A 57286-nucleotide genomic window follows, 5' to 3' on the forward strand; every position below is an offset into this window, starting at 1 on the left:
GAGCATTCGTGCGGGTCTCGAAGCCGGCGCTGACCGTTCTCTTGCGCAACTGCGACATGGCCGGGCACCCCAGCATGCTGCCGATGAGCGGCCGCAGGAACAGGTAGCTGCTGACAAATCCTGACACCGGATTACCTGCCAGGCCGATCACGGCAGTATTGCCGATATGACCCAGGGTCAGTGGCTTGCCGGGTTTCATGGCCAGCCGCCACATGGCTACCTGACCTACGGCCTCGATCGCATGGCGCACATGATCCTCTTCACCGACCGATACGCCTCCGGCGGTCACGATGATATCCGCCTGACGAGCGTATTGCTCGAGCGCCTGTCGGCTCGCATCGTACTGATCCGGCAGGTGGTCGATGGCTACCAGCTCCCCACCGAACTGCTCGATCAGTGCCGCAAGCTGATAGCGGTTGCTGTTGTAGATTTGCCCTTCGGCAAGTGCTCTGCCCGGCAGGATGACTTCATCACCGCTGGTCAACAGGGCGATACGCGGCCGTTGCACTACGGTAATTTCCCCCAGCCCCTGACTGGCCAGAAGGCCGAGCGCGGCAGGGGTGATGCAGGCACCCGCTGCCAGCAACCGGTTACCCCGACGAAGTTCTCCGCCCTGTTGACGGATATTGTTGCTGACGGGCAGGTCGGCGGTAAATACCGCCTGGCCCTCGTCTGTTATTTCGACCTGCTCCTGCATGATGACGGTATCTGCGCCCTCGGGCAGACGTGCACCGGTAAAAATGCGGGCACAGGTGCCTGCTTCAAGTGGAGACGGTGCATGGCCGGCCGGAATGCGCTGGCTGACGGTCAGGGCCTGACCACCATCTCGCGCTCTCAGGGCGTAGCCGTCCATGGCGCTGTTGTCGAACGGTGGCATGTCGATGGTGGCGTGAATATCGCAGGCCAGTACACGCCCGGTGGCCCTGTGCAGCAGGCATTGCTCGTTTGGCATACGCCGGGCCAGAGACAGCGTAGCGTTCAGGGCCTCATCAACACTGTGCAATTCAGCCATGATGGCCGCTTCCGCCGTTGACCAGGTTGGCAAAGTTGCAGGGCTGATGACGACTGTCGAGCTGTTCGATCAGAATCTGCTCCCACCCGGTGCGGCAGGCATTTGTCGAGCCTGGCAGCGCAAATATCAGCGTGTGATTGACAAATCCTGCCACGCAGCGGCTTTGCAGGGTCGAACTGCCCACTTCCTTGCGAGACAGCTGACGAAACAGCTCGCCAAAGCCCGGGATGGGTTGATCAAACAATGGCTCCAGCGCATCCGGAGTAGTGTCTCGACCGGTGAACCCGGTGCCACCGGTGGTAATGATCACGTTGATGGCCGGATCGGCAATCCAGCAGGATACGTCGGCCCGAATGCGGTAGACATCGTCAGCAACGATACGCCGCTCGGCACAGCGGTGGCCGGCATTGGTCAGCGCGACCTCAAGATAATCGCCCGACCCGTCATTTTCGGTGGTGCGGGTATCCGAGACCGTCAATATGGCCACGTTCAGGGGCATGAAGTCTTTCATGAGTCGGTCCGGTTCCTTTGTTGCTGACGTGCGTCGAGAGCATTCAATTGTTCGGGAGTGGCATCGGCCTGGTACAGTGATTTCCATTGCGAATAGGGCATGCCATAGACGTATTCTCGAGCGGTGTCGTAATCGATGGAAACCCCCTGGCGCTCCCCGGCAGCAACCAGCCACTTTGACAGGCAGTTGCGGCAGAAGTCGGCCAGAATCATCAGGTCGATATTCTGAACGTCCTTGTTGGCATCCAGGTGGGCCAATAGCTGCCGAAAGGCATCGGCCTCCATGGCCTGGCGAGTGTCATCAGGCAGGGAATTGATCATCAGAAGAATCCTTTTCGTCGATAGGAATATCAGGCCCAGTGTAGCGTGGCTGGTGGGTGACTCAACCGCCTCATTCCTTAGAGAGTCTGCGGTGTGCAATTTTTTATACAAAATAAGCCTGAAAAGGCCGTGGGAATCTCTTAAAGGCTTGATTATTGGCAGGTGTGGCTATTATGTTGCACGTGGCTGTGCTTCTCCTTCCGGAAGGCACTGCCTGGACGCACCACACAACAACATATCTACAACTACACAATAATGGAGTTGCCATGTCGTCATCCAATGAATCAAGTGACCTGGTGCGCGTGCTGGCCCGAAAGGACGTATTGGCACTGGCTTTTGGTGCCATGATCGGCTGGGGATGGATCGTGCTGACCGGTAATTTTATCGTCAATGCCGGAAGCATGGGGGCCATCGTAGCCTTTCTGATCGGTGGTGCTGCCGTCGTGCTGGTCGGTTTGACTTATGCCGAGCTTGCTGCCGCCATGCCGAAGGTGGGTGGGGAGCATGTGTACAGTTATCGGGCGCTGGGGCACTTTGCCTCCTTTATCTGTACCTGGAGTATCGTGCTGGGCTATATCAGCGTGGTGGCGTTTGAAGCCGTGGCGCTGCCTACCGTGGTTGAAAGCCTGTTTCCAGGTTATTCCGTCGGTCATCTGTGGACCCTGTCCGGCTGGGACGTGAAACTGACCTGGGTGCTGGTTGGCGTGGTCGGTTCGCTGATCATGATGGCCATCAATTATTTCGGCGTTACCATGGCAGCGCTGATTCAGCGGCTGGTAACGCTGCTGATTCTGGCGGTGGGGGTCCTGTTCATTACCGGCGCCCTGTTCACCGGTGAGACCACTACACTTCAGCCCCTTTTTACCGGTGGCTCCGGTGGCATCATGTCGGTCCTGATCATGGTGCCGTTCCTGTTTGTCGGGTTTGACGTCATTCCCCAGGCGGCGGAGGAAATCAATCTTCCGTTTCGTGACATCGGCCGTGTGTTGACCCTGTCGGTCATTCTGGCCGTCGTGTGGTATGCGCTGATTGTGTTTGGCACCTCGTTGATGATGCCGGCTTCTTCCCTGGGTGGCGGCGTGCTGGCGGTGCCTGCGGCCATGGAGCAGGTCTTTCAGGCACCCTGGGCTTCGAAGCTGATGATTCTGGCCGGCGTGGCAGGCATCATCACCAGCTGGAACGCGTTTTATATCGGTGGGTCACGGGCCATTTATGCTCTGGCGCATGCCGGTATGCTGCCGGCGCCGCTGGCGAAGCTTCATCCCAAATACCGAACGCCGACCAATGCGATCATTCTGATCGGAGTGCTGTCTAGTCTGGCGCCATTGCTGGGCCGTCCTGCCATGGTCTGGCTTGTCGATGCCGGAGGCCTGGGGATCGTGATTGCCTACCTGTTCGTAGCGCTGTCGTTTCTGGTGTTGCGGGTGCGGGAGCCGGACATGCCTAGGCCGTTTTTTGTTCGTCAGGGCAAGCTGGTAGGCGTTCTGGCCGTGCTCTTATCGATCGGCATGACCGGCCTTTATCTACCGTTCAGCCCCTCGGCACTGACCAGCACCGAATGGCTGGTGTTCGGGCTCTGGATGCTGGCGGGGCTGGCGATGTATGTCTGGGCGCTGAAGACCTACGGCAAGGGCTATGCTGAACGGGTCATGACTCGCGAGTATCACTGAGCGGATCCTGCCTGAAGGAAAAAACGCGCCCCCGGGCGCGTTTTTTAATGGCAAATTGATCCCGTCTCGTTGATCGCTCTCGGGACACGAAGGACGGTTATGGGCGCTCCAGACCGATCATGGCGCTCAGATGGGCATTCACCGACGGGGCCAGACTTTCCAGGTGGTAGCCACCCTCCAGTACTGATAGTACCCGGCCGTTGGCATGGCGTTCGGCCATGGCCAGTATGTCCCGGGTCAGGTCAAAGTAGTCACCGCTGTCAAAGGCCAGTTCTGTCATGGGGTCATCACGGTGGGCATCAAAGCCGGCACTGATGAGAATCAGTTCCGGCCGATGCGCATCAATGCGAGGCATCCACTGGTGAAGGCAGCGATCTCTTGCCTGCTGGCCGGTACTGCCGGCCGGCAGCGGCAGGCTCTCTACGTTCGGAGCGTTTTCATTGGCGGATGACCAGGGATACAGCCCCTGCTGGTACAGGGTGCAAATCAGTATGTCATGGTCGTGGGCCAGGATATCCAGTGTGCCATTGCACTGGTGGGCATCGATATCAATGATTGCGATGCGCTGGATATCGTAATGCCGGCGCGCATAACAGGCTGCCAGCGCCACATTGTTGATGAGGCAAAATCCCATGCCCTGCGCCTTCTCGGCGTGATGGCCGGGGGGGCGTACGGCACAGAATACGTTGTCCGCCTGATTGCGAAAAAGCTGATTGACGCCCTTTATCACGCCACCGGCAGCGCAGCGAGCCGCGTCCCAGTTATCTGCATTGACCAGGGTTTCCTCATCCAGAGCCACCGGGGTGTCGCTGTCTGCAGCATCGGCCAGCAAGGCAAGGTAGTCCGGGGTGTGCGCAAGGCGCAGCATATCAGGGGCAACGGGGAGGGCATCAAAGTGCTGGAGCTGCCGAGCGACACCGGATAACGCCAGCTGGCGCTCAATGGCGTCCAGACGGCGAGGATGATCCGGGTGCCACGGGGCAATCATGTGTCGCCGACATTGCCCCGGCAGAATGAACGAGGTGATCATGGCCTTTCCTGTGCAGGGTGGATGTGCTGCGCTATCGTGGAAGCTCAAGGCGTTCGAATGACCTCCGTGCATCGTCCGGGGTCGTGGTCGTCGAGTGTAGCAGTGCCTGATGAGGTCATGATGCTGGATAAGGGAATGGGGGTTCAATTCGTTGAACATTTCTTCCGGCCCCGCGCCATCATGGTGGTGGCGCCAGGCCGTGAAGACGCGTTGACGCAGGCAGTATTGTTCAATCTGCGTGAGGGCGGGTTTCGCGGAAAAATCTGGGCAGTAGCACCGGATAGTCAGGCCGGTGATGTGCTGGAGGGTGTTCAGTGGGTCAATCTGCTGGAAGCCGTTACTCCGTTGGCGGAACTGGTCATCTTTTGTCTGCCGGTGGATGACGTGCCGGACCAGCTTGAACTGCTGGCCGCTCGAGGCGTATCGGCGGCCATCATTCTGACCGGCGGTGCCCGGTGGAGTGAAAGCCGGCTGGATGACCCGGCCTCCACTCGATCGCGGCTTCATGACATCGTGCGCCGAAAGGGCGTGCGGGTCATGGGGCCCGAGTGCATGGGGGTTGTTTCGACGCGCCATTACCTTAACGCCTCCTGTGCCAGTGTACCGGTGGCTCGGGGGCGGCTGGCATATCTTGGGCAGTCGGGCATGGTGGGGCACGCCCTGATGGACTGGGCTGCTGCGCGCGGGATCGGGTTTTCCAACCTGGTGGCACTGGGAGATAGTGTGGATGTGACGCTTGCCGATGTGCTGGATCATTTCAACCAGACCGGCGGCTACCGGGCACTGGTGCTTCATATCGAACAGATCACCAACGCCATGCATTTCATGACGACCCTGCGGGAGGCGGCGCGCCACCACGTGGTGGTTGCAATCAAAAGTGGGCGATGTGCTTCAACGGATCTGTCCGGTCGTCCCCTTGCTCCCGGGCTGTCACGGCGTGATCAGGTCTTTGATGCCGCCCTGTCCCGCGCCGGGGTGCTGCGCGTGGCACACTCCGATGGCCTGATGGATGCGCTGGATACACTGACCCGCCTGCCTGCACTGGCCGGCGAGCGGGTGGTGCTGGTTTCCAACGGGCTGGGACTTGCGCTGCTGGCCATGGATGAGCTGGCGCGTCAGGGTGGCGTTCTGGCCGAGCTGTCTTCGGCCTGCAGACAGGCACTGTCCGACGAGGGGCTGGACGTGAGTGTGAGTGGTCATAATCCAGTGGATGTCGGCAGCCTGGCTACGCCGGAGCGGTTCGAGCGTGCCGTCAGGCTGGTGGCTGATGATCCCGGCGTGGATGTAGTACTGACCATTCATGTGCCCACGCGCATGGCGCCATCCCGGGAGGTGGCAGAGCGCCTGCTGGCATTGAGGCCGGACATGCGCAGTGCCTGGATGAGTTGCTGGATGGGGCTTCAGGATGCCCGCGAAGCGCGGCAGTTGTGTCAGCGGGCCGGGGTGGCGCACTACCGTTCGCCCGAGAAGGCCATCGATGGACTGATGTTGATGGCCCGCTATCGCCAGGTACAGCATCTGCTTCGCCAGACACCCCCTGCCGTTCAGCTCCCCGGTACACCTGCACGACGTGATCAGGCGCGGCACCTGATTCAGCAGGCCTTTGATCGCCGGCGCTCGGCGTTGACCCATGAGGAATGTGGCCAGGTGCTGGAAGGGTATGGCATGGCCATTACCCCGGCTCATTATGATTACCTGAATGCTGAAACGATATCGCTGCCGCCTTTTTCACCCCCCTGGCGATTGCGGTTGATACACCCGGCAAACTGCCAGCCCTTCAACGATGATGTGATCAATGCCGGGGGAAACACCTCGATAGCCACGCCGAGCGCGCTGGCCGATGAAGGGGCGCGGCAGCGGGCCTGGTGTCAAGACAGGAATCTGATCCCGTTCAGCGCCTGCATTCAGCCCAGGCGCGACGACGTGCCAGCGATGAGTATCAGCTGTGGCATTACGCGAGATGCCACGTTTGGCCCGGTGGTATTCTTTGGCCGGGCAGGCCACCACCTGGATGAGGCCGCTGATCGTCAGGTGGCACTGCCGCCTCTCAATAATGCGCTGGCGGCTGCCTTGATCGAGCAAAGCAGTGTCTGGTCCATCCTTGCACACCAGTCCGAGGCGCCCGATAACCTGCAGGATCAGTTGTCACGGCTGCTGGTTACCCTGTCGCACATGGCAACGGATCTGCCACATCTTGCGGTACTGGATATCAATCCGCTGGAGGTTACGACCGCCGGAGAGCTTCGTGCCGACAGCTATCGGCTGTCGATCGGTCCACCCACGCCCTTTGCCATCATGCCCTATCCGGAGGAGTGGCAGCGAAACGTCACCCTTGGCAAGGGGCAGCAGGCCCGGTTGCGTCCGGTACGGGAAGAAGATGCAGCGCTTGTAACTGAATTTCATACTCGGCTTTCTCGTGAAAGCATTCGCTTTCGCTATTTCCGCGACAAGCCTCAGCTCTCTCAGGTCGATTTGTCACGGTTGACGCAGCTTGATTATGACCGTCAGATGGCCTTTCTGCTGGTGAATGACGCAGACACCGACATGCTGGGCGTCGCTCGGGTCTGGAATGATCCGGACAATGTGCGTACCGAGTTTGCCATCATTGTGCGCGATGACATGCATGGACAGGGCGCGGGGCGCCTGTTGATGGAGCAGTTGATTCGCTATAGCCGGCACGTGGGCACGCTTGAGATGTATGGCAAGATTGCGCCGGAAAACCGGGCCATGCGCGCGCTGGTGATCAGCGTCGGATTTACCACGTCGCTGGATATGGATGAGGGGGTGATCAATGCCCGCCTGATGCTCAACGAACCTTCAACGGCCTGGCAGCGTCAGCGTCTGGGCAAATGACCGGCGGCCAGCCCGTGGGTGGGATAGCCGGCCGCCGGTCGTGGGGTCAGGGCGCGAGCAGTACCTTGCTCCATTCGTCGTCACTGCCATGGCGGCGGTAACGTACTCGATCATGAAGCCGGCTCGGCCGACCCTGCCAGAATTCGATCATGTCCGGCTTGACCCGATAGCCGCCCCAGTGGGCGGGACGCTCCACCTCACTGTCGGCATAGGCGCTTTCAAAGCGGTGCTGGCGGTCATCAAGCCACTGGCGATCCGGGATTTCCACGCTTTGCTGGGAGACCCATGCGCCAAGCTGGCTTTCGCGTGGGCGGCTGTGAAAGTACGCCTCGGAGCGCTCCCTTTCGACCTGTTCCACGCTGCCCTCGATGCGTACCTGACGCTGGAGGGTAGGCCACCAGAATACCAGTGATGCCAAGGGGTTACTGGAGAGTTCTCCTCCCTTGTGACTCTGGTAACTGGTATAAAATACAAAGCCGCTTTCATCAAACCCCTTGAGCAGCACAATCCGCGCATGAGGCCGTCCGCTGCCGTCGGCAGTCGCCAGGGTCATGACGTTGGCATCAAGGTTGTCACTGTCGACGGCGGCACGAAGCCATTCGGAAAACAGCGGGAACGGAGACGCGGGCGTATTGGCTGTATCCAGCGTGTCGCCGTCATAGTCTCGTCGCAGGTTGGCAATGTCCTGAGTCATTTTGTTGTCCTTTTGCCTGTCGTCTCGGCGTGTCGTTCAGCATGCCTGAGCCGTCTGGCCTGTTTCAGCGCGGTAATAAGCAATGCACTGGCGGCCAGGGTTTCGGCGACGGACCAGGGCCACTGTCCCGGCGCCTTGATCATCAGGATACTCTGTATTGCATAGATTAGGCCGACAAAGGCCAGCCATACAAACCCGCGAGTGCGGGGTAGCCAGAAAACGGTGGCAAGAAGTGCCAGGGGGGCCAGTCGGATGACTACCGGCAGCGGCTCGACGTTGTGTAGTGCCATCAGCCAAAGGCCATTGGCGATGGCGATCACCATGAGGACGGTGTAGGACACGATGACCGGCATCGGGCGCTTTGCGGGTTGAGCTTCGGGTGTCATGACGCCTCCGTGCGGCCTGTATGCAGCGCCAGCGCCAGACGGGCCAGTCTGACCCCCTGCGCGTGAGCGATGGCCTTTTCATGGGTGTCGAGCGTGGCTTCGTCACTGTCACCACTGACGTGTGTCGCGCCGTAGGGTGTTCCCCCGCGGGTAGTATCGAACAGTGACGTTACACTGTAGGGCACACCCACCAGTACCATGCCATGGTGAAGAAGTGGGGTCATCATGCTGGTCAGGGTCGTTTCCTGCCCGCCATGCAGGCTGGCGGTCGAGGTAAAGACGCCCGCCGGCTTGTCGACCAGTGCGCCGGTCATCCACAGCTCGCTGGTGCCGTCGAGAAAGTACTTGAGCGGTGCTGCCATGTTGCCAAAGCGGGTCGGGCTGCCCAGTGCCAGCCCGGCGCAGTGCCTGACATCTTCCAGGGTCGCGTAGACAGCCCCTTCGGGAGGGATTTCAGCTTCCGTGGCTTCACAGGTCGTGGATACGGACGGCACCGTGCGCAGGCGAGCATCTACCCCGGCAACGGACTCGATGCCTGCCACCATGCAGTCTGCCAGCGCACGGGTCGCTCCCTGGCGGGAATAATAAAGAACAAGTACATAAGGTGTTGTCATGTCGGTTCCTGAAAGGGCGCATGGCGTCGAGCGCGCCGGTCGGTGTGATAAGGTATCTCAACCATGGCAGGTTCGAACCCTGATGATCAATGGGAGTGCATTCTAGTGTGGTATTCGCGTCTGTCACAATACTGGACACCAGGCGTCAGAACCCGTCGTACAGGGCGAGCGGTAGTCACCGTGTTCAGACGTTTCATGGCGCATGATGGCCTGCGTACTGCTGCGTCGCTGACATATACCACCCTGTTTGCCGTGGTGCCGCTGACGACCGTGCTGTATGCGATGCTTTCTGCGGTTCCCAGTTTCCAGGGCGTGGGTGATCAGCTTCAAACCTATGTGTTTCAGCAGTTCCTACCGGCCACGGGAGAGGTGGTACTCGAGAAGTTGACCGAGTTTTCGTCGCAGGCACGACAGTTGACGGCATTCGGGGTGGGATTTCTGTTCGTGACCTCCCTTTTGATGATGTACACCATTGAGCAGGCATTTAATCAAATCTGGCAGGTGACGACGCATCGGCGCGGGCTGGCCAGCTTCGTGATCTATTGGGCGGTACTGACCCTTGGACCCTTCTTGATTGGCGCGGGTTTTGCGCTGTCGTCCTATCTGGCCTCATTGCGGTTTTTCAATCGAGCCGCGTCCTTGTTTGGTGGTCAGGATCTGTTGCTGATGGGGGTGCCACCGCTGTTGAGCCTGGCTGCCTTCTTCTTTTTGTACATGGCCGTGCCCAGCACTCGTGTCAGGGCGCGTGATGCCGCTCTGGGAGCGCTTTTCATGGCGATTGCCTTCGAGGCTGCCCGGTTCGGGTTCTCGATCTTTGTCGGTCACTTCACGTCCTACCAAGTGATTTATGGTGCGTTTGCGGCCGTACCGCTATTTCTGCTGTGGGTGTATCTGAGCTGGTCGCTGGTGCTGGCAGGTGCTGAAATCACGGCCCTGCTGGGTGAATCTTCCCGGGCGGACTGGCGTCACTGGTCTCCCTTCTGGCAGTCACTGGGGCTGTTATGGCGGCTCGATGAACAGCGGAAATCAGGGGGACACCTGTCACTGGGGCAGGTGCGCCGGCTGGTCGGCGGTCATTACCGAACGCTGATGGCGTCGATGGTCGAGCAGGGATGGGTGGTACAAAGCAATCAGGGAGGGTGGGTGCTGGCACGCTCTCTTGATGAGCTCCCACTCAGTGAGGTGATTGAACATATCGGCTGGACTAGAAAGGACGAACAGAACGTCCCTGACCCTCGCTTTCAGCCGGTACAGCAGGCGCTGGCGGCGCTGGCGCTGCAGCGTTCAACCGCAACGCGCCACCCGTTGAACTCTTATTTTCACGAGCATGATGCCGACCGCAACATCACCTCACCCGGGACTGGACGCAAGCGCCTTCTCCGACGATAGTAGTGACGTACCTTGCACCCATGTATGTCACAGCTAGAGGGCGACAACGATGGATGATAACGACGATCAGGTGCTGTTTTCGAAGGAAATGGCCGGGGTGATCCCCCTGAAACCCCGGGACAGGGTGGTGCCGATCAAGCCGCCGGGGCCTCCCACCGAGGCACAACTGGCCCGCCGTGAAAGTGCGCAGCGTGCCGAGCAGACCAGCAACTTCCTGTCCGATGAATTCGTGGAGCTGCTTCCCGCCAATGATCCCGTGGAATATCGCCGTGATGGTATTCAGACCGGCGTGATCGACAAGTTGCGTCAGGGCCGGTATCACGTTGATGCCCGTATCAATATCACTCGCCGTTCTCTTGAGGAGTGTCGCCGTGAGGTCTTTGCCTTTATTCGCGAGGCTTTTGACCATGAGCTTCGTACGCTGTTGATCATTCATGGCAGGGGGCGTGACGATGCCAGCCATGCCAATATCGTTCGCTCCTATGTGGTGAAGTGGTTACAGCAGTTTGAAGAGGTGCAGGCCTTTGCCAGTGCCCAGACACATCAGGGCGGCGTAGGGGCAACGACCGTGGCGCTTCGCAAGTCTCCTCGGGCGAGCCATCGCAACCGGGAGCTGCACCAGCGTCGACGCGCTCCCTGATCGAGCAGTTGCCAGGGATGAGACGGACAGGGGCACCGACAGGCTATACCTGTCAGTGCCCCTGAAAAGCATGTGTGCGGGACTTTCAGGCGTCGTGCTTCAGGACGGGGAGTGCACCAGGCTTTCAGGGTCCAGACGCTCAAGTGGGTATGGCAGGGGCACCTGAGTCAGTGCATGGCCACAGGTCAGCATGGGGGCGTCCAGTGCCGCGACATTAACCACGGCCAGCAGTTCCTGCTGGTGTTCACCGTCAGCGACACGCAGAACGGTACCGACATTCTTGCCTGCATCATTTTCGACCGGGTCGCCCGGATGGATATCCTGAACCAGCGTGCCGGTTGCCAGATGCATCAGGCGTTTCTTGACCTGTCCGCGGTAATGGGCCCGCGCTACCACTTCCTGACCGGTATAACATCCCTTCCTGAAGCTTATTCCACCCAGAGCTTCCCAGTTGATCATTTGCGGGAGCCACTGTTCACGCTGGGTATGTTCCAGCCAATAGACCCCGGCTCTGACATCTTCAAGCTGCCAAGAGGCAGTATCGGCATGGATGCCGGTATCCAGTGGCTGTTCGGCAATGCGCAGGATTCTTGTGTGTTCTCCCGGGTGGCGTATCAGTACGCCGTCCTGACAGGCACTGGTGTGCCATGCCGTATCCGGCAGGGGGCCATCAAGCAGCGTCGCGTCCGGTGCAATGAATCCCTGAATGGCCAACTCACTTCTCAGACGTAGGGTTGTCTTGTAAAAGGCGGCAAATTTCTTGAGGTGGGTCAGCAGGTCTTCGGCCAGGGTAGCGGTTGTCAGTAACCAGTAGGTGGTTTCATCGCGCCGAATCAGCTGTCCATTGGCCAGCATGCGGCCCTTGGGAGTGCAGAAGCATACTAAAGGGGCGAAATGCCCGTTGGCGCTGGCGGTGGCGGCAGACCCCTGGCCTTCCAGCAATTTTGCGCTATCGGCCCCCGCAAACTCGATGATGCTGAAGGTGGACCCGAGGGTCGGGGTCGTATCGGTCCTGTCGTTCATGCAAGGCTCCCGCGTGACTGTTGCTGCGATAGGGTCATCGTTTTGTTACCTTGTGATGGGGCCCAGAGTGGCTAAAGTCAAGACAGGAGATACCGGTATGGCCATGGCCTTTACCCTTGAAGGACTCAAGACGACAGATGATGTGAACCAGGCCACGACGGCATTGATGATGCTTGACGGCGTTGACAGCGTTGAAATCGGGTTGTCATTTGCCCATGTCGACGGTCAGACCTCGCTGGAGCAGGTCAATCGGGCGCTGAGCCCGCTCGGCTTCAAGGCACGCAAGGGATGAATGTGTTGATGGGCTGATACCCTTGCAAGATGCAGGGGGTGGCTATATATACAGTGGCGGTGCGTACGCAGCGTCACTGTTTTTTTATGCATGGAGGCTTCATGAGCAACAAGGCGTTTGAAATCAAGTCATCGTATCAGCCGGCCGGTGATCAACCTGCAGCCATTGCCTCGCTGGTCAATGGTATTGAGGCGGGGCTTGCCTTCCAGACGCTTCTGGGCGTGACCGGTTCCGGCAAGACATTCACCATGGCCAACGTAGTGGAAACCCTTCAGCGCCCGGCGATTGTCATGGCACCCAACAAAACGCTGGCAGCCCAGCTCTACGGTGAGTTCAAGGCCTTTTTTCCGGACAACGCCGTCGAGTATTTCGTTTCCTATTATGATTATTATCAGCCCGAGGCCTATGTACCGTCATCCGATACCTTCATCGAAAAGGATGCCTCCATCAATGATCACATCGAACAGATGCGCCTGTCGGCGACGAAGGCCCTGCTTGAGCGTCGCGATGCACTGATTGTGGTATCGGTCTCGGCGATTTACGGCCTGGGGGATCCGGATCAGTACCTGAAGATGCGGCTCCATTTCAATCGCGGTGAGCAGATTGATCAGCGAGCCTTCCTGAGGCGGCTTGCAGAGCTTCAGTATACGCGCAACGACATGGATTTCCGGCGTGGTACATACCGGGTACGGGGTGATGTCATCGATATCTTTCCGGCAGACTCCGATGAGCAGGCAGTGCGGGTAGAGCTATTCGATGATGAGATCGATACCATCAGCCTGTTTGATCCGCTGACCGGCGAAGTGGCCAGCAAGGTGCCACGGATGACCATCTACCCGAAAAGCCACTACGTCACGCCGCGTGACACCATCCTGCAGGCTGTTGATTCCATCAAGGATGAGCTGAAGGAGCGCCTCGACTATCTGCGCAAGCACGACAAGCTGGTCGAGGCCCAGCGGCTTGAACAGCGTTCCCTGTACGACATCGAGATGATGCTGGAGCTGGGGTACTGCAATGGCATTGAAAACTACTCTCGTTATCTGTCCGGCCGTGAGCCCGGCCATGCACCTCCGACCTTTTTCGACTACCTGCCCAAGGACGCGCTGGTTTTCATTGATGAGTCTCACGTCAGTGTTCCCCAGGTTGGCGGGATGTATCGAGGCGACCGTTCGCGAAAGGAAACCCTGGTGGAATACGGTTTCAGGCTGCCTTCGGCGCTGGATAATCGCCCGATGACCTTCGAAGAGTGGGAAGGCATCCTGCCCCAGACCATTTTCGTCTCTGCCACACCGGGTCCGTATGAGCAGGAGCATGCCGATCAGGTTGCGGAGCAGGTGGTACGGCCGACCGGGCTGGTGGATCCTGAAATCGAGGTGCGTCCGGCGACCACTCAGGTAGACGATCTGCTTTCCGAGATTCGCATTCGCCTTGAGGTCGGAGAGCGGGTACTGGTTACCACGCTGACCAAGCGGATGTCCGAGGATTTGACCGAGTACCTGGCCGAGCATGATATTCGGGTACGTTATCTGCACTCGGACATTGATACCGTCGAACGTGTTGAAATCATTCGCGATCTGCGGCTGGGCAAGTTTGACGTGCTGGTAGGCATCAACCTGCTGCGTGAAGGACTGGATATCCCGGAAGTCTCGCTGGTGGCCATTCTGGACGCCGACAAGGAAGGATTTCTAAGGTCTGATCGTTCCCTGATCCAGACCATCGGCCGTGCAGCGCGTAACGCCCATGGCAAGGCCATCCTCTACGGTGATCGTGTTACCGGTTCCATGCAGCGGGCCATGGATGAAACGGCACGGCGGCGGGAAAAACAGCTGGCGTTCAACGAAGAGCACAATATAACTCCGAGGACCATTACCAAAAGCGTGGCCGATATCATGGAAGGCGCTCAGGCCCCGGGCAGCAAGAAGACTCGTGGGCGCAAGAGCCAGGGTAATGATGAGGCGAACCTGGGCATTGACGATCTTAAATCCATGAGTGCTGCTCAGCTGACGGAACGGCTGTCGCAACTGGAAGACAGGATGTATGAGGCCGCGCAGAACCTGGAGTTTGAAAAGGCCGCTGGATTACGTGATCAGATTCATGCCCTCAACGAGCGGCTGATCGAATTCAAGTAGTGACGTCATGCTTCAGTAGCGTATTACACATCACAGGCAGGGAGGCCTGATACCGATGCCCGAAGGACCGGAAATTCGTCGCGTGGCCGACCGATTGAATCGTGTGCTGGCGGGGCGGCCGCTTGCGGATGTCTGGTTTGCCTTTGCAGAACTCAAACCGGCTGAAATTCAGCTGCTTTCTCATCGGGTAACTCATGTCGACAGCTGGGGCAAGGCGCTTTTAACCCACTTTGACAATGGGCAGGTGCTGTACAGCCATAATCAGTTGTACGGACGCTGGCGGATTGAACGACGTGAGCAGCCATTGTCATCGACCCGTTCATTGCGGGCTGCACTGGCTACCTCTACTCATGTGGCCAGACTTTACAGTGCCTCGAGCATTTCGCTGTGGGACGAACATGACCTGCCGACGCATCCGTTTTTGTCCCGGCTGGGACCTGACTTGCTTACTCACGATGTGCAGACCGACGCCCTGGTCGAGCGGTTGACGTCAAGGCGCTTCGCTGGACGCCAGATTGGGTCGCTTTTGCTGGATCAGGGGCTGGTGGCTGGTATCGGCAACTATCTGCGCTCCGAGATACTGTTCTACGCCGGGCTTCGTGAGCACTGGCGGCCGAATGAATTATCGACTCGCGCCATCACCCGACTGGCAGACATGATGCGTCAAATAACAGTACAGGCCTGGCGTGAGGCCGGAGTAACCAACACACCCGAGTGGCGTGCGCCGCTGCAGGCGCAGGGTTTCAGACGCAGTGTGTGGCGTCATGCTGTATTCAATCGGGCGGGTGAGCCCTGTTTTGCCTGTGGCACGCTGGTGGAAAAGCGCCCCTGTAATTCACGTCGGCTGTATTACTGTCCCCACTGCCAATCCTGATTTATACCGTTATCTTTTTTCGGGTCCCATTTAGAGTGCCTGCTCAAGGGACATTGACGGTTTGTTTCCAGTATACTTTTGCCGCTGAAAGGACGCTGACCGTCGTCTTTTTTGACCAAAAAATGATGAGGAGTACCCTTAATGACCGTGATTCGTCAGGACGACGTTATCGATAGCGTCGCCGATGCGTTGCAGTACATCTCGTATTACCATCCAAAGGATTTCATTCAGGCCATGAATGCGGCCTACGAGCGGGAAGAAAATCCAGCGGCGCGGGATGCCATTGCACAGATTTTGATCAACTCGCGCATGTGTGCCACTGGCCACCGTCCCATCTGTCAGGATACCGGCATTGTTACGGTATTCGTGCATGTGGGCATGGATGTACGCTGGGATGCCGAGATGAGCCTGGACGACATGGTCAATGAAGGGGTGCGGCGCGCCTATCTCCTGCCGGATAACATCCTGCGGGCTTCCGTGCTGGCCGACCCGGATGGCAAGCGCCAGAATACCAGGGACAATACGCCAGCCATCATTCATCACAAGCTGGTGCCGGGAAATACCGTCGAGATTCATGTGGCGGCCAAGGGAGGTGGCAGTGAAGCCAAGTCCAAGTTTGCCATGCTGAACCCGTCGGACAGCGTCGTGGACTGGGTGCTGGAACAGATCCCCAAAATGGGGGCTGGCTGGTGTCCGCCGGGCATGCTGGGCATCGGCATTGGCGGCACGGCCGAGAAGGCAATGCAACTGGCCAAGGAATCCCTGCTGGAGCCGATCGACATTCAGGAGCTGAAGGCTCGTGGCGCCACTACGCGCAGTGAAGAGTTGCGTCTCGAGCTGTTCGACAAGGTCAACCAGACCGGCATCGGCGCACAGGGACTGGGCGGATTGACCACGGTGCTGGACATCAAGGTGCTGGATTACCCGACCCATGCCGCCAACAAGCCGGTGGCGATCATTCCCAACTGTGCCGCTACCCGGCACGTACATTTTACCCTCGATGGCAGTGGCGCAGCGGAGTTGCCGGCACCGTCACTGGATGACTGGCCTGATATTACCTGGGAAGCGGGCGAGGGCGTCAAGCGGGTGAACCTGGACACGGTAACCGCCGAGGAGATCCAGAGCTGGGTGCCTGGTGATACGCTGCTGCTGTCCGGCAAGCTGTTGACCGGTCGTGACGCCGCGCACAAGCGCATGGTGGATATGCTGGGTCGGGGCGAGTCGTTGCCGGTTGATCTGAAGGGACGCTTTATCTATTACGTGGGCCCGGTTGATCCCATTGGTAACGAAGCCGTGGGTCCGGCAGGCCCGACCACGGCAACTCGCATGGACAAGTTTACTCGTACCATGCTGGAGCAGACCGGTCTGGCCGGCATGATCGGCAAGGCCGAGCGTGGCCCGGTAGCCATTGAAGCCATTCGTGATCACAAGGCGGCCTATCTGATGGCGGTCGGCGGAGCGGCCTATCTGGTGGCTCAGGCGATTAAAAGGTCCCGCGTGGTTGCGTTCGAGGACCTGGGCATGGAAGCCATCTACGAGTTTGATGTCGAGGACATGCCGGTGACGGTTGCAGTGGATGCCGGCGGTAATTCCGTGCATCAGAGTGGCCCGGCGAAGTGGCGGGATATTATTGCACAGCAGGGGTGACGGGCAGGGGGTATCGCTCCCTTTGAGCGCATACCTCGTGTATCCTTCGCACCATGCATGAATGTCAGCCAGGGCTTGCCCTGGCTTTTCCATTGGGTCTCAACAGGCAGGCACCACGATGACCGCGATACTGGGTGGTGTAATCATCATCATCTTTCATGTGCTTGGAACACTCTCTGCACTGATGGCGTTGATGTCGAGCCGGACGTCCCAGGGCGCCATCGCGTGGATCATTTCCCTGCTGACCTTCCCCTATCTTGCGCTGCCTGCCTACTGGGTTTTCGGCAGACCGCGGTTTTACGGCTATGTATCAGCGCGGGAAGAGCGGGATTCATCGCTTCGTCAGGTACTCACCCGCTTTCGTCGTGATCTTACGCCGTTCTTTTCCCGCCCCGAAAGCGATGAGCGTCGTCTGGTCGCGGTCGAGCGACTCGCTATGATGCCGATGTCCCGGGGCAATCATCCCGAATTGCTGATTGATGGTCAGGCGACCTTTGACAGCCTGTTCAGAGGAATTGAACGGGCCGAGAATTATCTGCTTATTCAGTTCTTCATTGTGCGCGATGACCGGTTGGGGCAGGAGTTGAAGCGCCGCCTGTGCCGCTGCGCCGAGCGCGGGGTACGTGTCTGCTTTTTGTATGATGAGATCGGCAGCCGCAAGCTGCCCGAGGCTTATCTGGTCGAACTGCAGACGGCCGGTGTCGAGGTCTCCCGGTTCGGGTCGTCCCGCGGCTGGCGTCACCGTTTTCAGGTCAACTTCCGCAACCACCGCAAGATCATGATTGCCGATGGGCTGCGCGGCTGGGTCGGTGGTTTGAATGTCGGTAATGAATACATGGGGGAAAGCCCGCGCTATGGTCACTGGCGGGATACGCACATGACATTGACCGGCCCGGCAGTGCTGGGACTGCAGGAAGCATTCTGGGAAGACTGGCACTGGGCCACCGGTACCATTCTTGCCCTGAACTGGACGCCGCGCCTGTCCAGCCATGGAGATCACCATGTCGTGATTGTTCCTTCCGGTCCGGCAGATCATCAGGAAACCGCCAGCCTGATCATTCAGCAGGCCATTCATGGCGCGCATTACCGTTTCTGGATTACCAGCCCGTATTTTGTTCCGGACCAGGGTGTTCAGGACGCCTTGAAACTGGCTGCCCTCAGAGGGGTGGATGTGCGGGTACTGATGCCGGAGCATCCTGATCACCTGCTGGTGTTTCTGTCGGCATTTTCATTTTTGCCCGACATGATCAACGCCGGCGTTCGTATTTATCGCTACCAGCCGGGGTTCATGCACCAGAAAGTGTTTCTGGTCGATAACGATACCGCATCAGTGGGTACCGTGAATCTGGATAACCGGTCGTTCAGGCTTAATTTCGAGATTACTGCGTATATTCCCTCTCCGGCATTTGCCCGGTCGGTCGAGGTCATGCTCGAGCAGGATTTCAAGGTAAGCCGTGAAGTATCTCTGGATGAGGTACAGTCGCGCCCGCTGTGGCGCAAGATCATCTCCCGGGCGGCATATCTGGCCGCGCCGATTCAATAACAACAGACCGGACGGTCTGCATCGGTGACGAGCAGGACGGCGATTGTGAATCTTGAAACGAAATGGCTGGAAGACTTTGTGGCGCTGGCCAATACGCGCAGCTTTTCTGCATCGGCGCGTCAGCGTCATGTCACTCAGCCGGCATTCAGTCGCCGTATTCGCTCACTTGAGCAGGCCGTGGGCGCGCAGCTGGTAGACCGCTCGACTACGCCGGTCACCCTGACGCCGGAAGGGCAGCTGTTCGTGATCACGGCGCGTAACCTGGTCGAGCAGTTAAGTGAATGCCTGGGGCATCTGCGCGGGCTGGAAATGGCCAATGAGGCGCTGGATATCGTGGCAGCACATTCGCTGGCCCTCGGGTTTTATCCAAAGTGGATCTCACGGCTGCAAAAGGGCGTCGGTGAATTGCCGACACGATTGACGGCCATGAACGTCGGTGATGCGATCCATGTGCTGCGTGAAGGCAACTGTGACCTGATGCTGGCCTACCATGATCCTTACGCCACCATGCAGCTCGATAGTGAAGCCTTTCCCTCCTTTTCGGTTGCTCAGGTGCGGATGGTACCGATCAGCGTGCCCAACGAGGACGGCGCACCGTCCTTTTCCCTTGATTCTTCCGGATCGTTGCCTTTTCTGAGCTATAGCCAGGGCGCCTTTCTGGGACGCAGCGTGCGCATGCTACTGAAAAATGACCCGTTGCGAATGCGGCTCAAGACGGTCTATGAAACGGCGATGGCCGAGGGGTTGAAGGGCATGGCCCTTGAGGGCGCGGGGGTGGCGTGGATTCCCGAGTTCTGTATTCGGGATGACCTGCATCATCATCGGCTGGTGCGGGCCGGTGGCGAACAGTGGGATATTCCTCTGGAGATCCGGCTGTATCGGTGCTCGCTGGTGCACAAGCCAGGCGTCGAGCGGCTCTGGAAGCGTTTGCAGAAACTGCCCAGGGACTTTCTGGAAAGCCCCTGAACGTTGCTCAGGAGGCGTTATAACCTGCAGGTAATCCCAGAAAACTCTGAATGATGAAAAAGTGATCCTCGAACAGCTGTTCCGGATCGAGATCGGCCAGGGGTAGCCAGACAGCCTTGTGACGCGAGGTGCGTGGCATGCGCACCTCGGGCAGTCGTTGCTCCGGGCGCAGTGCCAGATAAAAGGCCTGTGCCAGTGTTCGGCCCCGCCAGCTGCGATGGGGGTCATCAAACAGGCGATGAGCCCTTAGGGACCCTCGAAGTACCGGTTCCGGTACCTTGAGCCGAATGTTGTCCCGCAACTCTCGAAAACAGGCATCCTCCAGCCGTTCCTGAGGCTGAACAAATCCGCCAGGCAGGGCATAAAGCCCCTTGCCTGGTGCGGCTCGTCGTTCGACCAGCAGGACATGCCCGGACTGCACCACCACCGCATTGACGGTAATGAACATGGGGGGATAAGGCGTATCCTGCCAGGCGCGTTGATACTGCTCTAGAAGCTGACGTTCCTGATGCAGGGCCTGCCAGTGTTCAGTGTCCATAAACTGCGACAGTCGCGCCGTCACCGGCGCCTCGAGCGTGGGGTGTGGTGTCTGGGCGAGGTACGCTCTGGCGGTGTCGGCATCGTGGAACAATGGGACGCGGATATCTTCCGAGGAAATGCCGTCCAGTGGATCGACACTTACGGACTGCCACTGGGGGAACAGGGTCAGAAAATAATTCGACCGAGTCTGACGTGCTCCGATCAGGGCTATCTTCGGCAGCTTCTGTGCAGGCTGCATGGCCAGGTCCCGCACCTTTTTCTGAACGTCGCGCACCCAGATATCATCGTTGTACAGGGCATCAAGCAGGGGCACCATGGTCAGTCTGCTCTGATCCTCACTACCAATACAGGCTCGAATCATCTCGGCGCGTTCATCGAATGTCCATGGATTGCGCAGGGAACGAGCCTGCCAGGCGGAACCTATCAGCACAATGACCTGTTCGGCTTTTGAAAGTGCCTGTGCGATCACTTCAATGTGCCCACGGTGAGGGGGCTGGAAACGGCCAATGAAGACCAGGCAATCAAACACCTTCTCAGGCATACAGGTTCTCTTTCGGGACATCGTAAAAGGCATATGTAACGAAGGTATTATGCCGGTTCCACAGACAGGTGCAATTTGAACCGCTGTCCTTTATCCACCAGGCTGTATCGCTGAACCAACGACAGGGAGTCGAAAGCATGTACCGACAAAAAGCGGTTGTCAGCGGGCACGTGCAGGGTGTGGGGTTTCGTTACGCGACTCGGGAAAAGGCCCGAGAGCTCAGACTTGGTGGCTATGCCCGCAATCTGGAAGATGGGCGCGTGGATGTACTGGCTGAAGGGGACAGGTCTGCCGTGCAGGCATTGATAGCCTGGCTTGACAAGGGGCCACCCCATGCACGGGTGGCACATGTCGAGGTCGCGGCCATGGAGCAGGCCGAGACCTCGATACACAATGAATTTACTACCGGGTGAGAGTGACGTCAGGTTGCCGAACGGTTGAGCCTGACATCCATCAGTTCATCCAGGAAGTTCTGGCTCCAGTGATGGATGTCATTGTTTTCCAGCACATCCATCATGGTACGCCATCGGGTCTTGCGCTCGTCCAGTGACATTGTCAGGGCCTGTTCCAGCATGTCGGCCACACCATCGATGTCGTAGGGATTGCAGACCAGCGCTCCCTTGCCCAGCTCCCAGGAAGCGCCGGCCAGATGCGAGATGATGAGCACGCCCGGGTCTTCCGGGTCCTGGGCAGCCACAAACTCCTTGGCGACCAGGTTCATGCCATCACGCAGCGGTGTCAGAAAGCCCACCCGGCTCATGCGTAAAAAGCCCATGATGGCTTCACGGCTGTAACCACGATTCAGATAGCGAAGCGGAGTCCAGTCGTAATCGGCAAAACGTCCGTTAACATGGCCGGCTACACGCTCAAGTGTGGTGCGCAACTGGGCATATTCATGAACATCGGTTCGTGAGGGCGGTGAGATCTGGATAAAGACGACATTGCCCCGCTGATGCTCCTGCTTTTCGAGCAGGCGCTCAAAGGCCTGGAAGCGCTTGTAAACGCCCTTGCTGTAATCCAGACGGTCCACACCCATCACCAGCGGACGATCCCCCAGTGAGCGCTGCAGTCGCTTGCCGGCCGATGAGGTGACGCCGGCCTGGGCCATTTCCTGGGCTGCCTGAACATCAATGGAAATCGGATAGCTTTCCGCCCTGAAGCGGCGGCCATCAACCTCCAGCATGCCGTCATCGTGTTCGACGGCGTCAAGGGCCATGGTCATGCAATCCTTGAAGTTCTTGAGATCGACATCGGATTGAAGGCCAATCAGGTCATAAGCGCTCAGATACCGCAGCAGATTTTCGTAATCCGGAAGGATGCGCAGTACATCCCAGGGGGGAAAGGGAATGTGAAGGAAGTACCCCAGTGGCGCGTCGGCACCGGTTTCTCTCAGGTAATGACCCAGCGGCACAAGATGGTAGTCATGTACCCACACACGAGTATTGTCCTTGATCAACGGCATGAGGTGGTCAGCGAAACGCTGATTGACACGCAGATAGCCTTCAAGATTTTCCCGACTGTATTCGACCTTGTCAGGACGATAGTGAAACAGCGGCCAGAGCATTTCATTGGAAAAGCCGGTGTAATAGGTCTTGTGATCGTTTTCCGTCAGAGGAAAGGTGGCAAAGCGAACACCATCAAAGTCGTAATGCTCCAGCCTGGCATGCTCATCATCGTCGATGCTGCCGTTCCAGCCAAGCCACAGGCCGTCAGCCTGCTGCAATGCCGTCATTACGCCAACAGCCAACCCTCCCTGGTTACCGCTGCCGCCGTCCGGATTGGGGACGCGGTTGGAGACAACGATCAACTGGCTGTCCTGTTCACTGTTACTCAAAAGATATCCTCCCATGGTTTACTTAAAAGTCTGGCCGAATTGATCAGACCTACCATGCTGTAGGTCTGCGGGAAGTTTCCCCAGAGCTCGCCGGTACGCGGGTCCACATCTTCCGACAGTAGACCGAAGCGGTTTCTCAATTCGACCATGCGCTGGTAGAGCCTTCGGGCCTCATCCTTTCGGCCCAGCGCCACCAGCGCATCGATGTACCAGAAGTTGCATACAGTAAAGGATACATCCGGCACACCAAAATCATCTGGAGCAATGTAGCGGTAAAAAAAGTCATCGATCCGAAGTTCCTGCTCAATGGCTTCCACGGTTGCCTTGAAGCGTGGATCATCAGCGCTCAAAAAGCCGAGGCGCTGCAATAAAAGCAGTGATGCATCCATGGCATCGCCACCCAGCGAGGAGACAAAGCTTTGACGTGTATCACTCCAGCCTTCGGAGCAGATGTGTTCATGGATCCGGCGTGATGTCCGTGTCCAGTGCTGTTGGCGCTCGGGCAGCTCCAGATGACCGGCAATGCGGGCAAGGGTGTTGCAGGCAGCCCAGCACATGACGGCGGAAAACGTGTGGACTTCGGCCCGCCCGCGAAATTCCCACAGCCCCGCATCGGGCTGGTCGAACATGCGAGCGGCCTTGGTGCCAAGGCGCTCGAGCTGTTCAAACAGGGGGAGGTCGCCTGCTCGCGGCAGACGCTGATCGAGAAACATGTGGCCGGCAGCAAGAATAACCGAGCCATATACATCGTTTTGAACCTGCTGCCAGGCGTCATTTCCAACCCGAACCGGGCCCATGCCGCGATAGCCGGCCAGTGAGGCTACCTGGCTTTCATGAATTCGCCCCTGGCCATTGAGTTTGTATACCGGCTGCAGGTAGCCGTCCTCGCTGTCTGCCGCAATATTGATGATATACCGTAAAAACCCTTCCATCGTCTGGGTGACACCCAGCTGATTCAGGGCTGCGACTACAAAGCAGGCATCGCGCAGCCAGCAGAATCGATAGTCCCAGTTTCGGCTGCTGTCGGCCGATTCAGGAATGGATGAGGTGACAGCGGCAATCACTGCGCCGGTATCCTCAAACGTGTTGAGTTTCAGAGTGATGGCAGAGCGTATGACCACATCCTGCCATTCATAGGGAATTGACAGGTTCCTCACCCAGGCTTGCCAGTATTGCGTTGTTCTGGTCAAAAACCGCTCACCCAGCGTATCGGGTGATTCGGTTATGGTTTCGTCATCACCGAAGATCAGCGTGATGGGGGTGTCCACCAGAAAGGGCATGCCGTCCTGCAGCGAAGTAATCGGTGCATTGCTGGTCAGGCGCAGGGTGCGCTGTTCGCCGACGTAGCGAATATGATGGCTGCCATGGGTTATCTGGTGAGGGGGCTGGCCGAACTCTGTCATCGGCGCAATATGAGCCTTCAGCCGTGGTGTCCCCTTGAGCGGACGAATGTGGCGAACAAGCATCCGAGGGTGAAAAAACCGTCCGTACTGTTCGAACCGGGGAGCAAAGTCGAAGATCTCGGCCTGCTGTCCTGCCTTGTCGGTCAGCACCGTGCGCAGTACGGCCGTGTTGCGTACATAGTGCTGCTCAAGGTCAGACTGATGGGCCAGGGCCAGATCAAATCGACCCTGGTCTGCGTTGTCATCATCCAGCAGAGCGGTAAACACCGGATCATCATCAAGCCTTGGCAGGCAGGCCCAGGTCATGCTGGCCCGTGTATCAATCAGGGCGGAAACACAGCAGTTACCGATCAGTGCAAGCTCGAGAGAAGACATGGCATTAGGCCTCTTTGAGAGAATCCAGACTGTCCGATAGCCATTGGGCCACCTGTTCCGGGCCCTCCAGCCAGTAGGTGGCACAGGTAGGTCCATCACCGACCTTGATGGTCAGGCCGTCAAGCTCGGTTACCGTGCCGAAACCATCCTCATCGGTCACGTCATCGCCCAGAAATACCGGAATACGGCCTGCAAAGGGAGGCTTTTCCATGAAGGCTCTAATCGCGTCGCCCTTGTGGTCGCTCGATGTTCTGAGTTCGATCACGCACTTGCCTTCATGCGCGGTCATCTGCTTATCGCAGCCAGCCAGCAGATTATCGATATATTCACGTGCTCGGTCGTAAAGATCCGGTGCGTTTCGGTAATGAAGTGCCAGGCTTCCGCCCTTGTGTTCAATGCTGATCCCGTCGTGCTGTTCAGCAAACTCGTGCAGGGCGTCTCGCACATGATCAATCAGGGATTCGGGGACATCCGCCTGATGGTACCCGTACTGGTCACGCCGCTCGGCACCATGCTGGCCGGCCATGGCAATATCCAGGGGGGAAAGAAGCGGGGTCAGGTTATCGATCGCTCGGCCACTGACCACGGCCAGGGCGCCTTGAAGCCGTTGGTCCAGCCTTTCGATGAGTGAGATGACGTCTTCGGTCAGCCGGACATCTTCAGGGCGGTCCATCAGGGGTGTCAGCGTACCATCGACATCCAGAAACAGCGCCCAGTGGCGATCCGGTGAAAGGGGGGGAGGTGACAGGCGTTCCGGGGCTGACATCGAGTGACTCACTCCTTGTGTCAATGATGTAGGCGGCTCAGTTTACAGCCGAGTCAGATAGCACATGCGCTGTGGCACATGCCTGTATGAGTCCGGAGAATATAAGGACTATCGAAAGGGTAAGAGGACACTGGCATTTGCGCCAGTGTCCGTCGATAACGGCGAGGCTCAGTGGCTGGTCAGTACATCCTCGATCCATTGTGAAACACGCTCACCGTCAACTTCCATGCAGACATCGATCAATGGAGTCTGGGACCAGCGATCTTCTGCAAATACCGCGCTTTCCGGCGCAAAGACAGTCTGACCCTGTGCCAGCCCGTCAGTAATCACGCTCATGTGGCCGCGAACGGTCTTGAACAGTTCCGGGTGCTTGAGCCACGCCACGGCGCAGCTGTCGTGCGGGCAGCAGCCATTGATGCCCAGCGCCTTGCGGTAGAAATCCGCGTAGAAGCTGTAGCTGTCAGCCAGTACTTCACCCAGTTTTCCTTGGCCCTTGGCAATGCGTGCCATGCGCTCGGGATCGATATGTGTCTTGTGGGTAACATCCAGCCCCACCATGACGAGCGGCCAGCCGGCAGTAAATACGCGATGCGCGGCGTGAGGGTCGGAATAGATATTGGCTTCGGCCAGCGGGGTGACGTTGCCTCCCTGCTTGACACTGCCGCCCATGACAATCACCTGTTTGACCCGGTCAACCAGTGTCGGGTCAAGCTGCAGGGCGACGGCCAGGTTACCCAGCGGGCCCACGGCAACCAGTGTGATTTCACCGGGACGCTTGCGGGTCTCGTCAACGATGAACTGAGCCGCTGTCGTATCCACGGCGCGGGTTGTCGGGGTGGGAAGGTCGATATCCCCCAAACCATTGACGCCATGCACAAAGGTCGGGAAGGGGTTGGGAGTCTTGCTCAGGGGGCGAGCAGCACCTTGCGCAACAGGAATGGAGTGACCACCCAGTTCGGCGAGCAGCAGCGCGTTGGATGTGGCTGTCTCGACCGGTACGTTGCCGTAGGTAGTGGTCATGCCCAGCACTTCAATATCCGGGTCAGCCATGATCAGGGCGATGGCCTGGGCATCATCAACGCCTGGATCGGTATCGAAAATAATGGGTGTTCGCATCGTTGTTTCCTTTTTAGTGCAATGAAACCAGGCAAAACTTTCACCTCTAAAGACACGAAAAGCAAGTTTTGTCCCGGATTTCAGTAGCCTGCGATTTACTGATTGAAAAAGAGTAGGATAACGGCATTACCAATTGTTTTTATACCGTTATCTTAAGATGAATAATTCAGGATAGATCCATTTATGATCACGATTTATTACCGTGAAAAGGAACGTCTCGAGACGGTTGAAGGGATCCCGGGAGAAGCACTGCCGCCGGCGACCCTGTGGGTCGATGCCTGCCAACCGGATGAGCGTGAACACGCCTGGCTTCAAAAGCTGTTTGACAAGGAATTGCCTACTGCAGAGGATCTGGACGAAATAGAGTCTTCATCGCGATTTCAGGTCGATAGCGATGGGGTACGTGTCACCTCCCTGTTCCCGCACCGTCAAAAGCGCGAAGCACGTGGCATCAATATCTCGTTTCATCTGTCCGAAACCCTGCTGGTAACGCTGCGCAATGAAGAGACCGGCATGTTGCGTCTGCTTCGCAACCACCTGCGCCGGCAGCGGCTCAGGCCAACCCATCCCTGGGAAATATTTCTGGCTCTGATGGAAATGAAGGTCGACTACTTGGCTGACCAGGTTGAAGACATTTACGCCACGCTTGAGCGAATTGCACATCAGGCCATGACGCCGGAGGCACTGGAAGATACGCTGCGGGATCTGCTGACCCAGGAGGGGTATAACGATATCGTGCGTTTGGCACTTCTGGATACCCAGCGGGCATTACGCAACATGATGCGTCACGCAGGAGACCGGGAAGAGGGGCAGCGTCGACGTGACAGAATTACCGACATGCTGCGGGACATCGATTCATTGCACCCTCATACCGCCTTCATATTTGAAAAGATAAAGTTCCTGCTGGATGTCGCCATGGGCTTTACCAACATGGACCAGAGTCGAATCATCAAGATCTTTTCGGTAGCTGCCGTCGTGTTCATGCCCCCGACGCTGATTGCCAGCATTTATGGCATGAACTTCCAGTTCATGCCGGAGTTGAATCTTGAACTGGGGTATCCCATGGCGCTGGTGATGATGTGTGTGTCGGCCCTGGGAACCTATCTGTTCTTCCGCTGGAAGAAATGGCTTTAGCCCTGTTGGCGTTGTGCCAGGGTGTTGCTGGTCAGCTCGATGATTCTTTGCCGGGCTTCAAGTGTGGTCCAGGCGCTGTGTGGTGTAACAATCAGATTGAGTGCCTCTGAGGTGGCATCAATCAACGGGTGGCCATCCCTGGGAGGTTCCACGGGAAGTACGTCGACGGCCAGTCCGCCAATCCGCCCGTGGCGAAGAGCGTCGAGTGCTGCGACCTCATCGATGATCCCGCCGCGAGCGCAATTGACCAGTAGTGCATGAGGCTGCATGAGAGACAGGGCCTCGGTATCGATCAGATGCCGCGTAGCTTCGGTCAATGGGCAATGAAGGCTCACTATATCCGCATCCGGCAATACATCATGAAGAGCCGGGCGCGAATCGTTGTCACTGCCCGGACGAGCGGTAAAGGTAACGGTCATGTCGAAGGCGCGTGCCATCTCGGCGACTCGACGTCCCAGCGTGCCTTCACCTACGATGACCAGATGTCGCCCGGCCAGCTGCAGGGCCGAATGATCCAGCAGGCAGAAAAACGGGCTTTGCTGCCAGTCTCCGGCACTGACACTGTGTTGGTTGAGCGGAAGCCGGGTGGCCAGTGCCAGTATCATCATCAACGTATGCTGAGCCACCGAGGCGGTGCCGTAGTTTTCAACGTTGCTGACACTGACATGCCGTTCTTCAGCGGCCTCAAGGTCAATATTGTTGGTGCCGGTCGCCAGAACACAGATATGGCGAAGGTTGGGTGCGGCGTTCATGACCTCGGCATTGATCACGACCTTGTTGGTCAGAAGAATGTCAGCCTCGCTGACGCGGGAGGCACAGTCAGCAGGTGATGTCTGGTCATGCAGGATCAGGGTGTCAACGTGACGCTTCAGGGGAGAAAAATCGATTCCCTCACCCAATGAGGCACTATCGAGCAGTACGGCTTTCATGTCAGCTCCAGGTTGCGGATAATAGCGACTTGCCGACCCGGGAGGCTGCCGCGCTATACTATGGTGTATTGGCTGGCAGGCCTGATTCGGTTTCAAGGTCGGCGCCTTGATATCGGATTGTCTGTTCCCTGTAATATTGCAGGGTAACGCCACAGGTGACTCGGGTAGTCAGCGGCACGGGCCGCATCATGTCAGGATCAGTTAACATGCCCATCTATGAATACCAATGCAAGGCGTGTGGTCAGCGCCTTGAGAAGCTCCAGAAGATCAGTGCAGCGCCACTGGTCGAATGTCCGGCCTGCGATGCACCGGCCCTTGAACGTCTTGTATCCGCAGCCGGGTTCAGACTGGCAGGCGGTGGCTGGTATGAAACCGACTTCAAGTCGTCGGGAACCAAACGCAATCTGGCCGGCGAAGGGGGGAGTACTTCCTCCTCGGGCAGTGACAAGGCATCATCGACATAATCATCTACCTCGCAGTGATGACGCGGTATCCGGGTCATGGCTGCACCATGGACGGCTCGGCAGGCAACGCCTGCGAGCCGTTGCCTTTTTCAGTGAATCAGTACGGGATTGATACAGCATGCGCAGCCATTATTGCGGCCAATTGAACGAGACTCTGGTGGACCAGGACGTGACCCTGTGTGGCTGGGTGCACCGCCGCCGTGATCACGGTGGTGTGATTTTCCTGGACATGCGCGATCGGGAAGGCGTCGCACAGGTAGTGGTCGACCCGGATACCGCCGACGCCTTTGCCGAAGCCGATCGGGCGCGCAGTGAATATGTGCTGCAGATCAAGGGGCGTGTTCGCCCACGTCCGGAAGGAACCACCAATGCCAACATGCCTACCGGCATGATTGAAGTGCTGGCGTTCGAGGTCAACGTTCTCAATACTGCCGCGACACCGCCATTCCAGCTCGACGAGCATGGCAAGGTGGGTGAGGAGACACGCCTCAAGTATCGTTATGTCGACCTGCGCCGCCCTGAAATGATCGACAGGCTTCGTCTGCGGTCACGCATCACGCACAGCGTTCGCGCGTACCTGGAAAAGAATGACTTCCTTGATATCGAAACGCCAATCCTGACCCGCGCTACGCCGGAAGGAGCTCGCGACTATCTGGTGCCCAGCCGGACACACGCCGGTCAGTTCTTCGCACTGCCCCAGTCACCGCAGCTTTTCAAGCAGCTGTTGATGGTGTCCGGGTTTGATCGCTATTACCAGATCGCCAAGTGCTTCCGTGATGAAGACCTGCGTGCCGATCGGCAGCCTGAATTTACCCAGATTGACCTTGAAGCCTCCTTTGTCGAGGAAAGGGACATCATGGGGCTGACCGAGGAAATGATTCGTCAGCTGTTTGCAGATGTGCTGGACGTGACACTGCCTGATTTCCCGCAGATGACCTATGCCGATGCCATGCGTCGCTTTGGCTCCGACAAGCCGGATCTTCGCATTCCGCTTGAACTGGTCGACGTTGATGACCTGCTGGGTGACGTTGACTTCAAGGTCTTCTCCGGTCCGGCCAACGATGAAAATGGCCGTGTCGCTGCGCTTCGTGTGCCCCAGGGTGCCAGACTGACCCGCAAGGAGATCGACGAATATACCCGTTTTGTGGGCATCTATGGTGCCAAGGGACTGGCCTATATCAAGGTCAACGATCGCAGTCAGGGGCTGGAAGGCCTGCAGTCTCCCATCGTCAAGTTCATGGGGTCGGTCGTTGAGCAGGTGCTTGATCGGGTAGGTGCTGAAGACGGCGATATCGTGTTCTTCGGGGCAGACAATGCACGCGTGGTTTCCGAGGCCATCGGTGCGCTGCGCGTCAAATTGGGCGAGGATCTGGATCTTTATACCCAGGAGTGGGCGCCACTTTGGGTCATCGACTTCCCGATGTTTGAAGCTGATGGCAACGGTCGTCTGAGCGCGCTGCACCATCCGTTTACCGCGCCATCCTGCTCGCCGGAAGCATTGAAGGCCAATCCCGAGCAGGCGCTTTCCAGAGCTTATGACATGGTATTGAACGGCACCGAGCTTGGTGGCGGATCGATCCGTATCCATGATCAGGCCATGCAGCAGACCGTGTTTGAGGTGCTGGGCATTCATGACGATGAAGCTCGAGAGAAGTTCGGCTTCCTGCTCGATGCACTTCAGTACGGTGCACCGCCGCATGGTGGTCTGGCCTTCGGTCTGGATCGTCTGGTCATGCTGATGACCGGTGGGCGTACGATTCGTGATGTCATCGCGTTCCCGAAAACCCAGAGCGCTGCCTGCATGATGACCGATGCACCGGGCGAGGTATCACCCGAGCAGCTCAAGGAGCTCAATATTCGTCTGCGCGCCAAGGCTGCCGCTGCCGAATAACGGTGTATCAACAGGGTACTGCCAGACGCCGCTCCCCGTGAGCGGCGTCCTTGTTTATAGCGCCAGTATCACTTCAATCCGGTTTTCGGCCCTTGAATGCCGAGTACCGGACGCTTGCCGGCAAGGGCAAGGCTGACAGGGAGTATAAAACGACGTCATGATTATTCTCGGTATTGATCCAGGGTCGATACGAACCGGTTTTGGTGTCATCCGTGTCGAAGGCACATCGCTTGCCTACATCGACAGCGGGTGTATTCGGATCACGGCAGATAACCTGCCACAGAAGCTGGCCCAGGTTTATGCCGGCGTGGCCGAGCTTATTGCCATGCACCGGCCTGAAGAGCTGGCCATTGAACAGGTATTCATGGCCAAGAATGCCGATTCCGCGCTCAAGCTTGGTCAGGCGCGCGGCGCTGCCATCGTCTGCGGCGCCAACCATGGCCTTCCGGTGTCAGAATATGCTGCGCGACTGGTCAAGCAAACCATTGCCGGCCACGGTAACGCGGACAAGCACCAGGTAGAGCAGATGGTCACGTTGACACTGGGCATCGATGGACCACTGCAAAGTGATGGCGCGGATGCGCTTGCCATTGCACTGACACACCATTACTCCTCACGTGGTGTGTCCGGTCGCTCTCACAGTGAAAAACGCCGAGGCGCCGGGCGTGGCAGCTGGCGTAATTACCAGGGGTGACATGAAATACCTGGTGTAACGCAGCCTGTCTGGTCATTGACTCGGGCCGCCAGTATAGTGACGGCTTGCACATGCCCTAAGCACTGGAATTTCAAGCAATGATTGGCCGTCTGTACGGAACGATTATCGAAAAGAGCCCTCCCTATGTGGTCATTGACGTCCACGGAGTCGGCTATGAGCTGGAAGCGTCCATGAATACGCTGATCGCTGCACCGGAACCTGGCCAGACGGCGATGTTTTATACCCATCTGGCTGTTAGGGAAGACGCGCATCTGCTGTATGGCTTTTCCCACGAGCAGGAACGGCTGTTGTTCCGTGAGCTGATTCGTATCTCCGGCGTAGGTCCGCGGCTGGCACTGACCATTCTGTCCGGCATGGAACGCGAGATGTTGATCCAGTGTGTTCATGATGAAGACAGCAAGGCGCTGACGCGCCTGCCCGGTGTGGGCAAGAAAACCGCGGAGCGTTTGATCATTGAATTACGTGATCGCCTGTCCCGCTGGACGTCTGGTAACGACCTGTACGCCGAGCAGGGTGGACAGGATATCCCTGCCGCCGGCAACAACTATGCTGATGCGGAATCGGCGCTGATTGCTCTGGGGTACAAGCCCACGGAGGCTGCCAGAATGCTGGCTGATCTGGACGTCGAGCAGGCTACCGAAGCGCTCATCAAGGCAGCGCTGACCCGCAAAATGGCTACAGGACGCTGAACATGATCGAGTCCGATCGTTTGATCAGTCCGCGAGCCGACAGCAGCGAGGCACGTGTTGATCATGCCATTCGTCCCAGGCGCCTGGCTGATTACATTGGCCAGCCACGGGTACGGGAGCAGTTGGGTATTTTTATTGAAGCGGCTCGGCAGCGCAGTGATGCACTGGATCACACGTTGATTTTCGGGCCGCCCGGGCTGGGCAAGACCACACTGGCCAATATCATCGCCACCGAGATGGGCGGTGAGCTGACATCGACGTCCGGGCCTGTATTGGAAAAGGCCGGAGATCTTGCAGCCTTGCTGACCAGTCTCAATGAAGGCGACGTGCTTTTCATCGATGAGATTCACAGGTTGTCAGCGCACATCGAAGAAGTGCTTTACCCGGCCATGGAAGATTTTCAGCTCGACATCATGATCGGCGAAGGCCCGGCAGCCCGTTCGATCAAGATCGATCTGCCCAGATTTACTCTGGTAGGCGCCACCACGCGAGCCGGTCTTCTGACATCGCCGCTGCGTGACCGGTTTGGTATCGTTCAGCGCCTTGAATTTTATGCAGTGGATGATCTCAGTCAGATCGTCTCGCGCTCGGCGCGGCTGCTTGACATGGACAGTGATGCTCCGGGCGCGCTTGAAATTGCCCGCAGGGCACGAGGCACGCCCAGGATTGCCAATCGGCTGCTGCGCAGGGTCAGGGATGTAGCTCAGGTCAAGGGCGATGGCCGATTGACTGCCGGTATTGCCGATACAGCACTCAATATGCTGCATGTGGATCGCCTCGGGCTTGATCACATGGACCGCCGCCTGCTGCTGACCATGATCGAAAAGTTCGACGGTGGGCCGGTCGGGGTAGAAAGTCTGGCGGCGGCCATCAGTGAAGAGCGCGATACGATTGAAGATGTGCTGGAGCCATATCTGATTCAGCAGGGCTTCATGCTGCGTACGCCTCGAGGACGTATGGTCACCCGGCTTGCCTATGAGCATTTCGAGATTGCGGTGCCCTCACAGGCACCTGATGAGTCCCTGTAGATACAAGGAAGATCATGTCCCATACGTTCTCGTTGAGAGTCTATATCGAGGATACCGATGCCGGCGGGATTGTGTACCACGCCCGTTACCTCAATTTTCTGGAGCGCGGCCGTACCGAGTGGCTGCGCACACTGGGATTTGAGCAGCAGTCGCTGATGGGCTCGCAGGTGCAGCTTGTGGTACGAAGTCTCTCCTGTCGCTTCATCAGGCCGGCCCGACTGGACGATGCGCTTGAAGTTACAACGACCGTCAAGGGACTTTCCGCCTGTGCGGTCACCTTCGACCAGCAAATTGACCGCAAGGGGGAACATCTGTTTTCCGCCGAGGTCGACATTGCCTGTATAGATACCGAGCGGCTGCGCCCGACGCGCTGGCCGGGTGTACTTGAAACTGCTTTGAAAAACGACCTGTTAACGCAGCCCTGACGAGGACCCCCCGTGAACGATTCGATGTCCATTGTTTCCCTTTTCCTGCATGCCAGCCTGATTGTTCAGGTGGTCATGTTGATCCTTCTGGCCGCCTCGGTGCTGTCCTGGATATTGATTTTCCGAAAGACCTTCGCTCTGCGTGCCGAGCGTCGTCAGTACGATACGTTCGAAGAACGATTCTGGTCAGGCGTTGATCTCAATGAGCTGTATCGTGACGTGCCGTCTGAAGGGGCTACCGGTGCTGCACATGTCTTTCGTGCCGGCTTCCGTGAATTCAATCGTTTGATGCCCAAGGCCCGCAGCAATCAGGATGTGATGGATGGTGTGCAGCGTGCCATGCGGGTTGCCCTTTCCCGTGAGGAAGAGCGATTGAATGAGCATCTCCCCATCCTGGCGACCATCAGCTCGGCCAGTCCCTATATCGGCCTTTTCGGTACGGTCTGGGGCATCATGGGTTCCTTTCAGGCACTGGCCAATGCACAGCAGGCGACGCTTGCCACAGTCGCGCCATGGATAGCTGAAGCTCTGGTTGCCACGGCCATGGGCCTGTTTGCGGCCATTCCCGCTGTTATCTTCTATAACCGCCTGTCGACCAAAAGTGATCGTCAACTGGGCCGTCTTGAAGATTTTGCCGAAGAGTTCCATTCCATTTTGCATCGTAACGTCCAGTCGCGCGCTCAGGACGATGCTCGGGAGCACTGATCATGCAAGGCCCTTACAACCGCCGAAAGCGGCGCAAGCTGTCCAGTGAAATCAATGTGGTGCCTTTCATTGATGTCATGCTGGTGCTGTTGATCATCTTCATGATTACCGCACCAATGATGACCCAGGGCGTTGATGTCGAGTTACCAAAAGTCAGCTCCAGCCCGATTGAAAATCAGGCTGATCCCCTGATCGTGTCCGTAGACAGGGAAGGCAACTATTACCTGAACCTGGGGGATCATGAAGAGCCCGTGACGCTGGATGGTCTGGGAGAGCAGGTCGTGAAGGTCATCAAGCGTACTCCGGGAACACCGGTCATGGTGCGCGGTGATACCAACGCAACCTACGGTCAGATCGTGACCTTGATGAGCACGCTCCAGACAGCGGGTGTGCCCAATGTCGGGTTGATTTCAGATCCACCCAGCGGTCAGTGACAGGGTAACTACCATGGCGAATCAGCCGCGCCAGCCAGGCTATGTGCTCCCAACCATTCTAGCCCTGTGTATACATGGCGGAATACTGGGGCTATCGATCTGGACATGGCCACAGAAAACTCCAGAAGAAACGTCCAATGCCATCGTCAATGCGACGCTGGTGCAAATGGAGACGGTGACCGATCAGGCTCAACGCCCAGAGGAAGCCAAAGGCACTGCCACCCCAGATGCGCCGGCAGAGCGTTCGGAAACCCCTGAGCCGGACACGGATACCGCTGCGCCTGACACGACACCGGATACGGATGCTGCAGCGGTTGATTTGAAGCAACGTGAAGACGCGGAGGCTAAACAGAAGGCCGCCGCTGAAGCCGAAGCCAGGCAGAAGGCCGCCGCTGAAGCCGAAGCCAGGCAGAAGGCCACCGCTGAAGCCAAAGCCAAACAGAAGGCCGCCGCTGAAGCCGAAGCCAGGCAGAAGGCCACCGCTGAAGCCAAAGCCAAACAGAAGGCCGCCGCTGAAGCCGAAGCCAAGCAGAAGGCCGCCGCTGAAGCCGAAGCCAAGCAGAAGGCCGCCGCCGAAGCCGAAGCGAAGAAAAAAGCCGAAGCCGAAGCGAAGAAGAAAGCCGAAGCCGAAGCGAAGAAGAAAGCTGAAGCCGAAGCGAAGAAGAAAGCCGAAGCCGAAGCGAAGAAGAAAGCTGAAGCCGAAGCGAAGAAGAAAGCCGAAGCCGAAGCGAAGAAGAAAGCCGAAGCCGAAGCGAAGAAAAAAGCCGAAGCCGAAGCGAAGAAGAAAGCCGAAGCCGAAGCGAAGAAGAAAGCTGAAGCCGAAGCGAAGAAGAAAGCCGAAGCCGAAGCGAAGAAGAAAGCCGACCGTGAAAAACGGCTTGCCGCTGCAGCCGCTGCCGCAAGTCAGGACGCATTCGGCAGCGCAGTAAGTGATGAGCAGCAGTCCATTGCCAATGCAAAACAGGGGCGAGAAGCTGCCAATGGTTTCAAGAACCTGGTGCGCCGGTACGTTGAGCAGGCATGGCGTCAGCCTGATAATGTGGCAAAGGGCACACAGGCTACACTAACGCTCAAACTGTTGCCGACAGGCGAATTGATCGATGTGCGTGTAATACGTAGCAGTGGTGACCAGGCCTTTGATCAGTCGGCAATACGTGCTGTACAGCAGGCTGCTCCGTTCAAGGAGCTGCAGCAATTGCCGTCATCGCAGCAGCGGCAGTTCAGGGAATTCAATTTGCTGTTTAATCCGGAGGATGTGCGCTGATGAAACGGATGTTTAACGCGCTGGCAGTAATGACCTGCCTCTTGCTGATGAGTCGTGCAGCACTTGCTGCCAACGACCTCACGATTGAAATTACCAAGGGCAATGCCCAGGCCATCCCGATCGCCGTGGTACCGTTCAAGACGGATGGGGCGTCACCGAGTGTTGATATGGCTCAGGTAGTCGCTGATGATCTTGAACACAGTGGTCGTTTTGATCCACTGGCCCGTCAGGACCTGATCGCGTTGCCCGGCAGCGGTGATGCCATCAATTACAGTGACTGGAAAATGGTCAACGCCAACTATGTGGTAGTCGGACGCATCGAACCACAAAATGGCGGGTACAAGGTCAGTTACGAGCTGCATGACGTCCTTGGCCAGACGCGCCTGCTGGGTCAGTTTGTCAGTGCCTCCCAGAATCAGCTCCGTGCCAGTGCACACTACATTTCCGATCAGATCTACAAGAAGATCACCGATGTTCGTGGTGCCTTTTCGACGCGTATTGCCTATGTCAGTGCTACCGGTGCCGACAAGAACATGCACTTCACACTGAATGTCGCGGATTATGACGGTTACAACTCACGGCAGATACTGAGTTCCAGCGAGCCGATCCTGTCGCCGGCCTGGTCACCTGATGGTCAGAAGATTGCTTATGTGTCCTTTGAAGGTGGACGACCTGCCATTTATGTACAGCAGCTCGCCAGCGGCAAGCGCGTCAAGCTGACCTCCTTCAAGGGCATCAACGGTGCACCGGCCTGGTCGCCGGACGGCAAGCGCCTCGCCATGTCCCTGTCCAAGGATGGTCATCCTGAAATCTATATCATGGATCTGGCCACCCGAGGTCTGACGCGTATCACCAATAGCAGCGCCATCAACACTGAACCAAGCTGGTCGCCTGATGGCCGGAAGTTACTCTTTACTTCAGATCGTAGCGGCGCACCCCAGCTCTATGAGTATACCTTTGGCGGGGGCAGCGCCACGCGGCTGACCTTTACCGGCAACTATAATGCCGGTGGTCACTACAGTCCTGATGGCAAGCGCGTGTTCATGGTGACCAGGGATAACGGCGGTTACAGGATTGCGCGTCAGGATCTTGATACAGGACGAGTTACAATCTTGACAAAAACTCACTGGGATGAGGCGCCGACCATTGCACCGAATGGAACAATGGTGGAATATGCCACTCAGCGGGGAACACAAGGTGTTCTTGGTCTGGTCTCTGATGATGGCAAGGCCGAGTTTGTTATCCCGTCAACAAAAGGGAATGTTCGTGAGCCGGCATGGTCGCCTTACACGAACTGATTTACTACGTTAGATTTTGTGGTTTTTTTCCAAGAGCAAGGAGAGTTCACATGCAGTTTACCACTTCAGCCAAGACTCTGGCCGCAGCACTTTCATTTGCAATGATTGCAGGTTGCTCCAGCGGTGGTGGCACTCAGGACGGCGCAGGAAGCGGTATGTCCAGTGGTTCCTCTACCATCTCCGGCGACAGCAGCCAGAGCATGGACGGACAGAACATGAACGTTCAGATGCCCAGCGTCATGACCGTTTACTTCAATTTCGACCAGGACACCATTCAGTCCCAGTACGAGCAGGTCCTGAATGGCCACGCGGCATACCTGAAGGCCAATCAGAACGCCAGCGTTGTCCTGCAGGGCTATGCTGACGAGCGCGGTACCCGCGAATACAACCTGGCCCTCGGCGAGCGTCGTGCCAATGCTGTCAAGCAGTACCTGGTCATGCAGGGCGTACCTGCGTCCCAGATGGAAGTTGTCAGCTATGGCGAAGAGCGTCCGGCAGTTCAAGGGCATTCCGAAAGCGCCTACGAGAAAAACCGTCGCGTTGTCTTCGATTACTAAGACGCGGAGTATTGCATGAAATACAGTCTGAAAAGACTGTGCGGCGCGGGAGCCCTTGTGCTCCCGCTGTCCGTTTGGGGGCTCCCCCTGGCGCAGGCCGCACAATCAAATTCACTTTATGATCAGACCGCGACTGCTTCAGGCGGGCTTGAAACCTTCAATCAGCTGCAGACGCAGCGCGATGCCATCAATGAGCTTCGTGGCCAGATAGAAGAGCTGAGACACCAGCTCGATGAGCAAAAGCAATTATCCCAGCAGCGTTACATGGATCTGGAACAGCGTCTGGATACCAGCTCAAACAGTGCTGACAGCAATGCAGGCACGCCTGAAGATCCTGTCAATGCTGCAGCCGGCCAGTCATCCGCCAGTACAGGTGCCAGTGGCCAGCAGGACGCGCAACAGGCTTACCAGGACGCCTTTGCGAAGGTCAAGTCTCGGGAGTTTGATGGCGCCATTCAGGCATTTGAAGGTTTTATTTCTACCTACCCGGACTCCAGTCTGAATGCCAATGCCTATTACTGGCTTGGCGAGCTTTATTCAGCCAAATCACGCTTGAGCGACTCCGAGAAAGCCTTTCAAACCGTTGTCGACAAGTACAGTAACAGCAGCAAGACACCTGATGCCCTGTACAAGCTTGGTCTTGTTCAGGCAAGGCTTGGCGAGGGGGCCAGTGCCATGGCTACGCTTAAAAAGGTGGTCAATGACTATCCGAACAGCGATGCTGCAGGCAAGGCGCAGGACTTCCTGAACCAGTCATCCCAGTAAGTGTGGCGTGATACTCAAAAACCTCCACTGATGGAGGTTTTTTTTGAAGCCTATTTATTGATGAATAAATCGACAACATCCGAAGGATGATCCAGAACCAGATCAGCGCCCCATTGAGTGGCATCATCACCTTCGCGAATATAGCCGTACCCTACCGCAATGGATCGCATGCCGGCTCGACGTGCAGCTTCCATATCACGTGCGTGATCCCCAAGATACCAGCACTCGTCGGGGGCAACGCCCAGTCGGCGGGCTGCTTCCAGCAGGGGAGCAGGATCCGGTTTCCTGACAGGCAGATCATCTGCACACAGCAGGACATCAGGCGTCAGTCCGAGCCCCTTGATCAATGGCTCTGTATAGCGGCGAGGCTTGTTTGTAATAATGCCCCAGGGCAGATCATGCACCTTGAAGTAGTTGATCAGCGTCTCGAAACCGTCAAAAAGCCGGCTTCTCTCGGCTACGTTGCATTCGTAGCTATCAAGTAGAAACTGCCGGGCAACATCATGCTCCGGATGGTGCTGATCATGCCCCAGCGCCAGCGTGACCAGGGCACTGCCACCATGGGACACTTCACGTCGAATGATATCTTCCTCAAGGGGAGGGAGTTCATGATGAGCGCGCAGCAGGTTGGTCGCGGTGGCCAGATCCGGAGCGGTATCCACCAGAGTGCCATCAAGATCAAACAGAACAGCAGCGGGGCGCTTCATGAACTCGGCCTTTGAAAGTAGCCGAAATAATTGACGTTTAGATCGTTTGGTACAAGGCGGTAGCTGCGCGTCAGCGGGTTGTAGGTCATGCCGGTGAGATGGCGTGCTTCAAGCCCGGCCTGACGAGCCCAGTGCGCCATTTCTGAAGGGCGAATGAACTTCCTGTACTCGTGTGTTCCTTTGGGCAGAAGGTGCATCACATACTCTGCTCCCAGAATTGCAAGCGCATATGCCTTGGGGTGGCGATTGATGGTCGAGAAGAAAATCTGACCACCTGGCTTGACTAGTTGCGCGCAGGCCTTGATGACACTGGCAGGCTCCGGCACGTGTTCGAGCATTTCCATGCAGACGACGATATCGAACTCGGCTGGATGTGCCTCGGCCATACGCTCTGCACTGATGCATTGATAGTCAACGTTGGCACCACTTTCTTCCAGATGCAGCCGTGCAACCGCCAACGGCGCTTCTCCCATGTCGATTCCGGTGACCTGAGCGCCCCGATTGGCCATGGCCTCACTCAAAATGCCGCCACCGCACCCCACATCCAGCACCTTTTTGCCGATGAGGCCGGCGTGCTGGTCGATATAATCCAGCCGCAGCGGGTTAATGTCATGCAGTGGCTTGAAATCGCCTTCACGGTCCCACCATTTGTCTGCCAGGGATTCGAATTTGTCGATTTCCGCGTGATCCACATTTTCACGATAGACCGTCATTGTGTGTACTCCGTTGTCATTTCGCTCAGTCGCTGTGCGACCGTGTCCAAAAGGGCCTTTTCATCGATGCCGGTCAGTTGACCATGTTCCAGAAGCAGCTTGCCGGCCACCATTACGTGGCTTACCTGGCGGCTGTTGACGGCATAGACCAGCGCCGATTCGGGATGATGTACCGGCACGGTATTCAGTGCCTGCAGGTCGACTGCCGTAATATCGGCTGCGTAGCCTGTCTTGATCTGACCTGTAATATCTCCAAGGCCCAGAGCCCTTGCGCCTTCACGCGTGGCCATGGCCAGTGCATCCATGGCCGGCAGTGCCTGCGCGTTGCCGCTGTGCCCCTTGGCCAGCAGGGCCGCTGTTTTCATTTCATCAAACATGTCCAGATCATTGTTGCTGCAGGCACCATCAGTGCCCAGGGCCACGGGAATGCCCTGATCCAGCAGTACCTTGACCGGACACATACCGCTGGCGAGTTTCAGGTTTGACTGGGGGCAATGTATGACAGAGGTGCCGGTTGACTTTACCAGCGCCATGTCTGACTCGGTCAGCTGTGTCATGTGCACTGCCTGGAAACCGGGGCCCAGCAGTCCTGCGCGGTGAAGGCGCTCGATGGGTCGAATTCCCGCTGCAGTTACGCCCTGGTTCACCTCATCGGCGGTTTCGTGTACGTGCATCTGTATTGGCAGGCCAAGCGCCTGCTGTGCCCTGGCCAGTAATGTGAGGCTTTCATCACTGACGGTGTACGGTGCATGGGGGCCAAAGGCCAGCGAAAGCGCAGGGAAGGGCCTGATCTGATCTGTCAGGGCTCGTGTCTTTTCAAGGCCATGCGTGAAATTACGAGACCAGGGGATGTCGAAATCGATCAGGGGAGTGCAGAGTTGCGCGCGCATTCCGAACTCCGCGATGGAGTCGACCACATCTTCCGGAGCAAGATACATGTCAGAAAAGGTAGTTGTGCCCGAACGAATCATTTCGGCCATGGCCAGACGCGTGCCGTCGGCAACAAAATCACCGCGCATGAAGCGCGCTTCGGCAGGCCAGATGTGGTCATTGAGCCAGCTCATCAAGGGCAGATCATCAGCATAGCCACGCAGCAGTGACATTCCTGCATGATTATGGGCGTTGACCAGTCCAGGGATAACCGCATGTTGATGAAGGGCATGTACTCGATCAGGCATCACGCGCTGGCGAGCCTCTTCCAGTGGCCAGTACCCCACGATGAGTCCCTTGTCGATGGCAACCCCCTGCCATTCCAGAGAGGGCTGGTCGTCAGTCATCGGTAACAGCCAGCGACATTCCAGTAATAGATCTACCTGTTGAGCAGCCTCGGGTAGCATATAAGAACTCCTTCTATAAAATGGCCCTATTCTAGCGTGGAGTTGGTGTTCGGTCAGGCGCTCCCTGCAATTAATCCATTGTTTCAACCCGTTGAGGTCATGATGTCAAAAACATCCTGGAGTGCCATCTGCTGGCGTAATGTATCCTTGTCCTTGCTTGATCAGAGAAGATTGCCTGCCGAGGAAGTATGGCTTGAGCTGACCAGTGCACAGGATGTAGCGGATGCGATCCGGGATATGGTGGTCAGGGGAGCCCCGGCGATAGGGATTACTGCAGCCTATGGCGTGGTGCTGGGTGCGATCAATCAGAAGGGGCAGCAGAAGTGGTATGGCATGGTGGTGCGCGACATCGAGCAATTGGCTGCCTCTCGGCCCACGGCCGTCAATCTTTTCTGGGCACTGGAGCGAATGAAGACGGTACTGGATAACGCGCGTGATGAAGCAAGCCCACCCGTCGCTGCACTGATTGAGGAGGCCCGCCTTATCCATGAAGAAGATTGCGCCAATAACCAGCGCATGTCGGCCCTTGCGCTGAGCACCATGCAGCACATGTCAGGAGAAGATCCTTTTTCGGTCATGACTCACTGTAATACCGGCGCTCTGGCAACCGGAGGGCATGGTACGGCGCTGGGTATTATCAAGGCCGGCGCATCATGCGGAATGATTGAACATGTCCATGTCAATGAAACAAGGCCATGGATGCAGGGTGCCAGATTAACGTCATGGGAACTTTCAAGAGAAAATATACCGTTATCTTTAAATGTAGAAAGCGCAGCGGCACTGATAATGAGCAAAGGAAATGTCAAATGGTTGATAGTGGGCGCAGACAGAATAGCTGCCAATGGTGATGTCGCCAACAAGATTGGTACTTACACGCTTGCCATCGCCGCCAGGTACCACGGTGTGAAGGTTATGGTTGCTGCTCCCTTGAGTTCCTTTGATCTGACGATACAATCAGGCGGTGATATACCGGTAGAAGAGAGAGCCGGTGAAGAGATCATGTATCAGGGAAATACACGCATCGCACCTGAAAATATCAATGCATTCAATCCTGTATTTGATATAACACCTGCAGCATTGATCGATGTCATTGTGACGGAAAAGGGCGTCATAGCCCAACCAACACAGGACAACATCAAAAATCATGTTAGAGTTTAACAACAGCCATGCCTGCTGATCAGGCTCGCTGAAACCTTGAATTTGCTGAATAGATCCATAAAAGGACCAACGGAATGATCCGCAAAGCAGTCTTGCCTGTTGCCGGTTTTGGCACGCGTTGTTTGCCCGCTTCAAAAGCGATCCCGAAAGAAATGATCACTATCGTGGACAAGCCGGTCATCCAGTACGTGGTTCAGGAAGCTGTCGAAGCCGGTATCAAGGAAATCGTGCTCGTAACGCATGCCAGCAAGGCAGCCATCGAAAACCATTTTGATACCCATTTCGAGCTTGAAACACAGCTGGAAGCCAAGGGCAAAACCGAACTGCTCAATGAACTGAAGAGCATCGTTCCCAGTGACGTGTCCATCATCAGTGTTCGCCAGCATCAGGCACTTGGCCTTGGCCATGCAGTGTTGTGCGCTCGTTCGGTCATCGGCGATGACGAACCGTTTGCCGTATTGTTGCCTGATGTACTGGTTGACTGTGAAGGCTTCGACCATAACGACCTCAAGGGCATGATTGATGCCTATGAAAAGACTGACCATGCACAGATCATGGTTGAAAATGTGCCGCAGGATGTAGCTTATAAATACGGCATTGTAGCCCTGGAGGGTGATGCACCTTCTGCGGGGGAAAGCGCCCCCATTACCGGCATGGTCGAGAAGCCGGCACCGGGTGAAGAGCCTTCGACACTCGCAGTGATTGGTCGTTACCTCCTGCCCGGGCGTATTTTCCCGCTGCTGGCTGAAACTACACCTGGTGCCGGCAATGAAATCCAGCTGACGGATGCCATTGATGCGTTGCGCAAGGAAAGCAGCGTGGCCGCTTACCGCATGAAGGGTGATACCTACGACTGCGGACATCAACTGGGCTACCTTGAAGCCACGCTTTCCTTTGCCAAGCGCCATCCCAAGTTTGGCGAAGGCTTCCGCGAGCTGCTCAAGCGCTATAGCCAAGAGGGATAATCATGCAGGTTATTGTACACGGAAGTACTCTCGGCGCCGCCACGGCGGCTACGGCGCTCTCGATGGTTGGCCACCGTGTACATTGGTGGCCTCACTCTGATACCCCCTTTGAAAAGCTTGATGAAGTAGAGTGGCTGAACAACGAGCCGGGGCTTCGCTCCCAGCTCGATGCTGCTCGTGCTCAGGGTAGCCTGACCATTTGTCATGATCAGCGAGGTTTGCCACGGGCAAACATCTACTGGCTGGCGCTGGAGCCCAGTCAGCAGGATTATGCAGAAGAGTGGGTAAACCAGGTGCTGGGTAATGAAAAGGGGGAATTTGTTGTCGTCAATAACAGCACGTTCCCGATTGGATTTACCGAAACCCTTGGGCAGCTTCTGAAGCGCAAGGGACAGGCGTGTGTTGCCTTTCCCGACATGCTGGAGGAAGGCCGGGCGCTTACCATGTTCACGCGACCGAACAGAATTCTTCTGGGTAGTCATGATGAACAGGCAACGCGCCAGATCAGGGAGTTGCTGCGTGCCTTCAATCGACGCGAAGATGCCTTCCAGCTCATGCCGTGCAAGGCCGCTGAATTTACCAAGCTTGCAGTGATTGGCATGCTGGCTACCCGGATCAGCTACATGAATGAGCTGGCCAGCCTGGCTGACCATCTTGATGTGGATGTAGAACTGGTTCGTCAGGGTATGGGGGCAGATCCTCGAATAGGCCATCAGTACCTGTATCCCGGTTGCGGATTTGGCGGGCCAACCTTTGCTCATCAGTTGACTCGTCTGGCCGGCATTCAGTCCGATACCGGTCGCGATACCCGACTGCTTCAAAACGTGCTGGACATAAACGAACAGAAAAAGGAAACCCTTTTTCGCAAGCTCTGGCAGCATTTTGAAGGCACGCTTGCCGGGCGAACTGTGGCGCTTTGGGGCGTGGCATTCAAACCCAATACCAGCAGCATCGATAATTCACCGGCCGTTTCCCTGCTGAAGGCCCTGTTTGCTCAGGGAGTACATGTTCAGGTACACGACCCCGTGGCCATGCCACGCATCAGGGAATATTTTGGCGAACATCCATTGTTGACGCTGGCTGATGGGAAGTATGAGGCCTGCCGGGATGCGGATGCATTACTGCTGGTTACCGAGTGGAAGGGGTACTGGAACCCTGAATGGCAACGGTTAAGCACACTGCTGAAAACACCACTGGTTCTGGATGGTCGTAACATCTATAACCCTCAGTATGTGGCAGATCAGGGGTTCATCTACCGTGGCATCGGGCGGCGTGCTGATCCCTCGGACAAGTGACCGAAAGACTGATCAGGCGGGCTCCATGAGCCCGCCTTTTTTATGCATAAAATTCCAGCCATGGTGCCATGTTCGCCAGCAACGGATACAAGTAAACTTATTGATTCAGCAAGGGTCATAACCCCAGCCATCATGGTGACGACTTTCTTATGCGAATAATCCCCGATCCGGAAGAAAAGACAGCCACTCATCGTACATCGACCAGGTCTTCACGCACGGCGGCCAGTGAGCGGCGGGCTGGAAAATCATCTCCGGCGCTGTGGCTCGCCCTGCTGGCTATTGGTCTTGCGGCGGGGGGCGGGTATTGGCAGCATTCCCAGCTTGAAAAGACCCAGACCAGACTTGAACAGCTAACAGCCCGTCTGGGTATTGTCGACGGTGTCGATAATGGTGCCGAAAGTATCGAGCGGCGGCTAGTCGAACTCTCTGAGGCACAACGTTCAACAGAAGCGGTAGTCAACCGGCTGGATAATGACCTGGATGCCTATACCTCACGTCAGTCACAACTTGCCACACAACAACAACTGACGGAGATAACGAATCAGCGTAAACAGCAGCATGAAGCGCTGGCACAGCGCGTTGCATCACTCGCGCATGACCAGCAAATGCTGCAGACAGGGCAGGTAGATCAGACCAAAAAGGTGGCCCAATTAGTGAATAGTCAGGATAACCGGCAAAAACAACAGGACATGCTCCTGACGCGGTTGAGTGCGCAACAACAGGAGCTTGAGAACATCAATAATAGACTTGATGCGCTCGATGGGGCCATGTCGAAGATGCCGGATATATCAAATCAATTAAGCAAACAGCAACAGACTGTTCGTGATGCGCTCTCGGAACAGGCAGACCGCCTGGAAACACTGGCACATCAACTGGCTGCCCAGGCCGGCGATATCATTGCACTGCAGGCCGCCAGCGAGGGCTGAGCAGGAAAAGGGGCTCCCGGTAACCGCGGCCAGCTGTATTGGAAAGACGGGCAACGGCAAGACCTCAATATCGAATCATCAAGACCATCCCAGTAGCAGGAAACGATAAAAAATGACCAGGATGTCATGGGGAAAAATGCAGCGGCCGATAATGGCCGTTTTATGCTGTCTGTCCACCAGCCAGGCACTGGCGATAGATACCACCGTCAAGGGAATTGGCGGTCAGCCGGCCACCAACATCAAGAATTTCCTGTCTACGGTGTCTATTGGCGAACAGGCCAGACTGGGTGCATGGCAGGGCGAAATAGAGCAAAAGGTCGAACAGGCGCTGCACGCCTATGGTTATTACTCGTCCGACCTTGATATCAATATTGAAAGCCGTAACCACGTCATTGTTACCGTCACCCCTGGCCCCCAGGTCAGGCTTGATCATCTGTGGCTGGAAGTGCGTGGTGCAGCGAAGGATGATGCGCCGTTTGAGAAGGCCATTGATGAAAGCACCCTGAAGGCCCGGAAGGGCAAGCCGCTTCATCATGCGGATTACGCAGCTCTCAAGACACGTCTTCAGAACCTGGCACTGCAGCGTGGCTATTTTGATGCGAACTTTACAGCGCATCGTCTGGAAATACGCCCCTGGGCCGATGAAGCCAACGTAACATTGATTCTGGACAGTGGCCCACGGTATCGGTACGGCGACATTACCATCAAGGGTAATCAGGTAGACGAAACACGATTGCGCAACATGTTGCCATTCAAGACCGGTGACTATTACCTGACGAGCGAGCTGGCCACCTATAACCAGCGTCTGTCTCAGGCCGGCTGGTTCAAGGGAATTGCTGTAACGCCCCGTCTATCTACAGCCAATGAAGACACCGTGATTGTTGATAAGGGCAGCAAGGGCACCTTGCCGCCGGCAGCAGACAATACGCCTCGGCAGGTGACGCCGCCGGAGAAAGCCGTGGTGCCCATCGATGTCAATCTCCTCCCTGCGGATCGCCATCAGTTTGAAATAGGCGGAGGGTACGCGACCGATGTCGGACCTCGCCTGCAGTTCAACTGGAAACAGCCCTGGGTCAACCGACGTGGAGACAGCTGGAACAACTCCCTGTATCTGTCAGCCCCCAAAACCGTGTTTGAAGGCGTCTATTCAATCCCGCTGGCCAACCCCATCAAGGACAGTTACGAAATCACCTATGGGCTCAAGAAGCTGGATAATGAAGATACCCGAAGCTTTGAAAGCTCTGCTGCCTTTGCACGCCTCTGGAAATTCGATAATGGCTGGGACCAGCGTCTTTATCTGCGTGCTACGCGCGAAGACTTCACTCAGGCCGATCAGGATGAAACCGTCTATCTTCTGGTGCCTGGTGTGAGCTGGAGCCGCACCGCGGTCGATAATCAGCGCTTTCCCATGCATGGCAACCGCCAGGATGCCCTGTTCGAGGCTTCCGATACGGCCTGGGGGTCGGATGCCCGCTTTGTACGCACACGCCTGAATTCGCAGTGGATAACAAGTCTTGGCAACAACAACCGGTTCGTGGGTCGGGCCACCGTCGGCGCCACTGCCACGGATACCTTCGACAAGATTCCTCCATCCCTGCGTTTTTTTGCCGGCGGTGATAACAGTCTGCGGGGGTACGATTTCGAGAGCATTTCGCCCGAGAATGACGATGGTGAATTGCTGGGTGGTCAGCATCTGTTGACCACGACGGCCGAATACCAGCGACGTGTCACCGGCGATTGGTGGGCCGCCACCTTCATTGATGCCGGTAATGCCTTCGACGCCTGGTGGCCCGAGGAAATCAAGAAAAGTGCCGGTATTGGCGTGCGCTGGATCTCGCCGGTGGGGCCTATCCGGTTCGATCTGGCCAAACCGATCGGCGATGACGACAACAACAGTCTGCACATCCATTTTGCGATAGGGCCTGAATTCTGATGAACGTGGTCAAGGGTATTATCTGGACACTGGTATGTGTCGTGGCGCTGGTACTGATGGTACTGGGGATAGCGCTCTCTCCCTGGGGCACACGTCAGGCGCTCGAATTCGCTCGATCCGAAGGATGGATTGACTATCAGTCAGTCAGTGGGGGGCCACTTGACGACTTCGAACTGAAGGGCGTCTCGCTGACAACCGCCGGCATGACTCTCGACGCCGATACCCTGGTGCTGAACTGGGCATCGGACTGTCTTCTGCGCGGCAGTCTTTGTATCGATTCATTGACCGGGCAGGGGATTCACATAGCACTTCACCCTGTAGACCAGGCGCAGCCCGCAGAGGAAAAGACCGGTTCGGGCCGTATAGCCACACCGATACCGGTCGATGTGCGCCATATCAAGGTTGACGATGTCCAGGTGGACCTGGCGACCGGTGCCAGTCTGCGCTGGAACGAATTCAATAGTGGCGTGGCCTTCTCCGGTCATACGCTGACCCTGTCCCCGACAACGCTGAACGGATTGCGCTGGACAGCGCCACCTGCGACCGAGCTCGCTACTCCGGCAGCCAGGCCGTCCGACACAAACAGTGAAACGCTGCCCCACCCCCTGCGAGCACTTGATCAGGATGAGGCCACTCAGCGCATCGAGCTGCCCACCATTACGCTGCCGATCAATCTCGACGCGCCCTCACTGACCCTGAATGACCTCGCCGTGGACACTGGCCAGCAGGTGCAGCACATCGACGTGATTCAGATTGCACTTCATGCAAGGGATCAGCAGATCAATCTTCAGCGCCTCCATGTAGAGATGCCTCAGGGGCAGATGACGGCGACAGCAGATGTCACCATGGCGGATAATTACCCAGTCGACATGGCCGTTCAGGGCGACTGGCATGCCGCACCGTTCACACAGCAGAAATTTGATCTCTCACTCACGGGCAGTGCAGCCGATCTGATGCTTGAACTATCTGCCAAGGGCAATGTACCCGCCACGCTTGATGCTCAGGCGGACCTGCTGGCCCCGAGACTGCCATTTTCACTGAAGGCCCACGCCGATACGCTGTCATGGCCGTTTGGGGAACAGACACCTGTCTATGTACTCAACCGGTTTGATAGCCACTTGCAGGGCGATCTGGACGCCTATCAATTGACACTGGATGGGCAGGCCAAGGGCCCCGAAGTAGACAGGCTGACACTGAATGCCAGGGGCAATGGAGATGCGCGTCATTTTGACTGGTCCAGACTCGCAGTCACCACGCCGGATGGCAGTATATCAAGCAAGGGCGGTGTGAACTGGGCATCCGGTATAGCGGCACAGGCGAATATTGACCTGAAGTCACTGGATATAGGTGCACTGGCCCCCTCGCTGTCCGGCCGCCTGCAGGGGCAGGGAAACATGTCATTCCACCAGCCGGTTCCAGGCCAATGGACGCTGGATATTCCGATGCTTGATATCGGCGGCACATTACAGAAACGCCCCTTCTCGATGAAGGCCCACCTGGACGGTGACAGCAATATGCAATGGAACGTGCATGAGCTGTCCATTGTGCAAGGCAACAATTCCCTGAAGGCCAGCGGTACGCTGTCAGATCGCTATGATCTGGATGCACGTCTTGACGCCCCCAGCCTCGATACCCTGATGCCTTCTCTTGCCGGCGCACTGGCAGGTAATGTCAGTCTGAAGGGCAGCGCCGAAACACCCGTGATTGATGCAACGCTCGATGGACAGGCGATTCAGTTCAACGCCCTGAGCCTTGGTGCCCTGTCACTCAAGGCACATACCAAAGGCAAGGATGATCCCGCACTGTCTGTAGACATGACGGCAAGCGATCTTGTCAATGGTGCTCAGCAGTGGCGACGCATCAATACCACGCTGAAGGGGCGCCTCAGCCAGCATCGACTGGCTCTGGAAGGAGACGCCAGAGACGGCAACAGCATCGCGTCGTTCAATGTCGGGCTGGACGGGCGATTCAACCAGCAGCAGCAACGTTATCTGGCAAGCGTGACGCAGCTTGCAACACGCCTGAGTGCGGATAATGACATCGCGCTGGTCGATGTGCTCAATGCCCGAATTGACCTGGCAGACAGCGCAGCCACCATTGATCCGTTTTGTCTGTCGCGCTCACAGGGCGGTCAACTGTGCTGGACCCGAAAGGCTCGCGTATCGGCACAGAAGGGTGATGCTCATCTGGCCCTGCGTGATATCCCCATGTCCCTGCTGAACAGCTTCCTCCCTGAAGGCTGGGACGCTCGCGGCACTACAGTCGGTGACATCAATCTGGCCTGGTCACGTGCCGGCACACAATGGAAAGGTACCGGTCATATTACCTCCAGCCTGGAAATGTCCGGCAAGGCGCCGGACAACACTCCATGGCAATTACCCAAAACCAGCGCCACGATCGATCTGAATGCCACACAGGCCAATGCCCGCGTTCAGGCTGTGCTGGATCTGACGCAGGCCGGGGGCCTTACACTCACCGCAAATGTCAAAAACCCGACAGGGGATCGAACATTGTCCGGTGAGCTGCTGGCCCGCCAGCTTGTGCTGGCCCCTTACAAGCCCTTGTTCCCGCAGATTGATACCCTTCAGGGCCAATTGAATGGCCGGGTTGGCTTGGCGGGTACGACATTGTCACCGCTGCTGAATGGACAGATGGTGCTCGATCAACTCAAGGTGCAGGGGGCAGCCCTGCCGGTTGAGCTGAATGATGCGCGGCTGGCTCTGAAGCTTGACGGTGATCGAGGCAATCTTGACGGCTATCTGACCTCCGGCGATGCGACCTGGAATCTGAAAGGCAACGCCGGCTGGCCTACCACGGGGGACTGGAAGGCGCATGTGGAGCTTGATGGCCGAAATGCTCCCTTGCTCGCCGCGTTGCCACAATATGGCCGACTAAGGGTGGCACCCAATCTGACGGTGGATGCTGACCCGGCCAACCTGGCCATTGCCGGGGTGATACGTATACCCTGGGCGCGTATCAAGGTCGATGAAGTGCCCCCCGCCGCAGTATCGCCGTCTTCGGACGAGGTCATCATTACTCGGGAAGAAGCAGCCCGGATAGATCAGAAGATCGAGCAGGGAAATGTACCCGACTGGGCTGATGCATCAACGCTTGCCCAGTCGGGTATGGATATCGACGTCAATGTCAGCGTTATCATCGGTGATGATGTTACGCTGGAAGCCTATGGGCTAAGCACCAATCTCAATGGGGGGCTGAAGGTCCGCCAGCAGCGCAATACGCTACAGCTGATGGGGGATATCGATCTCGAGAATGGGCAATTCAAGGCCTATGGCCAGAACCTGATCATTCGAACGGGCAAGATAACCTTCAATGGGCCGCCGGCAGAGCCTTATCTGAACTTCGAGGCCATTCGAAATCCGGATACCATTGAAGATGACGTGACCGCAGGCCTGCGGGTTACAGGCAGTGCCAGTCAGCCTAATGTCTCTGTATTTTCCGACCCGGACATGAATGAAACCACGGCACTGTCCTACCTCCTGCGCGGGCGAGCACCCGACGATTCAGGAGGCGGCAATGACGATGCGCTGACCTCGGCACTCATTGGCCTGTCGCTGTCACAAAGTGGCCGGGCAATAGGTTCCATCGGTGAGAGTTTCGGTGTTCAGGATCTGAGCCTGGATACCGCAGGGTCCGGAGATGACAGCCAGGTTGTGGTCAGTGGTTATTTGTTCAAGGACTTGAAAGTCAGCTATGGCGTCGGCATGTTCTCCTCCATAGCCGAACTGACATTACGTTATAAATTGCTTCAAAACCTGTATCTGGAAGCGGTATCCGGCTCCAATCAGGCATTGGACCTGTTGTATACATTCAGTCTGGGCAAGGCAAAACTGCCTACCCGGAAAAGTGAGGATAACTGACATGGGTCGACAAATTCCGTTACCCACGGCCGAAACAGCACTGCCAGGACGCCAGCAGCCATTGATGGTTGACCCGGTTCACCATGTGCTTGAAAGCACGATTCAGCCCCCGTTTTCAGCACATCTTGAAGAGATTGTACTAGGGCTGGGGTGTTTCTGGGGAGCAGAGCGCCTTTTCTGGAAACTGCCGGGCGTGGATGTCACGGCGGTAGGGTATGCAGGCGGCATAACGCCGAACCCGACCTATGATGAAGTCTGTTCAGGCATGACCGGGCATGCCGAGGTTGTCCGGGTTGTCTTTGATCCTGCAAGGATCAGGCTGGACGATATTCTCCAGGTGTTCTGGGAAGCACATGATCCGACGCAGGGGATGCGGCAGGGCAATGATACAGGCACGCAGTATCGCTCGGTGATTTATACAGGCAACGATGAGCAGCTGGAGGTTGCACGTCAGAGCGCTGCCAGATATCAGCAGGCACTGACTGCGGCAGGTCGGCCGGACATAACCACCGAAATAGCGCCTCTGACCGCATTTTATTATGCGGAAACCTATCATCAGCAATATCTGAGCAAGAATCCGGCCGGGTACTGCGGACTCAAGGGGACAGGCGTCAGCTGCCCCCTTGGCTAGAACGGGGTCAGCTATGTGAGACGAAGTCGAATCGGTACAGCTGATCGACTTCGTCCAGCCCGCTACGCGAGCATTCCATGTTGTTCACCAGGCCGTTTTTCAGGCTGTAGCACCAGCCGTGCACCGACAGTTTCTGTCCACGCGCCCAGGCGCGCTGAATGATCTTGGTGCAGCTCAGGTTCCTTACCTGTGCCATGACATTCAATTCGCACATGCGATCTGCCTGGGCCTTGGGCGACAGCAGTTCAAGCTCATGACGATGTATGGCATGCAGCTGACGAATACTATGAAGCCAGTAGTCTACAATGCCGCATTCATCACCGGTCAATGCAGCGCGCACGCCACCACAGCCGTAATGGCCCACGACCATGATATGTTCAACCTTCAGCACGTCCACGGCGTATTGAATGACTGACATGGCATTCATGTCAGTGTGATGAAGAATGTTGGCTACATTGCGGTGAACGAATACTTCACCCGGGGGCAGGTCAATGATCTGGTTGGCCGGGACGCGGCTGTCGGAACAGCCAATCCATAGATAATGCGGGTTCTGCTGCTCGGATAGCCGGTTAAAGAAGTCCGGATCCTTCTCCTGCATCTGCTTTGACCATTCCTTGTTCTGATCCAATAGTTTCTGGATATCAGGAGAAGTACTTTTACTCATTGATTCATGTCCTTTTCAACGCTCATGACATTGGTCTATCGGTATAATGCGTACAGTATTCAACACATTCAGCGTTATTAAATCCTTTGCTTTCCAGGGAGTCCAGAGTGTCCAAGTTTGATTATGATCTATTTGTTATCGGTGCCGGATCAGGTGGCGTGCGGGCAGCACGCACGGCGGCCGGGAAGGGTGCACGTGTAGCGGTAGCCGAGGACCGTTATCTGGGCGGCACCTGTGTCAACGTTGGCTGCGTGCCGAAGAAACTATACTCCTATGCAGCCCACTTCAGTGCAGACTTCAAGCACAGTCAGGGCTTTGGCTGGTCATTCGATCAGAAGCCCCGGTTTGACTGGTCAACCCTGCGTGACAACAAGACACGCGAAATTACCCGCCTGAACGGTATCTACGAACGATTGCTGGACAACTCGGGCGTATTCCGCATCGACGGTCGTGCTCGTCTGACGGGGGCTCATGAGGTGGAAGTCAACGGCGAGCGCATTACTGCGGAGCGAATTCTGCTGGCTACAGGTGGATGGCCCTGGAGTCCTGATATACCCGGACGTGAGCACCTGCTCGACTCCAACCGGATATTCGATCTGGACACGTTCCCCGACCGCTTTCTGGTACTGGGGGGCGGATATATCGCCGTCGAATTTGCCAGTATCTTCAACGGTCTGGGCGCCGAAACACATCTCGTTTATCGCAGCGACCTGTTTTTGCGTGGATTCGACCATGAAGTACGTGAATTCACGCGTGATGAAATGCAGAAGAAGGGCGTCAACCTTCACTTTGAAACCAATATCGAACGCATAGACACGGACGGAGATGCCTACCGCGTCACGCTGACTTCGGGTGAAACGTTAACGGTTGATGCAGTACTGGGGGCTACGGGTCGTGTACCCAACTTTGACGGTCTGGGGCTTGAAAGCGTCGACATCGAGCTCACTCCGGCCGGCAAGATTGTGGTTGATGACCGCTATCAGACGACGGTGCCGTCCATTCTGGCCATAGGCGATATCATTGAAGGTCCCGAGCTTACCCCGGTAGCTCTGGAAGAAGCAATGCATCTGGTGGCGTGCCATTTCGACAACGAAGTTCGCGCACCGCTCGATTTGAGCAAGGTTGCCACGGCGGTATTCTGTCATCCCAATATTGGCACCGTAGGGTTGAGCGAAGAAGCGGCGCGTGAGAAGTACGCTCGCATCAAGGTGTTTGCCACGTCATTCAAGCCAATGAAGCATACGCTTTCGGGTGCGGATGAACGTTGCCTGATGAAGCTGATCGTTGACGCCGACTCTGACCGTGTACTTGGTGTGCATATGGTTGGCGATGAGGCTGGTGAACTGATTCAGGGCGTAGCCATTGCCGTCAGGGCTGGGCTGACCAAGGCAGACTTTGATGCCACCGTCGGGGTTCATCCAACCAGCGCCGAAGAGCTGGTAACCATGAGAACCGTTACGCGCGAATAGCCATGTTTCATTTTTTCCTTTTGAAAGCCGCACCGATTGTGCGGCTTTTTTTTTGAAATCAACTATCCTGGAAGACAGGCCAAGGGATGGTACCAGTCAGTCATATCCATAACATTTTTTTATGGTGACGGTTTCCATCCATAACATTCAGATTTGCCAACCTGGTGCCACATTGTTATGGTTAGTACCGAATTCGCCACCTGCGAACTATAAGCATGGATACATTCAAAGAGCCTTTTACGTCCTCTTCCGATCTGGCCAGATCAGGCGCGGAGGAGGTTATTACCAACGGGGATTATTCTCTTTTCATTCGTGCACCCGGGACAGATGACGGATGGGGCATCTATGAACTGGTCAAGTCCTGCCCACCGCTGGATGTAAATTCAGCATATGCCTATCTGCTGCTGGCAACGCAGTTCAAGGATCGTTGTGCAGTAGCCACCACGCAGGATGGCGAAATCGTGGGTTTTGTATCGGGCTACGTCAAAACCAACGCACCTGATACCTATTTTCTCTGGCAGGTGGCGGTCGGTGAAAAGGCCAGAGGAACAGGCCTGGCCCCCAGGCTGATTGAAGCAGTCCTGAAACGGCCTCATCAAAGCGAGGTTCGGCATCTGGAAACAACCATTACGCCGGATAATGAAGCGTCATGGGGGCTATTCAAGAAACTTGCTCACCGCTGGCATTCCCCACTCAACAGCCGGGAATACTTTTCAGAAGAACAATTGGGTGGTGAGCATGACCCGGAAAACCTGGTCCGTATAGGACCGTTTGCTCCAGATCGCATATAAAAGTGCTATCCCTTGAAGGGCGATGTTGCTCTCAATGTATCAAGAATTCGAGGAGACCTTGATGGAAACCGAGTATTTCGAAAATATCGAGTCAAATGTCCGTACCTATTCACGCTCCTTTCCTGTTGTATTCGAGAAAGCGGAGGGTGCCCGGATCTGGCAGAAGGACGGTACTGAATATCTCGACTTTCTGGCAGGGGCAGGGACCCTCAATTATGGCCACAGTGACCCGGACCTGAAAAAGGCACTGCTGGATTACATTGAAAGTGGCGGTATCGTTCATGCGCTGGACATGTGGACTCAGGCCAAGCACGACTTTTACAAGGCCGTGGAGAAATACCTTCTTGAGCCCCGTGGCATGGACTACAAGATCCAGTTGCCTGGCCCGACCGGGACCAATGCGGTAGAAGCTGCTCTCAGGCTGGCTCGACGCGCGACCGGACGTCACAACATCATCACGTTCACCAATGGTTTCCATGGCGTCACCATGGGAGCACTGGCTACTACCGGTAATTCACGCTTTCGCAAGGCGGCTGAGATTCCCACGCTGGGTGCCCAGTTCATGCCTTATGACGGCTATATGGGCGAGGGCGTTGATACCCTCGATTATCTTGAAAAAACCCTGAATGACAGCTCCAGCGGTATCGACAAGCCAGCGGCCGTATTCTTTGAAACGGTACAGGGTGAAGGTGGCATCAATGTAGCGTCGATCGCGTGGATGCAGCGTCTTGAGAAGATCTGCAAGGCCCATGACATCCTGATGATCGTGGACGATATCCAGGCAGGTTGCGGCCGTACCGGCAAGTTCTTCAGCTTTGAGCACGCCGGCATCATGCCTGATATCATTACCAACTCGAAATCCCTGTCAGGGTACGGGCTGCCGTTTGCCATGGTACTGATGCGGCGCGATCTTGATGTCTGGAAAAAGGGTGAATACAACGGTACGTTCCGTGGCTTCAGTTTCGCCATGGTTACGGCTACGGCCGCGCTCAGGAAATTCTGGTCCGATGACACCTTTGAAAAGGAAGTGCAGCGCAAGGGCGAGGTGGTCAAGGAGCGTTATCAGCGTCTGGCACGCATGATCAGCGAAACAGGACATCCTGCCAGTGAGCGTGGACGCGGGCTGATGCGAGGGCTTGATGTTTCAACAGGTGACATGGCGGACAAAATTACCGGCAAGGCCTTTGAAAAAGGCTTGATCATCGAAACCTGTGGTCACGATGGCAACGTGATCAAGTGCCTGTGCTCCCTGACGATTACTGATGATGAGCTTGGTAAGGCTCTTGATATTCTTGAAGAAAGTGTCAGGGAAGTCATTTCCTGATACTGGCATGTGGTCGGCGCCCATCCGGCGTCGGCCTTTCTCTCAAATTGATTTACATCATGCAAGGAGAGCCTCTTAATGATTGTCCGTAACCTTGAAGAATGCCGCAAGACCGAACGTTTTGTCGAAGCAGAAAACGGTAACTGGGATAGCACACGGCTGATGCTGGCCGATGATAAGTGTGGTTTCTCGTTTCATATCACCCGTATTTACCCGGGTACGGAAACCCACATTCATTATAAAAACCATATCGAAGCTGTATTCTGTTATGAAGGTGAAGGTGAAGTCGAAACCATTGCTGACGGCAAGATCCACACTATCAAGGCTGGCGATATGTACCTTCTGGATCAGCATGATGAGCATCTGCTGCGCGGCAAGGAGAAGGGCATGACGGTAGCCTGTGTCTTTAACCCGCCAATTACCGGCACTGAAAAACACCGTGAAGATGGCTCGTATGCCGCTGCAGATGAATGATATCTGACCTTGTTGCCTGGCATGCAGCACGATAAAAAGCCGCTCCCGTATTTACGGGAGCGGCTTTTTATCGTGACCAGCCTCGAGTACTTGAAAGCTACTTCAAATACCAGGGCGTACCATCAGCTTCGCTCTTGAACAGATCATCCTTTCTCATGTCTGCAACTGAAGGGTCCTGCCGGCCATGTTTATGCTGAGCGGCCGTATCATCAGCTTGCGGCGCAGCCCTGTACGTATCATGACGCCTTTTCGCAGTGCCTGTGTCTGCTGACGACGGCGCCGCCTTTTTTTCGGACTGAGACCCTTTGGCGGCAGCCTTGTCGTTACCATCTGCCTTTGGAGCCGGTTTGATCCGAGCAGATGGTGTGTTATCGGCATCGGTATTCGATGATGGACGCGGCGCATGTTGCGTATACATGATGGCAAAATAACGGTTGCTGCAGGAGCCGACCATTTTGCCTTCAGCGCTATCGGCGTCCGACATCTTCACCGTGTTCAGCGAAAACTGATTGTAAGGCACTCCATTGCCATGAATCTTGCTGGCGATGTCATCCA

Annotated in this window: 54 protein-coding genes (2 of these 54 only partly in view); 35 read left to right on the top strand and 19 right to left on the bottom strand. The window is 56.7% G+C overall.

Going from position 1 to position 57286, the window contains the following annotated elements; all coding sequences use genetic code 11:
• The 3 genes in view from OQ287_RS03755 to OQ287_RS03765 are tightly spaced (each overlapping or abutting the next) and all read right to left on the bottom strand, a layout consistent with a single transcriptional unit that may run on beyond the window.
• Positions 1-1012: the 5' portion of a molybdopterin molybdotransferase MoeA gene (locus tag OQ287_RS03755; protein WP_265895634.1), read on the bottom strand. It extends 173 nt beyond the left edge of the window; only the first 1012 of its 1185 coding nucleotides appear in the window; it begins with the start codon at positions 1010-1012; the stop codon falls past the left edge of the window.
• Positions 1005-1523, bottom strand: a complete 519-nt coding sequence (gene moaB / locus OQ287_RS03760) for a molybdenum cofactor biosynthesis protein B (protein WP_265895635.1) — start codon at positions 1521-1523, stop codon at positions 1005-1007. The genes OQ287_RS03755 and moaB overlap by 8 nt, the downstream gene beginning before the upstream one ends.
• Positions 1520-1843, bottom strand: coding sequence for a DUF1244 domain-containing protein (locus OQ287_RS03765; protein WP_265895636.1), 324 nt, complete (start codon positions 1841-1843; stop codon positions 1520-1522). The genes moaB and OQ287_RS03765 overlap by 4 nt, the downstream gene beginning before the upstream one ends.
• Before the next feature lie 266 nt (positions 1844-2109).
• Here OQ287_RS03765 and OQ287_RS03770 point away from each other — a divergent pair, with 266 nt between their 5' ends.
• On the top strand, positions 2110-3513 hold the full coding sequence (locus tag OQ287_RS03770) for an APC family permease (RefSeq protein ID WP_265895637.1): 1404 nt from the start codon (positions 2110-2112) through the stop codon (positions 3511-3513).
• Between the two features lie 97 nt (positions 3514-3610).
• On the opposite strand, the gene OQ287_RS03775 is transcribed toward OQ287_RS03770, so the two are convergent.
• On the bottom strand, positions 3611-4543 hold the full coding sequence (locus OQ287_RS03775; protein ID WP_265895638.1) for a histone deacetylase family protein: 933 nt from the start codon (positions 4541-4543) through the stop codon (positions 3611-3613).
• 57 nt (positions 4544-4600) lie between these two features.
• Between OQ287_RS03775 and OQ287_RS03780 the strand changes: the two genes are divergently transcribed.
• A complete protein-coding gene (locus OQ287_RS03780) occupies positions 4601-7396 on the top strand; it encodes a bifunctional acetate--CoA ligase family protein/GNAT family N-acetyltransferase (protein ID WP_265895639.1) in 2796 nt (931 codons plus the stop codon).
• Between the two features lie 46 nt (positions 7397-7442).
• Here the strand turns inward: OQ287_RS03780 and pdxH are convergent, their stop codons facing one another.
• The 3 genes from pdxH to wrbA are packed head-to-tail and all read right to left on the bottom strand — an operon-like array spanning position 7443 to position 9090.
• On the bottom strand, positions 7443-8090 hold the full coding sequence (pdxH, locus tag OQ287_RS03785; protein WP_250936725.1) for a pyridoxamine 5'-phosphate oxidase: 648 nt from the start codon (positions 8088-8090) through the stop codon (positions 7443-7445).
• Positions 8087-8476 carry a DUF2069 domain-containing protein gene (locus OQ287_RS03790; protein ID WP_250936727.1) on the bottom strand — a complete coding sequence of 130 codons (390 nt, stop codon included), beginning with the start codon at positions 8474-8476 and terminating at the stop codon, positions 8087-8089. The genes pdxH and OQ287_RS03790 overlap by 4 nt, the downstream gene beginning before the upstream one ends.
• On the bottom strand, positions 8473-9090 hold the full coding sequence (wrbA, locus tag OQ287_RS03795; RefSeq protein ID WP_250936729.1) for an NAD(P)H:quinone oxidoreductase: 618 nt from the start codon (positions 9088-9090) through the stop codon (positions 8473-8475). Before wrbA ends, OQ287_RS03790 begins: the two co-directional genes overlap by 4 nt.
• 63 nt (positions 9091-9153) lie before the next feature.
• Between wrbA and OQ287_RS03800 the strand changes: the two genes are divergently transcribed.
• The gene (locus tag OQ287_RS03800) at positions 9154-10479 is read left to right on the top strand and encodes a YihY family inner membrane protein (RefSeq protein ID WP_265895641.1); all 1326 of its coding nucleotides are present in this window, start codon (positions 9154-9156) and stop codon (positions 10477-10479) included.
• A gap of 49 nt (positions 10480-10528) precedes the next feature.
• Positions 10529-11119 carry a DNA endonuclease SmrA gene (gene smrA, locus OQ287_RS03805; RefSeq protein ID WP_250936733.1) on the top strand — a complete coding sequence of 197 codons (591 nt, stop codon included), beginning with the start codon at positions 10529-10531 and terminating at the stop codon, positions 11117-11119.
• Positions 11120-11218: 99 nt separating this feature from the next.
• Here smrA and ygfZ read toward each other — a convergent pair whose 3' ends face one another.
• Entirely contained in the window at positions 11219-12142 is a 924-nt protein-coding gene (gene ygfZ / locus OQ287_RS03810) for a CAF17-like 4Fe-4S cluster assembly/insertion protein YgfZ (RefSeq protein ID WP_265895642.1), read from the bottom strand.
• A gap of 67 nt (positions 12143-12209) precedes the next feature.
• Here ygfZ and OQ287_RS03815 point away from each other — a divergent pair, with 67 nt between their 5' ends.
• From OQ287_RS03815 to OQ287_RS03840, 6 genes are all read left to right on the top strand, one after another.
• Positions 12210-12434 (top strand): hypothetical protein, encoded by a 225-nt coding sequence (locus tag OQ287_RS03815; RefSeq protein WP_250936737.1) that lies wholly within the window; start codon positions 12210-12212, stop codon positions 12432-12434.
• A gap of 101 nt (positions 12435-12535) precedes the next feature.
• The gene (uvrB, locus tag OQ287_RS03820) at positions 12536-14563 is read left to right on the top strand and encodes an excinuclease ABC subunit UvrB (protein ID WP_265895643.1); all 2028 of its coding nucleotides are present in this window, start codon (positions 12536-12538) and stop codon (positions 14561-14563) included.
• A 55-nt stretch (positions 14564-14618) separates the two neighbouring features.
• Positions 14619-15437: an endonuclease VIII gene (nei, locus tag OQ287_RS03825; RefSeq protein ID WP_265895644.1), complete on the top strand. Its 819-nt coding sequence runs from the start codon at positions 14619-14621 to the stop codon at positions 15435-15437.
• Between the two features lie 141 nt (positions 15438-15578).
• Positions 15579-17084, top strand: a complete 1506-nt coding sequence (locus tag OQ287_RS03830; protein WP_265895645.1) for a fumarate hydratase — start codon at positions 15579-15581, stop codon at positions 17082-17084.
• Between the two features lie 118 nt (positions 17085-17202).
• Entirely contained in the window at positions 17203-18627 is a 1425-nt protein-coding gene (gene cls / locus OQ287_RS03835) for a cardiolipin synthase (RefSeq protein WP_265895646.1), read from the top strand.
• 45 nt (positions 18628-18672) lie between these two features.
• Positions 18673-19593 (top strand): LysR substrate-binding domain-containing protein, encoded by a 921-nt coding sequence (locus OQ287_RS03840; RefSeq protein ID WP_250936748.1) that lies wholly within the window; start codon positions 18673-18675, stop codon positions 19591-19593.
• Between the two features lie 7 nt (positions 19594-19600).
• On the opposite strand, the gene OQ287_RS03845 is transcribed toward OQ287_RS03840, so the two are convergent.
• Complete coding sequence (locus OQ287_RS03845) at positions 19601-20674, bottom strand: bifunctional nicotinamide-nucleotide adenylyltransferase/Nudix hydroxylase (RefSeq protein WP_265895647.1); 1074 nt, start codon at positions 20672-20674, stop codon at positions 19601-19603.
• 137 nt (positions 20675-20811) lie between these two features.
• Here OQ287_RS03845 and yccX point away from each other — a divergent pair, with 137 nt between their 5' ends.
• Positions 20812-21087 (top strand): acylphosphatase, encoded by a 276-nt coding sequence (yccX, locus tag OQ287_RS03850; protein WP_250936752.1) that lies wholly within the window; start codon positions 20812-20814, stop codon positions 21085-21087.
• Positions 21088-21095: 8 nt separating this feature from the next.
• On the opposite strand, the gene OQ287_RS03855 is transcribed toward yccX, so the two are convergent.
• The 4 genes from OQ287_RS03855 to OQ287_RS03870 all read right to left on the bottom strand — a co-directional run bounded on the left by OQ287_RS03855 (position 21096) and on the right by OQ287_RS03870 (position 26168).
• On the bottom strand, positions 21096-22508 hold the full coding sequence (locus OQ287_RS03855) for an alpha,alpha-trehalose-phosphate synthase (UDP-forming) (RefSeq protein WP_265895648.1): 1413 nt from the start codon (positions 22506-22508) through the stop codon (positions 21096-21098).
• Positions 22505-24286 (bottom strand): glycoside hydrolase family 15 protein, encoded by a 1782-nt coding sequence (locus OQ287_RS03860; RefSeq protein ID WP_265895650.1) that lies wholly within the window; start codon positions 24284-24286, stop codon positions 22505-22507. The genes OQ287_RS03855 and OQ287_RS03860 overlap by 4 nt, the downstream gene beginning before the upstream one ends.
• 4 nt (positions 24287-24290) lie before the next feature.
• A complete protein-coding gene (gene otsB, locus OQ287_RS03865; RefSeq protein WP_265895651.1) occupies positions 24291-25052 on the bottom strand; it encodes a trehalose-phosphatase in 762 nt (253 codons plus the stop codon).
• A 168-nt stretch (positions 25053-25220) separates the two neighbouring features.
• Positions 25221-26168, bottom strand: a complete 948-nt coding sequence (locus OQ287_RS03870) for a nucleoside hydrolase (RefSeq protein ID WP_250936761.1) — start codon at positions 26166-26168, stop codon at positions 25221-25223.
• Between the two features lie 183 nt (positions 26169-26351).
• Here OQ287_RS03870 and corA point away from each other — a divergent pair, with 183 nt between their 5' ends.
• The gene (corA, locus tag OQ287_RS03875) at positions 26352-27302 is read left to right on the top strand and encodes a magnesium/cobalt transporter CorA (RefSeq protein ID WP_250936763.1); all 951 of its coding nucleotides are present in this window, start codon (positions 26352-26354) and stop codon (positions 27300-27302) included.
• Here corA and OQ287_RS03880 read toward each other — a convergent pair.
• Positions 27299-28231 (bottom strand): D-2-hydroxyacid dehydrogenase, encoded by a 933-nt coding sequence (locus OQ287_RS03880; protein WP_265895653.1) that lies wholly within the window; start codon positions 28229-28231, stop codon positions 27299-27301. The genes corA and OQ287_RS03880 overlap by 4 nt on opposite strands.
• 206 nt (positions 28232-28437) lie before the next feature.
• Between OQ287_RS03880 and OQ287_RS03885 the strand changes: the two genes are divergently transcribed.
• The 12 genes from OQ287_RS03885 (at position 28438) to ybgF (ending at position 38466) form a co-directional block, all read left to right on the top strand.
• Complete coding sequence (locus OQ287_RS03885) at positions 28438-28695, top strand: FmdB family zinc ribbon protein (protein WP_250936767.1); 258 nt, start codon at positions 28438-28440, stop codon at positions 28693-28695.
• A gap of 118 nt (positions 28696-28813) precedes the next feature.
• A complete protein-coding gene (gene aspS, locus OQ287_RS03890; protein ID WP_250936769.1) occupies positions 28814-30586 on the top strand; it encodes an aspartate--tRNA ligase in 1773 nt (590 codons plus the stop codon).
• Between the two features lie 157 nt (positions 30587-30743).
• Positions 30744-31280, top strand: coding sequence for a crossover junction endodeoxyribonuclease RuvC (gene ruvC / locus OQ287_RS03895; protein WP_265895654.1), 537 nt, complete (start codon positions 30744-30746; stop codon positions 31278-31280).
• Between the two features lie 98 nt (positions 31281-31378).
• Positions 31379-31990 carry a Holliday junction branch migration protein RuvA gene (ruvA, locus tag OQ287_RS03900; protein ID WP_250936772.1) on the top strand — a complete coding sequence of 204 codons (612 nt, stop codon included), beginning with the start codon at positions 31379-31381 and terminating at the stop codon, positions 31988-31990.
• A gap of 2 nt (positions 31991-31992) precedes the next feature.
• On the top strand, positions 31993-33018 hold the full coding sequence (gene ruvB, locus OQ287_RS03905; RefSeq protein ID WP_250936773.1) for a Holliday junction branch migration DNA helicase RuvB: 1026 nt from the start codon (positions 31993-31995) through the stop codon (positions 33016-33018).
• A 14-nt stretch (positions 33019-33032) separates the two neighbouring features.
• Positions 33033-33443 carry a tol-pal system-associated acyl-CoA thioesterase gene (gene ybgC / locus OQ287_RS03910; protein ID WP_265895656.1) on the top strand — a complete coding sequence of 137 codons (411 nt, stop codon included), beginning with the start codon at positions 33033-33035 and terminating at the stop codon, positions 33441-33443.
• A gap of 12 nt (positions 33444-33455) precedes the next feature.
• Entirely contained in the window at positions 33456-34148 is a 693-nt protein-coding gene (tolQ, locus tag OQ287_RS03915; RefSeq protein ID WP_250936775.1) for a protein TolQ, read from the top strand.
• Between the two features lie 2 nt (positions 34149-34150).
• Positions 34151-34582 carry a protein TolR gene (gene tolR, locus OQ287_RS03920; protein WP_250936776.1) on the top strand — a complete coding sequence of 144 codons (432 nt, stop codon included), beginning with the start codon at positions 34151-34153 and terminating at the stop codon, positions 34580-34582.
• A 13-nt stretch (positions 34583-34595) separates the two neighbouring features.
• Positions 34596-35846, top strand: coding sequence for a cell envelope integrity protein TolA (tolA, locus tag OQ287_RS03925; protein WP_265895657.1), 1251 nt, complete (start codon positions 34596-34598; stop codon positions 35844-35846).
• An 8-nt stretch (positions 35847-35854) separates the two neighbouring features.
• The gene (gene tolB, locus OQ287_RS03930; protein WP_407658239.1) at positions 35855-37144 is read left to right on the top strand and encodes a Tol-Pal system beta propeller repeat protein TolB; all 1290 of its coding nucleotides are present in this window, start codon (positions 35855-35857) and stop codon (positions 37142-37144) included.
• Positions 37145-37194: 50 nt separating this feature from the next.
• Positions 37195-37701, top strand: a complete 507-nt coding sequence (gene pal / locus OQ287_RS03935; RefSeq protein ID WP_250936779.1) for a peptidoglycan-associated lipoprotein Pal — start codon at positions 37195-37197, stop codon at positions 37699-37701.
• A gap of 15 nt (positions 37702-37716) precedes the next feature.
• Positions 37717-38466: a tol-pal system protein YbgF gene (gene ybgF, locus OQ287_RS03940; protein ID WP_265895658.1), complete on the top strand. Its 750-nt coding sequence runs from the start codon at positions 37717-37719 to the stop codon at positions 38464-38466.
• A 50-nt stretch (positions 38467-38516) separates the two neighbouring features.
• Here ybgF and OQ287_RS03945 read toward each other — a convergent pair whose 3' ends face one another.
• Genes OQ287_RS03945 through OQ287_RS03955 form a run of 3 tightly spaced genes read right to left on the bottom strand, consistent with a single transcriptional unit; the run spans position 38517 to position 41223 of the window.
• Positions 38517-39173, bottom strand: coding sequence for an HAD-IA family hydrolase (locus tag OQ287_RS03945; RefSeq protein WP_250936781.1), 657 nt, complete (start codon positions 39171-39173; stop codon positions 38517-38519).
• Positions 39170-39886, bottom strand: coding sequence for a bifunctional 2-polyprenyl-6-hydroxyphenol methylase/3-demethylubiquinol 3-O-methyltransferase UbiG (ubiG, locus tag OQ287_RS03950; protein WP_265895659.1), 717 nt, complete (start codon positions 39884-39886; stop codon positions 39170-39172). The genes OQ287_RS03945 and ubiG overlap by 4 nt, the downstream gene beginning before the upstream one ends.
• Positions 39883-41223, bottom strand: a complete 1341-nt coding sequence (locus OQ287_RS03955) for a TRZ/ATZ family hydrolase (protein ID WP_265895660.1) — start codon at positions 41221-41223, stop codon at positions 39883-39885. Before OQ287_RS03955 ends, ubiG begins: the two co-directional genes overlap by 4 nt.
• Positions 41224-41259: 36 nt before the next feature.
• Here OQ287_RS03955 and mtnA point away from each other — a divergent pair, with 36 nt between their 5' ends.
• From mtnA to msrA, 7 genes are all read left to right on the top strand, one after another.
• Complete coding sequence (gene mtnA, locus OQ287_RS03960) at positions 41260-42381, top strand: S-methyl-5-thioribose-1-phosphate isomerase (RefSeq protein WP_322974093.1); 1122 nt, start codon at positions 41260-41262, stop codon at positions 42379-42381.
• Positions 42382-42455: 74 nt separating this feature from the next.
• Complete coding sequence (gene galU, locus OQ287_RS03965) at positions 42456-43346, top strand: UTP--glucose-1-phosphate uridylyltransferase GalU (protein ID WP_250936793.1); 891 nt, start codon at positions 42456-42458, stop codon at positions 43344-43346.
• 2 nt (positions 43347-43348) lie between these two features.
• Positions 43349-44641 (top strand): nucleotide sugar dehydrogenase, encoded by a 1293-nt coding sequence (locus OQ287_RS03970; protein ID WP_250936810.1) that lies wholly within the window; start codon positions 43349-43351, stop codon positions 44639-44641.
• A gap of 149 nt (positions 44642-44790) precedes the next feature.
• Complete coding sequence (locus tag OQ287_RS03975) at positions 44791-45567, top strand: hypothetical protein (RefSeq protein ID WP_265895663.1); 777 nt, start codon at positions 44791-44793, stop codon at positions 45565-45567.
• 112 nt (positions 45568-45679) lie between these two features.
• The gene (gene tamA, locus OQ287_RS03980; protein ID WP_250936812.1) at positions 45680-47500 is read left to right on the top strand and encodes an autotransporter assembly complex protein TamA; all 1821 of its coding nucleotides are present in this window, start codon (positions 45680-45682) and stop codon (positions 47498-47500) included.
• Positions 47500-51378 (top strand): autotransporter assembly complex protein TamB, encoded by a 3879-nt coding sequence (gene tamB / locus OQ287_RS03985; protein ID WP_250936813.1) that lies wholly within the window; start codon positions 47500-47502, stop codon positions 51376-51378. The genes tamA and tamB overlap by 1 nt, the downstream gene beginning before the upstream one ends.
• A 1-nt stretch (position 51379) precedes the next feature.
• Positions 51380-52009 (top strand): peptide-methionine (S)-S-oxide reductase MsrA, encoded by a 630-nt coding sequence (msrA, locus tag OQ287_RS03990; RefSeq protein WP_407658221.1) that lies wholly within the window; start codon positions 51380-51382, stop codon positions 52007-52009.
• A 7-nt stretch (positions 52010-52016) separates the two neighbouring features.
• Here the strand turns inward: msrA and can are convergent, their stop codons facing one another.
• Entirely contained in the window at positions 52017-52673 is a 657-nt protein-coding gene (can, locus tag OQ287_RS03995; RefSeq protein WP_250936814.1) for a carbonate dehydratase, read from the bottom strand.
• A gap of 107 nt (positions 52674-52780) precedes the next feature.
• Here can and gorA point away from each other — a divergent pair, with 107 nt between their 5' ends.
• The 4 genes from gorA to OQ287_RS04015 all read left to right on the top strand — a co-directional run bounded on the left by gorA (position 52781) and on the right by OQ287_RS04015 (position 56731).
• A complete protein-coding gene (gene gorA / locus OQ287_RS04000) occupies positions 52781-54142 on the top strand; it encodes a glutathione-disulfide reductase (protein ID WP_250936815.1) in 1362 nt (453 codons plus the stop codon).
• A 215-nt stretch (positions 54143-54357) separates the two neighbouring features.
• Positions 54358-54933, top strand: a complete 576-nt coding sequence (gene ectA / locus OQ287_RS04005) for a diaminobutyrate acetyltransferase (RefSeq protein ID WP_250936817.1) — start codon at positions 54358-54360, stop codon at positions 54931-54933.
• Positions 54934-54994: 61 nt separating this feature from the next.
• A complete protein-coding gene (gene ectB, locus OQ287_RS04010) occupies positions 54995-56257 on the top strand; it encodes a diaminobutyrate--2-oxoglutarate transaminase (protein WP_250936819.1) in 1263 nt (420 codons plus the stop codon).
• Between the two features lie 78 nt (positions 56258-56335).
• Positions 56336-56731 (top strand): ectoine synthase, encoded by a 396-nt coding sequence (locus tag OQ287_RS04015; protein ID WP_250936821.1) that lies wholly within the window; start codon positions 56336-56338, stop codon positions 56729-56731.
• Between the two features lie 97 nt (positions 56732-56828).
• Here the strand turns inward: OQ287_RS04015 and OQ287_RS04020 are convergent, their stop codons facing one another.
• Positions 56829-57286: the 3' portion of a DUF1161 domain-containing protein gene (locus OQ287_RS04020; RefSeq protein ID WP_265895666.1), read on the bottom strand. It continues 82 nt past the right edge of the window; 458 of the gene's 540 nt are visible here — the last part of the coding sequence; the start codon falls outside the window, past its right edge; its stop codon occupies positions 56829-56831.

The sequence above is a fragment of the Larsenimonas rhizosphaerae genome (genome assembly GCF_026240105.1).
Classification (GTDB): domain Bacteria; phylum Pseudomonadota; class Gammaproteobacteria; order Pseudomonadales; family Halomonadaceae; genus Larsenimonas; species Larsenimonas rhizosphaerae.

Coding starts and splice junctions, on each gene's coding strand:
- OQ287_RS04015 (WP_250936821.1), top strand. CDS start 56,336: ATGATTGTCCGTAACCTTGAAGAATGCCGCAAGACCGAACGTTTTGTC.
- yccX (WP_250936752.1), top strand. CDS start 20,812: ATGTACCGACAAAAAGCGGTTGTCAGCGGGCACGTGCAGGGTGTGGGG.
- OQ287_RS03955 (WP_265895660.1), bottom strand. CDS start 41,223: ATGCTACCCGAGGCTGCTCAACAGGTAGATCTATTACTGGAATGTCGC.
- cls (WP_265895646.1), top strand. CDS start 17,203: ATGACCGCGATACTGGGTGGTGTAATCATCATCATCTTTCATGTGCTT.
- OQ287_RS03845 (WP_265895647.1), bottom strand. CDS start 20,674: ATGCCTGAGAAGGTGTTTGATTGCCTGGTCTTCATTGGCCGTTTCCAG.
- pdxH (WP_250936725.1), bottom strand. CDS start 8,090: ATGACTCAGGACATTGCCAACCTGCGACGAGACTATGACGGCGACACG.
- OQ287_RS03880 (WP_265895653.1), bottom strand. CDS start 28,231: ATGAAAGCCGTACTGCTCGATAGTGCCTCATTGGGTGAGGGAATCGAT.
- pal (WP_250936779.1), top strand. CDS start 37,195: ATGCAGTTTACCACTTCAGCCAAGACTCTGGCCGCAGCACTTTCATTT.
- tolR (WP_250936776.1), top strand. CDS start 34,151: ATGCAAGGCCCTTACAACCGCCGAAAGCGGCGCAAGCTGTCCAGTGAA.
- moaB (WP_265895635.1), bottom strand. CDS start 1,523: ATGAAAGACTTCATGCCCCTGAACGTGGCCATATTGACGGTCTCGGAT.
- wrbA (WP_250936729.1), bottom strand. CDS start 9,090: ATGACAACACCTTATGTACTTGTTCTTTATTATTCCCGCCAGGGAGCG.
- tamB (WP_250936813.1), top strand. CDS start 47,500: ATGAACGTGGTCAAGGGTATTATCTGGACACTGGTATGTGTCGTGGCG.
- otsB (WP_265895651.1), bottom strand. CDS start 25,052: ATGTCAGCCCCGGAACGCCTGTCACCTCCCCCCCTTTCACCGGATCGC.
- ruvC (WP_265895654.1), top strand. CDS start 30,744: ATGATTATTCTCGGTATTGATCCAGGGTCGATACGAACCGGTTTTGGT.
- ruvB (WP_250936773.1), top strand. CDS start 31,993: ATGATCGAGTCCGATCGTTTGATCAGTCCGCGAGCCGACAGCAGCGAG.
- corA (WP_250936763.1), top strand. CDS start 26,352: ATGATCACGATTTATTACCGTGAAAAGGAACGTCTCGAGACGGTTGAA.
- galU (WP_250936793.1), top strand. CDS start 42,456: ATGATCCGCAAAGCAGTCTTGCCTGTTGCCGGTTTTGGCACGCGTTGT.
- OQ287_RS03765 (WP_265895636.1), bottom strand. CDS start 1,843: ATGATCAATTCCCTGCCTGATGACACTCGCCAGGCCATGGAGGCCGAT.
- ubiG (WP_265895659.1), bottom strand. CDS start 39,886: ATGACGGTCTATCGTGAAAATGTGGATCACGCGGAAATCGACAAATTC.
- can (WP_250936814.1), bottom strand. CDS start 52,673: ATGAGTAAAAGTACTTCTCCTGATATCCAGAAACTATTGGATCAGAAC.
- smrA (WP_250936733.1), top strand. CDS start 10,529: ATGGATGATAACGACGATCAGGTGCTGTTTTCGAAGGAAATGGCCGGG.
- msrA (WP_407658221.1), top strand. CDS start 51,380: ATGGGTCGACAAATTCCGTTACCCACGGCCGAAACAGCACTGCCAGGA.
- OQ287_RS03860 (WP_265895650.1), bottom strand. CDS start 24,286: ATGTCTTCTCTCGAGCTTGCACTGATCGGTAACTGCTGTGTTTCCGCC.
- OQ287_RS03775 (WP_265895638.1), bottom strand. CDS start 4,543: ATGATCACCTCGTTCATTCTGCCGGGGCAATGTCGGCGACACATGATT.
- ygfZ (WP_265895642.1), bottom strand. CDS start 12,142: ATGAACGACAGGACCGATACGACCCCGACCCTCGGGTCCACCTTCAGC.
- tolA (WP_265895657.1), top strand. CDS start 34,596: ATGGCGAATCAGCCGCGCCAGCCAGGCTATGTGCTCCCAACCATTCTA.
- OQ287_RS03780 (WP_265895639.1), top strand. CDS start 4,601: ATGACCTCCGTGCATCGTCCGGGGTCGTGGTCGTCGAGTGTAGCAGTG.
- ectA (WP_250936817.1), top strand. CDS start 54,358: ATGGATACATTCAAAGAGCCTTTTACGTCCTCTTCCGATCTGGCCAGA.
- ybgF (WP_265895658.1), top strand. CDS start 37,717: ATGAAATACAGTCTGAAAAGACTGTGCGGCGCGGGAGCCCTTGTGCTC.
- nei (WP_265895644.1), top strand. CDS start 14,619: ATGCCCGAAGGACCGGAAATTCGTCGCGTGGCCGACCGATTGAATCGT.
- aspS (WP_250936769.1), top strand. CDS start 28,814: ATGCGCAGCCATTATTGCGGCCAATTGAACGAGACTCTGGTGGACCAG.
- OQ287_RS03970 (WP_250936810.1), top strand. CDS start 43,349: ATGCAGGTTATTGTACACGGAAGTACTCTCGGCGCCGCCACGGCGGCT.
- OQ287_RS03790 (WP_250936727.1), bottom strand. CDS start 8,476: ATGACACCCGAAGCTCAACCCGCAAAGCGCCCGATGCCGGTCATCGTG.
- ruvA (WP_250936772.1), top strand. CDS start 31,379: ATGATTGGCCGTCTGTACGGAACGATTATCGAAAAGAGCCCTCCCTAT.
- tamA (WP_250936812.1), top strand. CDS start 45,680: ATGACCAGGATGTCATGGGGAAAAATGCAGCGGCCGATAATGGCCGTT.
- OQ287_RS03975 (WP_265895663.1), top strand. CDS start 44,791: ATGCGAATAATCCCCGATCCGGAAGAAAAGACAGCCACTCATCGTACA.
- ybgC (WP_265895656.1), top strand. CDS start 33,033: ATGTCCCATACGTTCTCGTTGAGAGTCTATATCGAGGATACCGATGCC.
- OQ287_RS03870 (WP_250936761.1), bottom strand. CDS start 26,168: ATGCGAACACCCATTATTTTCGATACCGATCCAGGCGTTGATGATGCC.
- OQ287_RS03800 (WP_265895641.1), top strand. CDS start 9,154: ATGGCAGGTTCGAACCCTGATGATCAATGGGAGTGCATTCTAGTGTGG.
- OQ287_RS03770 (WP_265895637.1), top strand. CDS start 2,110: ATGTCGTCATCCAATGAATCAAGTGACCTGGTGCGCGTGCTGGCCCGA.
- OQ287_RS03945 (WP_250936781.1), bottom strand. CDS start 39,173: ATGAAGCGCCCCGCTGCTGTTCTGTTTGATCTTGATGGCACTCTGGTG.
- ectB (WP_250936819.1), top strand. CDS start 54,995: ATGGAAACCGAGTATTTCGAAAATATCGAGTCAAATGTCCGTACCTAT.
- OQ287_RS03830 (WP_265895645.1), top strand. CDS start 15,579: ATGACCGTGATTCGTCAGGACGACGTTATCGATAGCGTCGCCGATGCG.
- uvrB (WP_265895643.1), top strand. CDS start 12,536: ATGAGCAACAAGGCGTTTGAAATCAAGTCATCGTATCAGCCGGCCGGT.
- OQ287_RS03885 (WP_250936767.1), top strand. CDS start 28,438: ATGCCCATCTATGAATACCAATGCAAGGCGTGTGGTCAGCGCCTTGAG.
- tolB (WP_407658239.1), top strand. CDS start 35,855: ATGTTTAACGCGCTGGCAGTAATGACCTGCCTCTTGCTGATGAGTCGT.